A 55,576-nucleotide genomic window follows, 5' to 3' on the forward strand; every position below is an offset into this window, starting at 1 on the left:
ATGATCGCCGGCGCGGCGTACCCGTACAGCGCGGTGATAGCGCGCCGCTCGTGCTCCTTGAAGGGTTCGTACTGGTAGTTGGGCACCGACATCCCCGCGATCACGACCTGCATCGGGATCCTGTCGTGCTTATCCTTGATCAGTTCCAGCACGTTCACCATGGCCAGCGACGTGCCTTCGTCGGCGAAGAAGTGCAGCGTCAGCCCAGCCGGCACCACGACCCTCTCCGCACCGACGAACGAGCCGTGCCCGATCAGAACGCCCACCATCGCGGTCCTCCACCCGAAGTCGCTGCCTCTAGGGTCCTTCGTCGGCGTCACCAGATTCGTGACCGGCAGAACCCGAGCGGAGTAACAGAGATTCCAATAGCTCAGCTGTCCACTGTGGACCCTCTCGCGATCGTGGTGGCGCAGCTCATCGCATCCGTCAGCGGCGCCCCACCGTTCGTGCGCACGAGATGGGTCTCACCCCACACCCGCACCCCTTCGACGACAGGCAGAACCGTTGTCCCGTAAGACGTGAGCCGGTAGATGACCGGCGCGGGCACCGGCCCGGTCTCCACCCGGTCGACGAGCCCGTCAGCCTCGAGTTCGCGCAACTGCTCGGCCAGCACCTTGGGCGTGATCGGCGTGCACCGGCGACGCAGCCCAGCGAAGTGCGACTCACCGTGAGCCAGCCAGTACAGGATGGTCAGCTTCCACTTGCCGCCGATCGCGGCGAAGGCGGCGGCCATCGGGCAGCCCGGCAACGGGTTGGGGCGGGAGGGGTTACCCGCAGGTGCCTTCTTGTCCACGGCCGTGCTCCGCTCGGATAGTCAGACCATGACCTTGCCACACAAGAGAATCCTCGTCGCGGTCCTGTCCGCGCTCATGGTGACCGCGACAACGGCGTCGAGCACCGCGACCCCCGGCGGCCAACGCGACTTCGACTGGGAGATCGGCAACTGGCGCACCACCGTACGAGTGCTGGCCGAGCCCCTGTCGGACTCACCGGACCAATGGCTCCAGTTCACGGGAACCAGCGTCGTCCGCCCGCTCATGGACCGACGGTCGAACGTCGTCGAACTCGAGGTAGCCGGGACCACCGGCCGCATCGAGGGCATGAACCTGCGGCTGTACGAACCGCAGGCCCAGCGATGGAGTCTCACCTTCGTCAGCATGCGCGACGGCCTGCTCACACCCGCGGTGTTCGGCGGTTTCCACAACGGCGCCGGCGAGTTCTACGGCGACGACCACCTGGCCGGCCGGCCGATCAGGGTGCGGTTCCTCATCACGCGCCAGGGAGCGGACCAGGCGCGCTTCGAGCAGGCGTTCTCGGCCGACGGCGGCACGACGTGGGAGACGAACTGGATCGCCGTGGACCGGCGCACCTGATCACGCTGAGGTCGCCGGTAGATCGAGTTGTCACTGAAGTCATCGTCCTCGACCGGCTGCGGCAGAGGCTCCCTCGGTTCAGGAGTACCGAACGCCGGCACCGACACGTCGGCGTCGAGTTGTCCTGCCATGCCACGGCGCTTCAGGATCATCTTGATGCCGTTCGGCGCGAGCGGTCGTCGACCACGCTCCTGCAACCACAGGTCTGGCGAATCAGCGGCGACATGCCTCTCCCCGCACCCTCAGGTACCGGCTGATCGCACGCGCGGTCCTCGGTCCGAACGGCACCTGGGACCCGAACGCCCAGCACGCCGCCCGCAGCCGACGCTGACCGATCTCGAGCACCATTCAGGAAGCGCTCACCAACGTGCGCAAGCACGCCCTTGCGCCGGCGGCGCCACCAAACCTCGCCCTGCCCAGCGCGCGGCGCGGGCTCATCGGACCACAGGAGCGCGCCACGCTGCCGGGCGGGAAACTCCACACCGGCCCCATGCCCGACGGTGGCTTCCAGCTGCCGCTCACGGCAGTCGGCACAGCACACGGATGACCCGGCTCGTTCGCCGATGAGCAGCTGAGTGGTGGCGAAGTCGGGCGTACATCGGATCACTCGGTACGAGCACGTCATGAGTGCCGGCAGCACGCACGGTTCCCCTCTCCAGCACGACGATCTGGTCAGCCTGCGTCGCCGTCGACAGCCGATGCCCGGCCGCGGTGTCCAGTCTGTCGGGCAGTCACTCGACGAGAGCGTCCAACCAGGTCTGCGCCCGCACGCGCCGCCAGGTCCAGGGCTGCCACATCGCGACCGTCCAGCAGGATCCGCCCAGCAGTGGGCTCGGTACCGCGGCTATGCGTGGACCGACCAGGTCGCCGGGCCGGCAACGCGGCTGATCGACCCCAGGAGACGACCGGGCACGCGCGCAAAGCCTTGACCCGGGCCGGGATCCCGATCGTCCACTGTGGCGAGAACCTCAGCGGGCAATCCGGACGAGGTCCGCAATCGGCGAGCGACGACAGTGCGTCATCAGGATAATCATTCACCGTGACCGTCAACCGCACGCACGTCGTCGACCTGCTGGTCGTCGTCGCGCTCCTCGCGCTGCACCTGCTGCTGGTGCGCGAGCTCAGTCCCGAGGCGAGCGGGTGGCTGCCGGGCTGGGGCGCGGCCGCGATCGGCGTGGTGGGCATCGTGCCTTTGCTGGCGCGCCGGCGATGGACCTGGACGGTGTTCCTGGTCGCGCTCGCGGCCGCGGTGACGTTGGTGCTCGGCGGTCACCCCACCGGCGGCGTGGGGCTGGGGCTGCAGGTCGCGCTGTACACGATCGCGGTGAACTCGTCGTCGGCCGGCATGGTCGTGGCAATGCTGCTGACGCTCGCCGCGGCGGTCACGAGCTACCTGTCCAACGCTGACTTCCATCCCGTGGTGGCGTTGCAGGACGTGGTGCTGCTCGGCGGGTCGATCGGGCTGGGTCTGGTGACGCGGCGCAACCGGCAGCGGGCGGCACAGCTGCGCGAGGTGGTGAGTCAGCTCGAACAGGCGCGCGAGCAGCTCAAGGAGGAGACCGCGCTGCTCGAACGCACCCGGATCGCCCGCGAGCTGCACGACATCGTGACGCACAGTCTTGGTGTGATCGCGGTGCAGGCCGGGGTCGCACGCGCCATGCCGGACGACCCGAGGCAGGCGCGCGAGGCGTTGCAGGTGATCGAGGCGACGAGCAAGGACGCGTTGTCGGAAATGCGGCACCTGCTCGGCGCGTTGCGGGTGCCGGAGGCGCTGGGCGCCGAACTGAGGCCGCAGCCCACGCTGGGCCAGCTCGGCGACCTGTTCCAGACGATGCGCGATGTCGGGCTCTCGGTCACCGTGCACACCGAAGGCGAACCGTACCCGTTGACGGCCGGGCGCGAGCTGACCGTGTACCGCATCATCCAGGAAGCGCTCACGAATGTGCTGAAGCACGCCGGCAACGCCGAAGTGCAGGTGCGCCTGCGGTATCTCGACGACCACATGAGCGTCGAGGTGCTCAACGACGGCGTCGTCCCGCATGCCGGCGAGCACGGGCACGGCCTCGTCGGCATGCGGGAACGCGCTGTCGTGTGCGGGGGAACGCTGGACGCGGGGCCGTTGCCGGGAGGCCGGTACCGGATGGTCGCGACGCTGCCCAGGGAGCTCGCGGCATGACCATCAAGGTGGTGGTCGCGGACGACCAGGCGCTGGTGCGGGGGAGCTTCGCCGCGTTCCTGCGCGCCCAGCCGGACATCGAGGTGGCCGCGGAGGCCGCGGACGGCGTCGCCGCCGTCGCCGCCGCCGCCGAGCACCGGCCGGACGTGGTGCTGATGGACATCCGGATGCCCGAGATGGACGGCATCGAGGCGACCAGGCGGATCAGCGAGGCGTTCTGCGGCGAGGTGGCGGTGCTCATCCTCACCACGTTCGACCACGACGAGTACGTCTACGCGGCGTTGCGGGCGGGTGCGTCCGGCTTCCTGCTCAAGGACACCAGCCCGGAGGACCTCGTCGCGGCCGTCCGCGTGATCGCGAGCGGCGAGGCACTGCTCGCGCCGACGGTGACCAAGCGGCTCATCCGCGAGTTCACCGGCGCGCAGGCCGGCACCGCGCACCTCGCGGAGCTGACCAAGCGCGAGAACGAGATCATGGTGCTGGTCGCACGTGGCCTGTCCAACAACCAGATCGCGGACAAGCTGTACCTGTCGGCAACGACGGTGAAGACGCACGTGAACAGGCTGATGACCAAGCTTGCCCTGACCTCGCGCGCCCAGGTCGTCGCCGCCGCCTACGAGGCCGGACTCGTGATTCCCGCCCGCACCACCGACTGAAGGCTGTCGAACGCCGCGATAACCCTGTCGGTGGCGTCCCTCGCCACGTCGGCGTCCAGTCCCGTGTGGACGGTTGCCAGCTCGACGGCGTGGCCGGCGTCGTGCGCGACGAGCAACAGCTCGATGATCCTGGCCGCGTCCGCTCCGACCTGGAACACGCGGTCCTGAGTGGTGTCGCAGAGCAGCTGTTCGCCGTTGCCCCAGAGCAGGATCGGCGCGTCGACGTGTTCCACGAGGTCCGCGGGCAGTCCCTCGACGAACCTGCCGCCGAACCCGGACACCCGCAGGCCTGACCGCCCCTCGGCACGCAGACCGCGCAGGACGGCGAGCGCGCGCAGGTAGCGGGACAACCACGGACGAGCCGCACGGGCTTGTTCGATCGCGTCCGCGCTCACCACGGCGTTCAGGCACACGTCACCGATGATGTTCAAAGCGGCCGCCCTGGCGGCGATCGAGTCCACATCGGACTCGATCGAACCCAGCACCTCACCTCCCGGCGCGGTGCGCACGTCCCCCGACGCGTCCACGTGCAGCCGACCGGCGCCCGCGCACGGATGCGTTGTGCCCAAAGCACATTGGTCGGCGAGGAACACCCCCGGCGTGGTCAGCTGCTCGACGAACACGCCCTGGTCCCTCGCCAGGTCGGCGTCCTGGAGGAACGACTCGTAGTCCTGGTCACCGCCGACGCGCACGATCGTCGGGCCGGCCACGGCGAGGAACGGCGTCGCCAGGTAGTCCTGGGTGTGCACGAAGAGGTCGTCTCCCACGAGGAACTCGTCACCCGGCTCGACCAGCCCGCCTTCGTAGCCCACGGCGGCGCCTGAACCACCAGGGCTGAACACCACCGCGTCCCACCCCAGCGCCCGGTCCTCGTGGCCGACGGACTCCACCAGCACCACCCTGCCCGCACCTGTGACGTTGCCGCCGACCAGCTGCACCACCGCGGTGAACGCCTCACGGGCGCGCGAACGATCGTCTGTCACGTGAATCCCCCAGAACGCACGAATTGCCATCCAATGCCGCGACGCTACCCGCGCCTTCCGGCCCCGGCGTCCACCCAGCGCGGTAACGCGGAAGTACAACCACCGCAGTATTGCGACCGCGCCCGGCCGGGTGTCAGAGTTCATTCTGCTTGGGGGAGCGTGATTCGGTGCGCCATGTCTCGGCTGCGCCGTCACCACAAGTCGCCCTCATTTACGGCGCACACCTCGGGGGAGGTGAAAATGAACGACACGACTCTGGACCTCTCGGTCATCGAACTCGAGGACATGGTCGGCATGAGCGGTTGCTCGCAGGCCGGCATGGACCCGCGCGCGTGCGACGCGTCTCTCGGCGGTGCGGTCGGCCTCTCGCTGGCCTTCTCGGTGATCGCGATCGCCGTCACCTGATCAGGTGATACCGCAACTGTGCAGCTGAAAGGGGGTGAACACGTGCAGGACATCAAGTTGCTCGACCTCTCCGTCACGGAGATGGCGCTCAACGGCCCGGACCTGAGCTTCGTGGAGCTCGAGGTCGCGGCGACCCCGGACGTCGGCGACTTCGTCGCCAGCGCCGCTGCCGGCATGGGCTTCAGCGCGCTCATCGTCGGCGCTCTGACGATCACGTAGGCCGGCCTGTCCGGGTGCCTGTGGGCGGTAACACGCCAATCATCGGCAAACCAATCCAGGCACCCGGCAGTTCTGCTCTATCATGCCAACCATGACGAACAACAAAGCCGAGACGAACAACGGCGCACTCATGGCGTTTCTGGTCGTCGCAATCGGTTTGGTTCCGGTCTCCTCGGTGGTGTCCGCGGAATGGCTGCGAATCACGATCCTCGTGGTGGCGATTCTGGGTATTTCCACCGTCTCGTTCTTCCTGCTCCGCAACGTCAAGCGTCGCCAGGCGAACGGAGACTGACTCCGGAGGAGCTCTCCTCATGCCGGGTGTGACCGAGTCCAGCCGGATCGACGCCGTGCTGGACGACCTGGGCCTCGGCAGGCTCGACTGGGCCACCGCCACGCCGATGAGCGGCCGGAACGACAACTGGGTGGGCGACACCGCCGGTGGCAGGCGGGTCTTCGTGAAACGTCTCGTCGGTACCGCCGCGGAGACGACGCACGGCTTCCGGCGCACCGAGGCGTTCTACCGCACCGAACGCCCCGGCGCACTGCGCACGACCACCCTGATCGGGCAGGACGAGCGCGTGGGCGTCCAGGTGTTCGACTGCCTGCCTCACGCGCGCACCGGCCAGCAGGTGGTGGCGGACAAGGACTTCGGTCACGTGCTGGCGGCTGAGGCGGGAACGACCCTCGGCGCGTTGCACTCCGCCGGGTCCGGCCCGCTGGCCGAGCTGGAGCCGTCGCTGCCCGCACTGCCGGAGCACAACCCGTTGCAGGGCCTCACCGAGGACCTGTTCTACGACTCGAGCCTCGCTCAGCTCGAAGCGTGGCGCATGGTGCAGCAGGACACCGTGATCACCGGCGCGCTGGACGGGCTCGGCCACAACGCGATCAGGGTGCCGATCCACGGCGACGTGAGACTCGACCAGTTCCTGGTCTCGCGCGACCGCTTGTACCTCACCGACTGGGAGATGTTCCAGCTCTCCGACCCAGCACGTGACGTCGGTGCTTTCGTCGGCGAATGGCTGTACCACTCCGTCGTCGACCTGCTGCGGGAACGCATGCGCGCCGCAGGCCGGCTCCTCCCGCCACCGACCGTCGTGCTGGCCCCGGACCGGCCGCCGTGGCGAGAGGCACGCCCGGCGATCGCCTCGTTCTGGCAGGCGTACCGCGCGATCCAGCCGCTCGCCTCCGACATCGCGGAGCGCACACCGCTGCACGTGGCCTGGCATCTGGTCGGGCGGATGCTCATCGACGCCCAGCCTCGGACCAGACTCGACGGCACCGCGCTCACCCTGTTCCGGATGGCGCGCACGATCTTGTTGCGCCCCCATCACTTCGTCTCCGTCCTCGGGTTGTCGTCGTGCTAGCCGCACAGCTGGCCGCACTCCTCCCGGAGATCCGCACCGGGGCAACGACGACGGTCAACGGACATCGGCTCGACGCGGACACCCGCCCGCAACTCGTGGTGCGGCTCACCGAATGGCTCTACGCGGAGCTGCACGCGGGCATGGCGAACCGCACCCTCGCGTTGGCGTTGTCCAAACGCGACCGGTGGTTGGAGCAAGCCTGCACCGAGGTGGTCCCGCACGCCGCCGCGCCTGTTCGTGCCGTGCTGCGGGAGGCCGGCGAGCTGTTGCTGGTGGAGTGGGACGGTGTGCTGGTGCGGGTTCCTCGTGCCTGGACCGCCGGGCTTCCCGCCGTGGGCGAGACCGTCGATCTGCTCGTACCGCCTGCCCGGCCCGCGTTGTCACCGGGTTTCCTGTTCGTCAACGGTTCCCGTCCGGTCGAGCGCACCTCTCCTCTGCTGCGGGTCTACGTGCACGTGTCCGATCCGGACAGTGCCGTCGGCGCCTGGCGGGCCGTGCTGCGAGCGCTGGAGTCCGCGTCTGTCGCTTACCAGGCCAAGGTGTTGTCGCGGGCACGTCAGTACCCGCGGCGCGATGCGATCGTGGTCTACCTGCCTTCGGCAGCAGCGGCTCCGCTGGTCGCGGACGCCGTGCGAGGCCTGCCAGGGATTCCGGACGAGACCTCGGTGTTCACCGAACGGCTCGCGGCCGGAGTCGCCACGGCGTGGGAACCGGCGGACCCGCGGCCCGGCCGGACCGGGCTGAGCTTCGGCCAGCACCGCTGCCTCGTGCTGGCACACGCGTTGCTGGACGCCGCCGACAGCGGTGAGCCGAGCGAACCCGTGATCGTGCGCGCGTTCCGCGACGCGGGCATCGACCCGCTGCACCCGGCGCGGAACATCGCATGACCTTCTCCGTGCACGTGCCGTTCATGCCGGTCCGCTGCGAGCAGATGCTGCCGGTCGGTGAGCTGGTGAGCCGCACCGCGGACTGCCGGTTGTGGCTGGGACAGTCGCTGGCCGTCGAGCCGCACCAGTTGTTCGCCTACCTCGCCGGCAGTGGCGTGCGCGTACCGGTCGGCACCAGCGTGACGCTGATGCCGTTGCGGCACCCGTTCGACGCCGCGGTGCACGCCCGGTCGCTCGCCCAGATCACCGGCCACCCGCTGGTGGCGGGCTACGGTCCCGGTTCCGCCGACTTCCAGCGCGCCTTGCTCGGCTCCGGCTACCGCAGTCCGCTCACGGCCACGCGGGAGTACCTCACGGCCGTCCGGTCTCTTGTGGACGGTGAGTCCCTGCCACCGATGCCCCATCCGCGGGTGGATCTGGGGCTGGGCGTGCTGCGGCCCGCGATGGCGCGGCTGGCCGGGGAGATCGCGGACGTCGCGATCACGTGGCTGTGCCCGCCGGACTACCTGCGCGACGTCCTGGTGCCGGAGATCCGCGCCTCCGCTGCCGCCGCGGGGCGACCGGCACCGCGGATCGTCTCGGTCGTTCATGTGGCGCAACGCAAACCCCGCCGAGACCCTGTCCGGCTCGCCCTCGGCGTCAGTCGCGGGCATCTCCAATCTCCGCACTACGTCGACATGCTCGGACGTGCGGGCGTGCCCGTGGACGCAGCCGATCCGGAGTCCGGTGCACGATCGCTCGTCGACGCCGGGGTGTTCCTGCACGGCGACATGACGGAACTGGCTCAGGGCCTGAAGTCGTACGAGAACGCCGGCGTGGACGAGATCGTGCTCAACCTCAGCGGCGTCGGACACGAGCGGGGTGAGCACGTCGCCGTGCGTGAACTGGAGTTCCTGTTGAAGTCGCTCGGCGTTGTGCGGCACGACTTTCGTTGACGGCGTACAACCAGCGCAGTACGGGATGTCGGCCCGCGGGCGGTATTGAGTCCGCACGGCGCTGAATCGAGAATTGGTGCGGGGGTTCCGCACGTCCTGGGGGAAGTGAAGTGAACGGGAACATGATTCCCGGCACTGCCGGGCAGATCGCCGCGTTGTTCGGCCTGCAGGCAGAGCCGTTGTACGGCAAAGAAGGCGCGTCTGTGTACGACGCGCTCGCCCGGCATGATCCGAGCGAGATCCGCGACGTGCTGCGGCTGGCTCGCGGTCCGGTGCTGGAACTCGCGTGCGGGTCCGGACGGCTGACCGTGCCGCTGGCGGCTCGTGGTCACGAGGTCGTCGCACTCGACAACTCGGCCGAGCTGCTCGGGATGCTCGCCGACCGGCTGCCCGCCGGAGCGGACGTCCAGCTGGTCGAGGGCGACATGACCGCGTTCGAGCTCGGCCGCGCGTTCGGGCTCGTCGTGCTGGGCACGTCGTCGGTGTGCCTGCTCGATGCGAGCCAGCGCGCGGACCTCTTCGCCTGCGTGCGCAGGCATCTCGACGGCTTGTTCTACGTGAGTGTCGTCGACTTCGCCGAGCCGCTGCTCCTCCGCCAGGCCGAACGGTCCACAGTGGTCGTTCACGAGCAGTCGGTGATCACGTTGCTGCAGCACTTCGACGGACGGCGGGGCGTGCGCACCACCAGCCTGGTGCAGGGCCACAACGCGCTCTACACGAGCGAGGTCCATCTGGTCAGCTCCGCACAACTCGCCGAGGAACTCGTCGCCGCCGGGTTCCGGATCCTCGAACGCCGCCGCGGCCCGGACTCCGAACAGGTGCAGGTGCAGCTGATCTGCGGGAGGGACGATGACTGACCGGCACCCGGTGTGGGAGTCCCTCATCCCGCCCAGCCAGTACGGACTTCCGGCCCGGCACGCCGTCGCGGCCGAGGGCACCCGCATCCGGTTCGCGGACGGGTCGTGGGCGTTGTGCGCGACGAGCGGTCTGTGGAACTGCAATCTGGGTTATGGCAACAAGAAGGTGGCCGACGCGGTCGCGGACGCGCTGCTGCGCTCCTCGTACCTGACCTTGTTCCGCGGAGGGCACGATCTCGCCGTGCGGGCCGCCTCGGCGTTGCTCGGCGTTTGCGGGCCGGAGTTCGGTCGTGTGCTGTTCTCCACGTCGGGCGGTGCCGCGAACGACGTGATGATGAAACTGGTCCGGCACTTCCACGCGCTGCGCGGCGAGCAGCGGCGGCGTGTCGTGGTCGGGTTGAAGGGCAGCTATCACGGTCTGACGTACGGCAGCTTCAGCCTGACCGGCGAGCACCTCGGCCAGGAGCTGTACGGCGTCGACCAGCGTGCGGTCCGGCACGTCGGGATCGACGAGGCCGAGCTCACCTCCTTGCTGGCACGGGAAGGCCACCGCGTCGCCGCGGTGGTGCTGGAGCCGGTTCTCGGGTCCGGGGCGCATCCGGTGCCACCCGAGTTCGTCGCCGCAGTCGGCCGGTTGCGCGAGGAACACGGGTTCCTGCTGGTGGCCGACGAGGTCGCGACAGGGTTCGGCCGCACCGGCTCCTACTTCGCCTCCCACGACTGGCCGGTCGTCCCGGACGTGCTGATCACGTCCAAGGGCCTGACGAACGGCACCTGTGCGGCATCGGCGGTCGTGGTGTCACACGAGATCTGCGAGGCGTTCGAGCGCGCGGACTCCGTGCTGGTGCACGGCGAGACGCAGGCAGGCGCACCGGGCAGCTGTGCCGCGATCCTCGCCACCATCGACGAGATGCGGTCGTTGGACGCGTTGGCAGCGGCCAAGGACAACAGCGCGCTGCTGGACGGGTTGCTGGAACGGATTTCCGCGCATCCGCTCGTGCGAGGGCATCGCGGCATCGGCTGCTTCCGGGCGGTCGAACTGGAACCCGGTGTGTCGGCACAGGTCGTCACCGCGGCACGACAGACAGGCGTGATCGTCCAACCAGGACCGGACTGCGTCCAGCTGGTGCCGGCGCTGACCTACGGCCCGGAAGAGTTCGCGGAGCTGGAAAGCGCGTTGTGGTCGGCGCTGGACCAGGTGGCGTCATGATGATGCTGCGCCGTGCCTGCCCCACCACCGTGCACATGGGCGCACGGGCCTGGCGCTCGGTCAGTCTCGGCAGGCGGCCGCTGGTGGTGATCGACGCGAACCTGACGTTCGCCTTCGACGCGCCGACGATCCGGCTCGACGCCGCGGACGCGGACCTGGGCACCGTCCGTGCGCTGACGGACCAGATCACCGTGCACGCACCGGACGTGCTGGTCGGCGTCGGCGGCGGCAGCGTGCTCGACGTGGTGAAGCTCGCCGGCGTGCCCGCGCTCGCGGACATCTTGGAGGTGCGCGGAAGACGCGCGGGCGTGGTCGGCCTGCCGGACACGGCACCCGCCTTCCGCCGGGTCTTCGTGCCCACCACGATCGGCACCGGCGTCGAGGTCAGCGCGGTCGCCTGCGTGCGGCTCGGTGCGGACAAACGGCTCGCCATCGGCACCGGGCTGGCGCCCGAGATCGCGGTGCTCGACCCCGAGTTCACCGAAGGACTGCCGCCGGTGCTGTTGCGCGAAGGCGTTCTGGAGGCGCTGCTGCGAGTGCTCGGCCCGTTCGCCGGCAGTCCACCGGTCGGCGGGCTGCCCGACGCGGAGGCCGAGATGCTGGTGCGCCGGCTCGTCGCCGTCGGCGATCGGCTCGCAGCGGGTGACACCGGTTCGCGGACTCGGCTCGAAGCCGCGACGTTGAGCGCGGCGACGCACACCGGCTGGGCGCTCGTCGGCAGGAACACCTACGGTGCGAAGCACTGGTACCTCGCCAACGAACTGTCCACTGTGCTCGGTGTGCGCAAGATGGTCGCGACCGCGCACCTGCTGCCCGCGGTGTGGAGCTCGATCATGGCGGGCGACCGCCGGTTCGGCTCGGCGGAGCGTCTGGCCGTGGCGTGGCAGTGGATCGCGGACTCGGCACCGGTGATCGGGCTGCAGGAGTTGCTGCACCGGTGGGATCTCACGTACGCGCTGACCACGACTGACGCACAACGGGCGGAGGCCGCCCAGCGGGCGCGCCGGTCGTGGGGCGGCCGGTTGCCAATGCTCGCCGGTCTGTCCGCCGCTGACATCGAGGAGGTCTACGCGTCGTGTTCGATCTGATCAAGACCCTCGACCCCGTCCACGGTCTCACCCGAGGCTGGCAGATGCGGCCGCCGACGGCCGGTCAGCCGATGTGGAGTGTGGCCGTCGACATCGGCGGGCTCGCCGCACGGGGTGCCTCGGCCGGCGACTACCCGCTGCACCTGGTCGGGGCGTACGGCACCAGCCGCACCGACACCATGGCCCGGGCCGCCGGCGAGGCGGTCGAACGGTTCGCCCTCATTCCCGGCGAGCAAGGGCCGCGCGCGATCACCGCCACCGCCGCTTCGCTGGGTGCCGCCGCGCTGGACCACGTCGCCGCAGGGCTCGGTGCTCCCGTCACCGCACCGATGCGGTGGTACGAGGGAACATGGCTGCACTCCGGAGCGCCGGTGTGGGTACCGGCCGGGCTGGTCGACTACCCGGTCGACACCACGTCGTTCGATCCGTCGCCGTCCGGTGCGGCGGCGGGACCGGACTTCGAGTTCGCGGTCCGCGGGGCGTTGCTGGAACTCGTCGAACGGGACGCCATGGGCGTCGCGTGGGCGGCCGGTGCGTTCGCCTCCGAGATCGACCTCGGGGCCGAGCTCGCCGCGGCACCCCGGACCGGGGAATGGCGGCGGCTGGCCACGTTGCACAGCAAGGGTCTCCCGGTGCGACTGGTGCGGGTGCCGGTGCTGCCCGGTCTGCACTGCGTGCTCTCGACCGTGGTGGACGGGACCATGGCGGCGTGCGGCGCGAAGGCGCACGAGGAGTGGGACCGCGCCCTGCTGATTGCACTGCAGGAGTCCTTGCAGGTGCACGAGATGCTCACGGTGCTGCGCGACCAGTGGGGTGCGGTAGAGGCGCCGGAGGTCGTGCGGGACGACATCGACCGCGCCAGGCTCTGGCTGACCGCCGGGGCGGTCGGGGAGCTGGAACGACGTCTGGTCGGTCTGCCGCGAGAACCTCCTGGATCCGCGAGCTTCGCCCGGCGATCCGTCACCGACCTCGTGGAGGCGGTGCGGGCGGACGGCGGCGAACCGCTCGTGGTCGACCTGTCCCGGCGACTGCCCGAAGCCCACCGTGCGATGGGGTGGCACGCGGTCAAGGTCGTAGTGCCCGGCTACCAGCCGTTGCGCATGGACGAGCGACACCCGTTCGGCTGGCGGCAGGACCGCATCGAAGCCGCAGGCCCCCTGTCCCGCTTCCCGCACCCGCTGATCTGAGGTGACCATGATCGTCGACGCACCCCGGCGCGCGCCAGGGATCACGGTGCACGAGCCGATGAGCGAGGGCGCGCACTGGATCGTCGAACGCTCGGACGCCAACCCGCTGCGGGTCAGCTCCGACATCGGCGCCCTTCTGTCCACATTGGATGGTCGTGGACCGGTCTCACTGGCGGCGTCGCTGGGCGGGCCGTGGACCCCCGAGCTCGTCGCGGACGCCGTCACGAGGCTCGATCGGCTCGGCCTGATCGCCGGCCCGAACGCCACCGAACCCCGGCCCGAACGCCGTTTCGTCGTCGTCTCCCCCACCACCTGGCAGGTGCGGATCGCGCGGGCGGATCGCCTGCTGAACCCGTTGCGCCCGTTCCTGGTCCGGCTGTCCGGCAACGCCGTCCTGGTCATGACGCTGACCCTCGCCATCGGCGGGCTGGTCGCGCTGGCCGTGGGGCACTCCGCCCTCAGCCGGACGCTCGGGGCGCCGCTGCCGTTCTCGGCGTTCGCGCTGATCTGGGCCGGACTCGCGGCCACCACCGTGCTCCACGAGTTCGGCCACGGCGCGACGCTGACGCACTTCCACGGCCGCCCAGGCTGGTTCGGGGTGATGCTCTTCTACCTCACCCCGGCGTGCTTCTGCGAGGTCACCGACGGCTGGCGGCTGGCGAAGCCCAGGCAGCGCGTGACCGTGGCGATGGCCGGAGTGGCGACGCAGGCGGCGATCGCCGGTTGCGCGGCCTTGCTGGCGTTGGTGATGCCGCACGAGGCACTGCTCGGGTTCGCGGTCGTCTGCTACCTCAGCGCACTGGTGAACCTCATCCCGTTCGTCAAGCTCGACGGCTACCTGGCCCTGATGGCCTACGTGGACATCCCGCACCTGCGCGACCGGTCGATGGCCGAGGCCTGCGGCTGGCTCGTCCGGTGCCTGTTCGGCGTCCCCCACTCGCGCACACTGCCGGCGTGGACCGTGCCGTTCGGCCTGGCGTGCATCGGTTTCCCGGTCGTGGTCCTCACCATCGCGGCGAGCCGGTGGAGTCACGTTCTGCTCGGCATGGGCCTGGTGGGCGGCCTGCTGGTGCTGGCTCTACTGGGCTACCTCGCGTACCTGCTCGTCCGCGGCGTGTGGTCGTTGCTGCGCAACGCACATCGCCTTGGCGTCAGCGTTCTCCGGCTGGCACTCACGACAGGCGTGGCGCTGACCGCTCTCGTCGCGCTCTCGATGTTCCTGAAGGTGGACAACGACATCCGCGGCGGCTACGTGCGGGATGCCGCAGGGGTCCACTTCGTGCTCCCGCCGGGAACGCAGGTCGCCGCGGGTTCCCAGGTCACGCTCCAGCGCAGCGGCCTGATGTTCAGCACCGATCTCGGCAGCGCCCGGATCGGGTCGTCCGCACCTGTCGCGGCAACGGTTCCGCTCAGCGCGCTGACCCCGTTCCGCACCGACCTCACCGCCCCCGGCCTGACCATGCCGCTGACCGCCGTCACCGGCGAGTTGGACGACACCGGGGTGGCACGGGTCAGCGGCACGCCACTGCCGGCCGGGGAATGGCTGACGCACAACTACCTGATGCCCGTGTGGCACCAGATCTTCGGATAGGAGGACCAGATGACCCCCGTGATCGAATTCGACGGGTTCACCAAGCACTACCGCGACCTCGTCGCCGTGGAGGACCTCAGCTTCTCCGTGCGGGCGGGCCGGATCGTCGGCCTGCTCGGCCCCAACGGCGCCGGCAAGAGCACGTCCCTGCGCGGTCTGCTCGGCCTGCTGCGCCCGACGGCGGGCCACGCGTCCGTGTTCGGCGTGCCGTACGACCGGCTGGACCGGCCGGGACAGACCGTCGGCGTGCACATGGACGGTCTCGGCTTCGAAACCGGCATCACCGGCAGGCGGCACCTGGAGATCTGCGCCGTCGCGGCGGGGGTGTCCCGCGACCGGGTGGACGACATCCTAGCGGAAGTCGGCCTCGCCGACGCCGCCGGTCGCCGCCTCGGCAAGTACTCCACCGGCATGAAACAGCGTCTCGGCCTCGCCACAGCCCTCATCGGCGACCCCGACCTGCTCGTGCTCGACGAACCGGCCAACGGCCTGGACCCGGAGGGAATCCGCTGGCTGCGCCACTTCCTGCGGGCGTTCGCCGACCGCGGCGGCACCGTCCTGCTCTCCAGCCACCAGCTGGCGGAGCTCGCCCAGACCGTCGACGAGGTGGTCGTCATCGACCGCCGCACCCTGTTCGCCGGACCGCTGTCCGACCTCGTCTCCGGCGGCCGCAGCCTGGAGGACAGCTACTTCGACCTCGTCTCCGGGGAGGCCCTCCGTGCGTGACGCGCTCCGAGCCGAGCTCCTCAAGGCACGCAGCGGTTTCTGGCTGCTGGCCGTGCTCGCCTACGCCGTCCTGCTGCCGTTGGGCGTGTGGCGCTTCTCTGGCATCGACCTCCCGGACACCCAGCTGATGCTGGCCTGTCTGGCCGCGTGCCCGGTGGCCGCGACGTTCCTGGGCGGCTACCTGGTCACCCGCGACTACTACTACCGCTCCATCGAACGAGGGGTCCTGCTGCACCGCAAGGCACACCTCTACCTCGCGAAGATCATCGCTGGCGCGGTGAGCGGCCTGGTGACCGGCCTCGTGGGCGCCCTGGGATGGCTCCTGGTGACGTGGCTGGTACTGCGCTCCGGTCTCGACACCGGGTGGTCCACCTGGCAGAAGCTGCTCGGCTGCCTGCTCGCGTGCACGCTCGCCGGCGTCTTCGGCGTGGCCATCGGATGGATCCTGCGCGACTACTACTTCGCCGCAGGTATCTCGTTCCTGCTGCCGTTCGCGATCGAACTGCCGTTGCTGTTCCTGCAACCCTCGGTCGCCCGGTTCCTGCCCAACGACGTCTTCGCCGGACTGGTCCAGGCACCACTGCCCGCACTCTTCCCGGTGTGGCTCAGCCTGGTGATCGCGGTCGGCTGGGTCGCGCTGACCGCGTGCGCCGGGCTGCGACTCTTCCTGCGCCGGGAGGTGCTGTGACCGCACTGCGCGCCGAGCTGATGCGAGTCCGGTCCGACCTAGTCCTGCTCGGCTTCCTGATCCTCACCACGCTGGCCGCCGCGGCCCTCGTGCTGCAACGCTCGTCCTCCGAGGTGGTGCTGATCCAGGTCAGCCTGCTGACCGGCCTGTACGGCACCATCAAGTACGTCCTCGCACACCGCAGCGGCGTGGCGACCCGATCGATCCTGCTCGGGCACCGAGTGCCCGCACTGCTGTCGTCCGCGGCCGTCACGGCGCTGGGCGGCGCGCTGATCGGCGCCGGTGCAGCCGCGGTGCTGTGGACGCGGTTCGACCCGCTGGCCATACCCTTGGGCGCCGCGGGCGCGGTGTGGGGACTGTTCGTCGGCGTAATCGTGCGCAACTACTTCCTGGCGCCCACGGTGTTGTTCGCCGTGCACATCGGCTCGACGCTGATCCTGGCCCCCTGGCCGGACCTCGGTCAGCTGCTGCCGTTCGGTGCCACGTTGTCGGTGGTCTCCCCGCACACCGGACTGCTGCCCGCGCATCTCGGTGCGCTGGTGCTGGGGACATGGCTCGTGGTCGCAGGAACGGCAGCCTGGGCGGTGACCACGTTGCGCGACGTCTGACCGTCGGCCCAGATCCGGATCACGACGTTGAGCGCACTGTCACGACCTCCAGCACGTCGGCCAGCGAGCCGACGACCAACGTCCACGGCTCGCGGCCAGTACCTCGTAGCTCCGCCTCAGGCGGATCCGCGAAGACCACTGTGCGGCCCCGCACCTCCGCCCGTCCACGCACCTACGGCGAAGTCGGCGTTGCCTGGTCGCGGAGAGCAGTGATCTCGTCGTGCACAAACCGCTCCATCGCAAGGACGCCGGAGGTCGCCGCCTCGACCAGGTCGAGCAGATTGGCGAGGCGTTCACGGGGGCTGAGCAAGGCACCAGTAAAGGTGTCCAAGGGCTCCCACCCAGAACACAAGCTTGACGTTAGCTCAGGTGACACTGCACTCAAGCGAACTATCAAGGCTCAAATTGAGGAGTAAAGGGGTCGATGAGCGGCGTGCTCGACCCGGCAGAACTCGGCAAGATCACAAAAGAGGGCTCCCGCAGTGTCTGACCTGCGAAAGCCCTCTTGGCCGTCGGGACGACAGGATTTGAACCTGCGACCCCTTGACCCCCAGTCAAGTGCGCTACCAAACTGCGCCACGTCCCGGCCACACTTCCGGTTTCCCGGCGTGCATGAGAAATCCTACAACACTGCGGACAGAGATCAAAAACGACCCCCAGCAAGGGCCTCTAGCTGCGGAAATACGGCGGGGACCCGAAGTTCGGGTCCCCGCGTCCCTCGGTCCGACCGATCCCCCGATCCTCGACCGACACCTGAACTATGCGGTGGCGGCGGCTGAGGCGCCACCTCCGAAAGTCGAGTCTTGTCCGTCAACCTTCGACTTACCGGGCGGTAGGACTGCGCTGACGCTGAAGCCTCCGTCTGCTCGGTACGAGGTGGTGAGGGTGCCTCCTGCCAGGCGGACTCGTTCTGAGAGGCCGTGCAGGCCCGCGCCTCCTCCTTCGGCCAGGGAAGGGAGGTCGCCTGGGCCGTTGACCACTGTCACGCGTACCGGTGAGGCTCTGTCCACTGTGACCGTCACGGCGGCGCCTGGGGCGTGTTTCGTCACGTTGGTGAGGGACTCCTGGACCACTCGGAACAGGGCTCTGGACACCGCTGGGGAGAGGTCTGCGTCGCCTGTTTCGGAGATCGTCACGGCTACGCCGGCCACGCGGGCCCTGTCGATCAGTTCTTGCAGGGACGGGTAGGTGGTGTCGGAGTTCAGGAGGCCCAGGGCCGCTCGCATTTCGGCCAGGGATTCCTTTGCCAGGGCTCGTAGTCTGAGGGCCGTTTCGCGGACTGTGGCGTCTGTTGCGGTGGCGGCCAGGGCTGCTGACTCCACGGCTATGAGGGTGGCGTGGTGGCCTACCGCGTCGTGGATTTCGCGGGCTATTCGGGCTCGTTCTGCTGCTCGGGCCGAGGTTTCCTGGGCCTCTAGTTCTGCTGCGCGCGCCCTTCGGGTTTCGTAGAGGGAGCGGGTCAGTTCCTTGCGGGTGGTGATCAGGGCGCCCAGGGCCGTGGGGGCGGCGGCCAGGCCGAAGGCGAAGGCTGTTGCCAGGAGGAGTGGGCCTATCGGGATGGCCTGGGTCATGAGGACCGGGGCGATGGAGGCCACTGTCATCAGGAGGACCCAGAAGAGCTGGATCGGGATGGACTTCTCCTTGCGGCCCAGGCGGTATTGGGCCACCAGGGCCGGTGCCCAGCCCAGGCCTCCTGCTACTGCCGGGATGCAGAGGAGAGAGGCCAGCCACGGCCAGCGGAGGCGTACCGAGAGCAGCAACGAGGCTGCTACCGCGGTCCAGAGGGACCAGGTGAAGGGGCGGTCCTGGGTCAGGAGGACAACGCCTGTGGTGACGCCTACGGTCAGGACTTCGCGTAGGACCGGCTTCATCACCAGACGCCCACCTGGTGGGCCACCAGGGCGGCCTGCACGCGGTTTTCCACGCCCAGTTTGGTCAGGACGGTGGAGACGTAGCTCTTCACCGTGGCCTCGGAGAGGCAGAGTTCTTCGGCGATCGAGTGGTTCGAGCGGCCTGCTGCCACCAGTTCGAGCACTTGGCGTTCGCGGGCGGAGAGCGAGTCGAGTTGGCGGTTGGCTCGGAAGCCTCGCAGGCGCGGGAGGAGGCGGGCGGTGATGCGCGGGTCCAGGACGGCGCCGCCCGCTGCCAGGTCCACCACGGCGCGGACGAGCGCCTCGGGCTCTGCGTCTTTCAGGAGGAAGCCCTGCGCGCCCAGGTCCAGGGCTGTTGCCACGTAGTCGTCTAGGTCGAACGTGGTCAGCACGGCTATGGCCGGTGGGGTGGCCCAGCTCCTGAGCCTCCGCACGGCTTCCAGGCCGTCCACGCCCGGCATCTGGACGTCGACCAGGACCACGTCCGGGAGGTGCGCCAGGGTTGCTTCGATCAGTTCGGCGCCGTCGGAGGCCTCGCCCACCACCTGGACGCGTCCGTCGGCTTCGAGGAGGACTTTCAGGCCCCGCCGCAGCAGGGCCTCGTCGTCGGCTAGCACCACTCGTACGGCCACGGACCCAACCAACCGCACCCCATGCCAAAGGGCAACCAGTCGGCCGGGTCGTCACCCGGAGAAACTACGAAGAACGACGGCGAACTACTTCTTGGCGGCGCCGGCCTTCTTCTTCTCGCGCACACGCACGGAGATGCGGACCGGGCTGCCCTCGAAGCCGAACTCCTCGCGCAGCCTGCGCTCGATGAAGCGGCGGTACGACGCCTCTAGGAAGCCCGTCGTGAACAGCACGAACGTCGGCGGGCGGGTGGAGGCCTGGGTCGCGAACAGGACCTTCGGCTGCTTGCCGCCGCGCACGGGCGGCGGCGTCGCGGCGATGAGTTCCGTCAGCCACTGGTTCAGGCGGCCGGTCGGGACTCGGGTGTCCCACGAGTTCAGCGCGACGCGCAACGCCGGCGCGAGCTTGTGCACGGCGCGGCCGGTCAGGGCCGAGATGTTGACCTTGTCCGCCCACGGCACGCGCACGAGGCCGCGTTCGAGTTCGCGGACCATCTCGGTGCGGCGGTCCTCGTCGACGAGGTCCCACTTGTTGAACGCCAGCACGCACGCGCGGCCCGACTCGACGACCATCGTCAGCACGCGCAGGTCCTGCTCGGCCAACGGCTCGTGGGCGTCCAGCAGCACGACCGCGACCTCGGCGGTCTCGATCGCGGACTTGGTGCGCAACGAGGCGTAGTACTCGGCACCGCCGGAGAACTTCACCCGCTTGCGCAGGCCCGCGGTGTCGACGAAGCGCCAGATCTCGCCGTCGAGCTCCACCAGCGAGTCGACCGGGTCGACGGTGGTGCCCGCGACCGAGTCGACGACCGAGCGGTTCTCGCCGGTCAGGCGGTTGAGCAGCGACGACTTGCCGACGTTCGGCTTGCCGACGAGGGCCACGCGCCGAGGCCCGCCGCCCCGTCCGCCGAAGTCGTCGCGCGGGGTCTCGGGCAGCTTGTCGAGGATCACGTCGAGCAGGTCGCCGGAGCCGCGGCCGTGCAGACCGGACACCGGGTACGGCTCACCGAGGCCCAGCGACCACAGCGACGCGATGTCGGCCAGCAGCCTGTCGTCGTCCACCTTGGACGCGCAGAGGATCACCGGCTTCTTGGAGCGGCGCAGCGTCTTCGCGACGGCCTCCTCGGTCGCCGTCGCGCCGACCGACCCGTCCACGACCAGCAGGATCACGTCCGCGGTCGCCATCGCGAGCTCGGCCTGCGCGGCCACGGAGGCCTGCAGCCCGACCGCGTCCGGCTCCCAGCCGCCCGTGTCGACCACGGTGAACTTGCGGCCGTTCCACAGCGCGTCGTAGGCGACTCGGTCACGCGTCACGCCGGGCACGTCCTGCACCACGGCCTCACGGCGGCCGATGATGCGGTTGACCAGCGTGGACTTGCCAACGTTCGGCCGTCCGACCACAGCGAGCACCGGCTGGGGCGGCGCTGCTTCCTCCCCGTCACCGCCGTCGAGGTCGTCGAAGGCTGACCAGTCGGCCTCGTCCTCCCAGGTGCCGTCCAGGTCCGTCATCGTCTTCCCTCACTCACACGAAGTCCATCGAGTTCGGCGACCAGTGTCGCCAGGCGATCGCGCACCTGCTCGGTGGCAACGCCGAGGGCCGCTCGCCCCTTCCCCTCGGGAAGGTGGAACGGCTCACCGATCAGCACGTCGACCACGGGCCGCCAGCCCTTGGCCTGGTAGGTGCCGCGGCAGGCGATCGGCAGCACCACCGCACCGGACGTCTTGGCCAGCCACGCGGCACCGTTCTGCGCGCTCGCCACGTCGCCCTCGCCGCGCGTTCCCTCGGGGAAGATCCCGATGACGCCGCCGGCTTTGAGCACGGACTGCGCGGCGACCAGCGCCGTGCGGTCGGCCTCACCCCGTTTGACGGGGATCTGCCCGATCTTGCGCAGCAGGTAGCCGACGACGCCCTTGAACATCTCCTGCTTGATCAGGAACGTCACGCGCCGGGGCAGTGCCCCGAACAGGATCGGCCCGTCAGACATCGAGCTGTGGTTGGCGACGACGACCACGCCGCCGCTCAAGGGTACGCGGTCGGCGCCGTGCACCCGCAGCCGGAACTGCCAGACGTAGGGCACGCGCCCGATCCAGCGTCCGAAGTCGAACAACCAGGGCACTGTCCCCTCGGGAACGCTCACCCGGTCACCCGCAGCCCGCGCTGCTCCACGAGGCCGATCAACGCGTCGATCGTGCCGGCGAGGTCGAGGTCGGTGTTGTCGAGCACCACCGCGTCGTCCGCGGCCATCATCGGCGACACGGCCCGCGACGAGTCGTACTTGTCACGCCGCTGCACGTCCGCGAGCGCAGCGTCCACAGTGGACTGACGCCCGGCGGCGCTGTCCTGCTTGGTGCGGCGCGCGGCGCGGGCGTCGGCCGACGCCGTCAGGTAGACCTTCAGCGGCGCGTCGGGCGACACGACCGTGCCGATGTCCCTGCCTTCGACGACGATGCCGCCGACGTGGTCGACCGCGTCCGCGATGATCGCGCGCTGCTGGGCGACGAGGAGTTCGCGCACGTGCTTCGTCGCCGAGACCGGAGACACCGCCAGCGACACCTCGGGGCCGCGGATCTCGGCCGCCACGTCGTCGCCGTCGAGGCTGATGCCGGGCTTCTGCGGGTCGGTGCCGACGACGAGCACCGCGCCGTCCGCGACGGCGATGACCTTGTCCTCGTCGGTGGGGTCGACGCCCGCGCGCAGGACGGCCAGGGCGATCGCGCGGTACATCGAACCGGTGTCGAGGTAGCGCGCGTCCAGCGCCGTGGCGACGCGCTTGGCCACGGTGGACTTGCCGGTGCCGGCCGGTCCGTCGAGAGCGACCACACCGCGCAACTGACCCTGGCCCACTGCAGCTCCCCTCGAGACACCCACGGCCCTCATTGTGCCTGGTGCGGACGCTCACACCGGCACCGGGACGGTCTGCGGCGGGATCGGTGCCGATCATCCGGAATCATGTCGCGGTGAACTTCGGCAGGTGGCGGCTCGCCATCGTGGCGTTCGTGGTGTTCCTGATCGGCCTCGTGATCTGGGCGTCCGGCTCGGCCGACGTCATGGAGAAGGGCGACAAGCTCGCCAGCATCATGGGGCCACCGCTCACGATCGCCGGACTGGTGGCCGCCGTGGTGTTCGGCGTGCTGGGCCTGCGCGCGAACGCCGTGCGCGCGGACCGCGACCCCGAACAAGCGTTGGAGGACCTCGCGAGGCTCGTCACCCGGCAGTGGGAACGGGAGGCGGGGTCGCGCGGGCTGACCCGCCAGGATCCCCTGGACGTGCGCTGGGTCTCGACCGAACGCCCGGTCGCGCCCAGTGCCGCCGAGATCATCGGTGCCGGTGCCGTCGGCCGGCCTCTGCGGCTGAAGCTGCGCGGCGGGGTGGGCGATCTGGCGGACGCGCTGCACGAACTGCCGGGGCATCAACTCGTGGTGCTGGGCGAGCCGGGGTCCGGGAAGACGAGCGCGGCGATCCTGTTGACGCTTCGACTGCTCGGGCGGCGCGACCCCGGCGACCTGGTGCCGGTGTTGTTCTCGCTCGCGTCGTGGGACCCGGTCACCCAGGACCTGGACGCGTGGATGGTGCAGCGACTGGCGGTCGACCACCCGGTGTTCCGGGACCGCGGGGTGCACGGCCTCGAGGTCGCGCGGGACCTGATCGACCGCGGGCTCGTCCTGCCCGTGCTCGACGCGCTGGACGAGGTGGCGTTGAAGGCCGACGCCCTCAAGGGGATCGCGCGCTTCGTCGGCAGGAACAAGCCGATGGTGCTCACCTGCCGGGCCGACGACTACGAGGACGTCATCCAGGAGACAGGCGCTCCGGTCGGGCGTGCGGCGGTGGTCGAACTGAAGCCGGTCGACGCCGCTGAGGCGGCGCGGTACCTGAAGGCGGGCACGGTGGCGGGTGACGAGCGGTGGCGTCCGGTCGTCGCGGTGCTGGGCGACGAACCGGACGGGGTGCTCGCGCGGGCGTTGTCCACGCCGCTCGCGGTGTACCTGGCGAAGACGGCGTTCACACCACCCGCGACCGATCCGGCCGGTTTGCTGGAACTGCCCAGCGCGTCCGCCGTCGAACAGCGCCTGCTGGAGGCCTACCTGCCGGCGCTCTACCCGGAGCCGGCAGCACCCCGGAAATGGCTGGCATTCCTCGCGCGCAGGCTCGCCGCGAAGCCTGCCGCGGAGAACCTGGGGTGGTGGCAGGTGTGCCTGTTGCTGCCGGCGCCGCGGGTGGTCGTCGCCGCGAGCCGGGGAGCGGTCGCAGGGTGCCTCCTCGCCGCGGTGATCTTGACCAAGGGCGTGTTCCAGGGCGACTGGCCGGCGCCGGCGCAGGCGACCACGATCGTTCTGTGGTGTGCGCTGTTCACCCTCGGAGCGATCTCCGCAGCGGCCGCCGGAGCTCTCGTCGGGTTGCTGCGCACCGTGCTGCCGAGCTCGAGGAAGCTCCCCGCCTACCTCGCGCTCTCCTGGAGCTCGGTGCTCGGCAACCTGTCCTTCGGGGTGCTCATCGGGGTGCTCGGCATCACGATCAGCGACGCGCTGGCGTCCAGCGGGAAGGGGACGGGCACGCTCGTGGTGGTGGGCTCGGTCTTCGGCATCGGCGTGGCAGGCACCTTCCTGATGAACAGGATCTCCGCGAGCGCGCCGATCAGCCCTCGCACCAGTCTGACGGGTGACCGCGGGGCCACGATCTTCGTGGGCACAGCGGCTTTCCTGGCCACCTCCGGCGCGCTGTTCACCCTGGACTGGCTGAACGACGAACTCACCGCGAGCGCGGTCGTGTCCGCGGTCGGTCTGGCGTTCGTCGTGGTGTCCATCTGGCCGATGATGGGCGTCTGGATCGACTTCACCGTTGCGCGGATCTGGTTCGCGTTGTGCCGCAAGCTTCCTTGGCACCTCATGGACTTCCTGGAGGAGGCACACGAACGCGGTGTGCTGCGGCAGGTCGGTGCGGCCTACGAGTTCCGGCACCAGCGGCTCCAGCAGTACTTCGGGCAGAAGGTATCGATCGGCTGAATCGGCACAAGGCGCGCGCGGGCCGCGCCGATCTCGTGTGCGCAAGTTCCGATCAGTCGAAAGGCCTCTGGTGACCACCACTGAACAGCGCAGCGACGTCGAGGCGTTGCTGCACCGCACGCTGGCCGCGCACAAGTCGATGTTCCTCGCCACGGCGGGCTCGGACGGCTCGTGGGTGAGCGGCGTGTACTTCGCCGAGGACGGGCCTCACTCGCTCGTGCTCGTGCTGGAGGAGCGCGGGCGCACGCTCAAGGCGATCAAGGAGAACCCCGAGGTGGCGGTCGTGGTGTCGACCGGGTCGCCGATGGAGCCGTTCCTGCAGGCGCGCGGGACCGCTGTGGTGGTCGACGGGGTCGAGGACGAGGTCGTCCGTCAGCACCTCGTCGCGAAGGTGCCCGAGGCCGGGCCGTTCCTGGCGACGCCGATTCGGGCCGTGCGCATCGGGGTGCCGTCGTGGCGCGTGACGGACATCCCCAACGGGTGGTTGCCCGGCAAGGATTTCAGCGCCTGAGTCGGGACTGGCGCCCCGTCACGGGCGGGGCGCCTGCCTGACCGCGGCCTGCACGCGGTCGATGTCCGCCCGGGCCAGCGGCAGGGCCCACTCACTACCGGGGTGACCGCCCTTCTCCCAGCCGTCCCGGTAGATCTCCCAGGGGATTCTTCCCGTGTCCGGGCAACGGATCAGCGTGTGTGCGCCGCTGAGGTCGAGCACGTCCCTGAGGCTGCGGAAGAGCGCGAAGTAGTAGTGGCCGTCGACCGGTTCGGCTTGCCGGCGGGCCGTGCGCAGAGCGATCCACGCCTCCAGCTTCGGTCGTTCGTAGATCGCCACCCGCAGCGCGGGGCCGTGATCCGGTGGCAGGTCGTCGGTCACGGAGCAGGCGGACTCGAAGTCGATCATGTCGATCGCGGTCCGGTACGACGCGAAGGCGCCGTCGGGGTGCCGCGCCGCCCGCTTCGCCTGAATCGACAACGCCTCCTGTGCGAGGTCTCCTGCGGTGTCCTGGCGCGCGTCGATCAGGAGTCTGATCTGGGCAGCCTCGGCTTCGGTCACCTCATAGGAGTCGTCGTACCGTCCCTTGAAGCGCCTGGCGTCCTCCAGGACACCGGTCCACTCCCAGCGGTGGTGGCCCAGGTACTGCTGTTCGTCGAACGGCCCGAACGAGCGCACGAGGGCGTCCGCGCTCTCACTCGCGGGCCCGTGCGCCATGTTCCTGAACAGCGCGTAGTAGGTGTAGTCGGCCAGATATGGCTGGAACACGCGATCACCCCCCAGTGATCACCCCACTTTAGCGGGCGGAACTGGCGAAACGCACGCACACTGGGCCCTCCGGCCTGGAGGCACCCCGATGACGCAGCTGCCCCAGCTCGACGCCTCGCTCTTCCTCACCGACGGCGGCGCCGAGACCACACTGATCTTCGACGACGGCATCGACCTGCCCGACTTCGCGGCGTTTCCGCTGCTGGACGACCCCGACGGGCACGCGGCGCTGACCCGGTACTACGAGCGGTACGCGGGCATCGCCGAACGGGACGGCGCCGGCATCGTCCTCGAGACCGCTACCTGGCGAGCCAGCGCGGACTGGGGCGCGCGGCTCGGGTACGACGCGAAACGACTCGCCGAAGCCAACCGCAAGGCCGTCGACCTGCTGCTCGACGTGCGGCAGCGGTTCGCGATCCCCGTCGTCATCAGCGGGTGCGTCGGGCCGCGAAGAGATGGCTACCGGCCCGACACGACCATGAGCCGCGACGAAGCATACGACTACCACTCGACGCAGATCAGGACGTTCGCGGACACGCCGGCCGATCTCGTCACCGCCATGACGCTGACGAACACCCCCGAGGCCACCGGCATCGTCGACGCCGCCCGCGACGCGAACGCACGAGTGGTCATCTCGTTCACCGTCGAGACGGACGGCCGCCTGCCGTCAGGGGGAACGCTCGGCAACGCGATCGAAGAAGTCGACGCGGAGACGAACAGCTACCCCGCCTACTACATGGTCAACTGCGCGCACCCGACGCACATCGCGCCCGCGCTCGACCCGGAAGCGCCGTGGGCACAACGGATCCGGGGCCTGAGAGCCAACGCGTCCAAGCTCAGCCACGCCGAACTCGACGAGGCGGAGACGCTCGACCGCGGCGATCCCGAGGAGTTCGCGAACGACTACCGCGAGCTCAGAACGAAGTTCCCGCAGCTGACCGTGCTGGGCGGCTGTTGCGGCACCGACCACCGGCACGTGGAGGCCGTCAGCCGCGCGGTCAGTGGTTGAGGTCGGTCCTCAACGCCGCCGCCCCGCGCAGGTACACGTGCTTGATCGACGACCGCGGCAGGTCCGTCTCCACGTGCGCCAGCAACCGGATCACCCGCGGCATCGAGCCGGGCACCGCGATCTCCGTCGCGGACAGCAGCGGCACGTCCGAGAGCCCCGCCAAACGCGCCGCGTAGGCGGGGAACTCGGACACCAGGTCCGGTGTCGCGGTGAGCACCACGGAGATCAGGTCGTCCGACGTCAACGCGTTGCAGGACAACACCTCCCGCACCAGCTCGGCCGTCGCCTCCAGCAGCAGTTCGCGCGAGTCCGCGTCGATCTGCGTGGCTCCCCTGATCGCTCGCACCGCCATGCCACCGACAGTAGCAGCGTCCTCAGTGGACAGGTCATTGCTCCACAACGATGTTCGGGAACCGGGCGGTGAGGCCGAGCAGGTTCACCACGTAGACCGCCCACCCGCCACCGGTCAGCACCAGCCGCCGTTCCCCCAGCGACTCCGCCGTCTCGATCAGCACGCGCATGCCGCTGGAGCCGATGAACGTCAGCCCGGCGAAGTCGATCGTCACGTCGGCGGAACCGGTGGCCGGCGCGCACGCCAGCGCGAGTTCGGACCGCAGCAGGTCGGTGGTGTTCAGGTCGACCTCACCGACCAGCGTCACCACCGCACCGTCGCGGCGCACCTCCAACTGGCCTGGTCTCGGTTTCATCGCGGGCGCCCCAAAGGCTCGGGAGCGTCAGGAAACGCCACCCGGCCCGTGAGCCACCAGTGCCGGTCGGCCCCGAAACGCCTCTACGGTGCCAGGTCCGCCAGCAACAACCCGCTGCGCGGCTTCGGGGTGAAGTAGGTGCTCTTGCGCGGCATCTTGCGGCCCGACAGCACCTCCCCCAACGGCACGGGCGCGATCAGCAGCACGGCCTCGGCCTCCACGGCGGGGTCGACGACAGGCCGCACGCACGGACTCTCGGGATCGAGCCCCAACGCCTCGTCGAGCAGCACCGACTCCACCACGGCGTGATCGATCCCCCGGCCCGCGGGCAGTGCGACCCGCAGCACCGCGTCGGGGCAGCGCACCACGACCACGCCCGGTTCCGGGTCGACGACGTACGGCAGCGCCGTCACCGTCAGCCCGACCCGTTCCCACGCCGCCACCAGGTCGGACGTCGTGAGCCCGGTGCCGGCGACGGCCCGGTGGATCGGCCCGACGCGCAGGCCGGGCCCGGACGTGACGAGCGCCAGCAGCCCGGCGAGCCCCGCCTCGCGCGCCGCCGCGACCCGGTGGTTGCCGTCCGCCACGAGCAACGGGTGCGCGCCCGCGGCCTCCAGGAACCGGTCCTGCACCGAGCCGGGCCCGACCAGCCACACCCAGTGCCGCCGCCCGCCCGAGTCGACCAGCGAGACCGCGGGCTCCTCGGTCATGCCGAGCACCAGGTCGGTCAGGCCGTCGTGCGGCGTGATCGGGATCAGCATGGCGGCGCTGGTGGCGATGCCGAGCGAGGCGAGCACCTGGCCGCGTTCGGCGACGACGTCCGGGTAGACGTCCTCGGTGTGCTCGATGCCGTCCGGGTCGACCAGGCACAGCAGGCCGCACGCGGTGCCGTCCGGTCCGTCCACGCGATAGGGCGCGACGACGTCGTTGACCTCGCGATATGCCCGGCGGATCAACGCCGCGAGCTCGGTGCGGGCGGCGGGCAGCGCGTCCAGCAGGCTGGTGCCCGCGGCGAGCGCGGCGGGCGTGCGATGGGGGTGCTGGACGGCCAGCAACGTGCCGTGCGGGGCTCGTGCGAGCGCCCCGATCACCTGGCCGGGTTCAGCGAACTCGTCGACGTCCGGGCCGGGCACGCGCTCGCGTACCACCCAGCCGTGACGCACGGGGCGTACACGCGATGACATCCACGTATCATGATCTGTGTGAACGTGGAGATCACGCCCCTGCCGGGCATCGGGACGCGCCAGGACTTCATGATCCGCGCCGGACGTCGTGTCGGCGTGATCACCTATCGGGACGGCAAGTTCGAACTCATCGTCTCCAAAGCCAACGACCCGGACTCGTGTTCCGCGTCGATACCGCTGTCGCCGGAAGAGGCGAGCACGCTGGCGGGCCTGCTGGGCGCGCCGCAGCTCGTCGCGCACCTGCGCGAGGAGACCCGGGACATCGCGGGCATCACGACGCGGCAGCTGCCGGTCACCGCCTTCGCGAACCACACGCTCGGTGAGACCGCTCTGCGCACCAGGACCAGTGTGTCCATCGTGGCCGTCGTGCGCGCGGGCAACGCGCATCCGTCGCCCGGCCCCGACTTCCTCTTCGAAAACGGTGACCTCGCGGTCGTCGTCGGCACCGCGGAGGGCCTCGACGCCGCCGCTGAGATCCTCCACGGCGGTTAAGCACAGTGCACGAGACAACAATCGCCATGATCCAGCTCGGCGCGGTCTTCTTCGGCCTCGGTCTGCTGGGTCGTGTGGCCAGACGCGCCGGAATCTCGCCCATCCCGCTGTACCTGATCGGCGGGCTCGCGTTCGGCGACGGCGGGCTGGTGCCGTTGCACGGCATCGAGGAGTTCACCCACCTCGCCAGCGAGATCGGCGTGGTGCTGCTGCTCCTGCTGCTCGGTCTCGAGTACTCGGCGTCCGAACTCACGACGGGGTTGAAGAAGTCGTGGATGGCGGGCGTGCTCGACCTGGTGCTGAACGCGGCACCGGGCGCGATCGTCGCGTTGATGCTCGGCTGGGGCACGGTCGGGGCGCTCGCGATGGCGGGCGTCACGTACATCTCGTCGTCCGGCATCGTCGCGAAGGTGCTCGGCGATCTGGGGCGGCTGGGTAACCGCGAGACGCCCGTCGTGCTGTCGGTGCTCGTGTTCGAGGACCTCGCGATGGCCGTCTACCTGCCGGTGCTGACGGCCGTGCTGGCCGGCGTGACGTTCCTCGGCGGGCTCACGTCCGTCGGCATCTCGTTGCTCGCGATCACCGTGGTTCTGGTGGTGGCGTTGAAGTACGGCCGGTTCATCTCGGCCATTGTGGACAGTCCCGACCACGAGGTGTTCCTGCTCAAGCTGCTCGGTTCGGCGTTGCTCGTGGCGGGCATCGCGTCGCAGCTGCAGGTGTCGGCGGCGGTCGGCGCGTTCCTGCTCGGCATCGCGATCTCCGGGTCGACGGCCGAGAACGCGACGCGCCTGCTGGAGCCGTTGCGGGACCTGTTCGCCGCGATGTTCTTCGTGGTGTTCGGTCTGAACACCGACCCGACGTCGATTCCACCCGTGCTGGGCATCGCGGTGGCACTGGCCGTGGTCACGACCGCGACGAAGGTCTTCACCGGCTGGTGGGCGGCGCGGCGGCAGGGCATCGGCAAGATGGGCCGCATGCGTGCGGGCGCGGCACTGGTGGCGCGCGGCGAGTTCTCCATCGTCATCGCCGGTCTGGCCGTGGCGTCCGGGCAGGTGAACGGCGACCTGGCGGCGCTGGCGACCGCCTACGTGCTGCTGATGGCAATCCTCGGGCCCATCGCGGCGAAGTACGTTGAGCCAATCGGTGAATTCTTTCAGCGCAGACGGCAGATGGCCTGAAACAAGTGCCCCGATGTGACGACTCTCTAGTGAGAGCTAGACGGAGAGTAGGGGCGAAACGTCATGACCGAACCCGCAGAAGTGGAGACCACCGGCCGGTTCCTGGTGCTGTTGCAGGAAGACGCCGTCGAAGAGGGGCTGGCCGAGCTCGGCACGATCGCCGGGTTCGACCTCAACAGCGGTGATCTGGACGCGGAGACCGTGCAGGTCTTCCCGGAGCTCGGCGTGGCGGTCGTGTCCGCCGACCCGACTCTGCTGGCCGAGCTGAACAGCGCGGCCGACCGTCCCGGCCCGGTGCAGATCGTCGAACCGGAACGCGTCGTGCACGCGTTCCAGGACGACGACGCCGCACCGGCCGAGGAGGACGTGGCCGCGGCAGCGGACGAATCGGTGCTGACCTGGGGGTTGCAGGCGGTCGGCGCGGACGTCAGCACGGCCACCGGCAAGGGCATCAAGATCGCGGTCCTGGACACCGGCTGGGAGAAGAACCACCCGGACTTCACCGGCCGCACCATCACCACGAAGTCGTTCATCAACGGCGAGGACGTGCAGGACGGCCACGGCCACGGCACGCACTGCATCGGCACGTCCGCGGGCCCGCGCAAGCCCGCCACCCTGCCCGGCTACGGCGTCGCCTACGAGGCCGAGATCTTCGCGGGCAAGGTGCTGTCGAACGCCGGTTCCGGTTCCGACGGCGGCATCCTCGCGGGCATCGACTGGGCCGTCACCAACGGCTGCGCGATCATCTCGATGTCGCTCGGCGCGGACGTCCCCGCGGGCACGCCGTACTCGCAGATCTACGAGACCGTGGCCCAGCGCGCGCTGGCCAAGGGCACGCTGATCATCGCGGCGTCGGGCAACGCCTCGTCGCGTCCCGGCCGGATCGCCCCGGTCGGTCACCCGGCTCGGTGCCCCAGCATCATCGCCGTGGCCGCGATCGACGTGAACCGCGCGATCGCGTCGTTCTCCTCGGGCTCGGCGGACAAGATCGGCCAGATCGACGTGTGCGCGCCGGGCGTGGACGTGTACTCGTCGTTCAAGCTGCCGGACAAGTACCGCCGCCTGCGCGGCACCTCGATGGCCACCCCGCACGTGGCGGGCGTGGCGGTCCTGATCGCCGAGAAGACCGGCGCACGAGGTTACGAGCTGTGGGCACGCCTCGTCGGCACGGCTCTGCGCCTGCCGCTGCCGTCCACCGACATCGGCTCCGGACTCGTCCAGGCGCCATGACCGCTCCGGTGGACCAGGTGATGGTCTCCGTGACCGAGGGCAGCCTCCCGCAGGTGCTCGACGACCTGCGGGAGGCGGGCCTGGTCGTGGACACGGTCCTGGAAGCCCTCGGCGTCGTCACCGGCACCGCCGAGGTCAAGGCGATCCCGGCACTGCAGGCGGTCCCGGGCGTCCTGGACGTGGAACGGCAGTGGCGCGTGCAGCTCCCGCCGTACTGACTAGGCTCTGCGCTGACCCCTTTCACGGCTGATCGAACACGTGTTCTATGCTGTGCGCGGGGTCACGTCGTTGCGCAGAGAGGAAACCTGATCGTGTCGGACACGCTCACCGAGGTGAAGGCAGTCGAGGAGACCGTCGTGGAGGAGACTCCGGCGGCCACCGCGCCCGAGGCCCCGAAGCCCGTCGAGGCGCCCGCGCCCGCCGAGGCACCGAAGGCCGAAGAGCCCAAGGCTGAGGCTCCCAAGGCTGAGAAGCCGAAGGCCGGCCGCCCGAAGAGCACGGCGAAGAAGACGCGCACCGTGGAGCTCACGCTCACGGTGACCGCCTCCGCAGAGGGCGAGTGGCAGGCAGACCTGGTCCACGGCACGCAGCGCGTCGTGTCGGGCCTGGTAATCCCGGCCATCGCCGTCTCCAAGGCGGCCAAGGAGCTGCACGAGGACATCGCCGAGGGCATCGAGTCGGTGCTCGAGGCGGCGCGCGACCAGCACCGCACCCGCATGGAGGAGCTGGAGGCCGAACTGGCCAGGGTGAAGGCTCAGCTGGCCGAGCTCTCGGAGTAGTTCACCAGCACCACGCAGAAGGGGCGGCCCGCGACGACGCGGGCCGCCCTTTCGCGTGTCCGGGGCCAGCCAGCCAGGAAGGCGGGCGGGATGCACGAGGCCAGGACGGTGGGAGGCGGGAAGGCGTCCGGAGGCGGCGGCGAGAGGTGGGGCGGCGGGGGCGGGGCGGCGAGAAGCGCGGTGGGGAGGCAGGCCGGTGGGGCGGCGAGAGGTGGAAGCCAGCGGGGTCTCGGAAGCAGGAGGCGCGGCGGAGCGGGCACGCCTGATCGGCACGCGAAGCCGAAGGCGAGCCGACCCGACGGCGAAGCCGAGGTGCTCTTGGCTTTTGCTTTTGTCTTTGCCCTTAGCCAAGAGGCTTCGGCGGTGGGGTCCCATCACGAGTCGCACCACAGCTCTTGCTGCATGCCTGGAGGGGTGTCAAACCGCCACGCTTTTCGGCGGTTTGACACCCCTCCAGGCATGTGGCCCGCTCTTGGTGCGGCTTGTGATGGGACCCCACCGCCAACGCAACCACACTACGAAACAGGCAGCCGCCCAACACAAACAGGCGTGCCATCAACCCGCTCGCAGCGCTGGCCCCCTGATCAGATTGCCGAGGTCTGGGGCAGAGCCCCAGGGGAAGCACGCAACAGAAACCCGCCGCACGCAACCGGAACCACCCGACAACCGGCGCGATCAGCGAGACGGATCCAGCACCAACTTCCCAGCAGTCCGCCGAGCCCGAAGATCCTCGTGCGCAGCACGAATCTCCCCCATCCCGTACTCCCCACCGGGAACAGCCTTCAACTTCCCATCCACCACAAGCTGGAACAACTCAGCCATGGCCCGATGCGCCAACGTCCCATGCTCAGCATCCCGAACCTTCAAAGCGTGCGGCAGCCACATACCCGCAACGGCCGTGGAGTGCACCAACAGCGCCCCGAGATCAACCGGCTTCGGCCTTTCCCGCGAGGCCATCCCATAAAACGCAAGCCGCCCAAACGGAGCCAACGCCACCAACGACTGGTCAGTCGTGGCACCTCCAGTCATGTCCAGCACCACATCAACCCGCCGCCCACCATTGGCTTCCTTCAAAGCAGCGGTCATGTCATCAGCCCGGGAGTCGATGGCCACATCGGCCCCGAGCGACAACGCCAACTCCCGCTTCTCCTCAGAAGAAGCAGTAGCGATAACCCGCCCAGCCCCCCACAACTTGGCCAGCTGAACGGCAATCGTCCCAACACCACCAGCAGCCGCATGCACGACAACCGACTCACCGGGCTCCATGTGAGTCGACTTCCGCAGCAACAACCAGGCAGTGGCCCCCTGAACGATCAACGACAACGCAGTCAGGTCGTCCACACCGTCCGGCACGTCAAAGGTAGTCAAAGCAGGCGCAACGGCCTTCTCCGCGTACCCACCGGAGTTCTTCGTCAACGCCACCACTCGACGCCCGTCAGGAGCAAAACCGACAACCTCCCCACCAGGCACCAAAGGCAACTCCATCCGGGCGAGGTAGGAGTTCTCGGCCTGGTGCGTGTCGGCGTAGTTCAACCCCGCGCGCGACACGGAGATCAGCACCTCGCCCTCGCCCGCGACCGGGTCGGGCAGCTCCACCTGCTGGAGCACCTCGGGCCCGCCGAACTCGGTGATCTGGATGGCACGCACGGTCAGTTCTCCTTGAGGGCGAGCGAAATGGGGTCCTTCTGGGCGGCCGCGACACGGGAGCCGTCGGCGGCACGGGGGCCCGGAGGGTTGCGGAAGTTGAACGGCTCCGCCGGGCGGCCGGACTGGACGAACCAGGCCTCGCCGGTGCCGGAACCCTCCACAATGGACATGAACGCGTCCACAACTGCCGACACCGGCAGGATCGGCATGCCGACCTTGTCGAGGGCCGAGCGCAGCGGGACGATGATGTTGGTGTCGGCGAACGCGGGGCACAGGGCGTTCACGCGGATGTCCTGGTACGCGCCGCCGAGCGCGCGGACCAGGCCGACGACGGCGGCCTTGTTCGCGCCGTAGACCGGGTCGCCGGGCGTGGGCATCAGGCCCGCCATCGACGCCGTGGCGATGATCTGGCCGCCGCGCTTGCGCAGCTCGGGCAACGCGTGGTGCGCGCCGTAGACGACGCCGTCGACGTTGATCGACATCGCGCGGCGGTAGAGCTCGATGTCGAAGTCGTCGCCGAGCGAGCGGCCGGTGCCGATGCCGGCGTTCAGGAACGCGATGTCCAGGCCGCCGTACGTGCTCACGGCGACCGCCACCGCCTCGGCGGAGTCCGACGGGACCGTCACGTCGCAGCGCACGAAAACGCCGCCGATCTCGTCGGCGACGGCTTTGCCCTGGTCCTCGTCCACGTCCGCCACCACGACGTGGGCGCCGAGCGACGCCAGCCGCCGGGCGGACGCGGCCCCGATGCCGTTGGAGCCGCCGGTGATGAGCGCGACCTTGCCGGTGAGTTCCACGGGCACCTGCCTCCTCGTATTGCCACATTCCGACCAGTCGGTATGGTCGTCCGGACAGGCCTGGACGTCAAGCTGACTGATAGGTACGTTACTAAGCGCTTGCTTAGCCCACCAGACAGACTGAAGGAGGACCCGTGGCCGACAGGGTTGCGATCGTCACCGGCGCGGCTCGTGGCATCGGTGCCGCGGTCGCGCAGCGTCTCGCCGCGGACGGCCTGGCCGTCGCGTTGCTCGACCTCGACGAGCAGGGCGTGCTCGAGGGCGCCGAGAAGATCGTCGCGAGTGGTGGGCGGGCCGTCGGCCTGAAGGTCGACGTCGCCGACGAGGAGCAGGTCAACGCCGCGGTCGCGAAGGTCGCCGAGGACCTCGGCGCGCCGACCGTGCTGATCAACAACGCCGGCGTGCTGCGCGACAACCTGCTGTTCAAGATGAGCGCGAGCGACTGGGACACGGTCATGAACGTGCACCTGCGCGGCGCGTTCCTGATGAGCAAGGCCGTGCAGGCGTTCCAGACGAAGGAAGGCTTCGGCCGCATCGTCAACCTGTCGAGCACGTCCGCGCTCGGCAACCGCGGCCAGGCCAACTACTCCGCGGCCAAGGCGGGCCTGCAGGGCTTCACGAAGACCCTCGCGATCGAGCTCGGCAAGTTCGGTGTCACGGTCAACGCGATCGCGCCCGGCTTCATCGCCACCGAGATGACGAAGGCGACCGCCGAGCGCATGAAGATCTCGTTCGACGACTTCCTGGTCGGTGCGGCGCAGGCGATCCCGGTCGCGCGCGTCGGCCAGCCGGAGGACATCGCGCACACCGCGTCGTTCCTCGTCAGCGAGGGTGCCGGGTTCGTGTCCGGCCAGGTCATCTACGTCGCCGGCGGACCGAAGGACTGACGATGCGCGCTTTCGAGAACATCGACGAGCTCGTCGCCGCCAAGGGCCAGCACCTCGGGTTCGGCGAGTGGCACGAGATCACGCAGGAGCAGGTCAACCTGTTCGCCGACGCGACGCTCGACCACCAGTGGATCCACATCGACGTCGAGAAGGCCGCGAAGGGACCGTTCGGCGGCCCGGTCGCGCACGGCTACCTGACGTTGTCGCTGGTGCCGTACCTGGTGCGGGACGTCTACACGGTCAAGAACATCAAGATGGGCGTGAACTACGGCAGCAACAAGGTCCGCTTCCCGCAGCCGGTGCTGGTCGGCGCCAGGGTGCGCGGCGGGGTCGAGCTGCTCGACGTCACCGACATCGCGCTGGGCAAGCAGCTCGTGACCAAGGTCGTCATCGAGATCGAGGGCAGCGAGAAGCCCGCGTGCGTCGCCGAGATCGTCAGCGTGATCGTGCCCTGATCAGGGCCTGAGGCTGTGGATCAGCAGGTCCGCGTAGTGCTCCGCCAGCCGTCCGGGCGGCATGTCGCCGTCCGGGCGGTACCAGGTGCCGAGCTGGTGCAGCGAGCCGAAGAAGTAGTACGTGGCGACGTCGGCGGGCACGTCGCCGCGGAACGTCCCGTCCGCCTGCCCCTCCTCGACGAGGCCGCGGAACTTCTCGTGGTAGCGCCGCCGTTCCGCCCGGACCTCCTTCTGCTTCTCGGCCGAGAGGTGGTTCATCGACCGGAAGAACACCCTGGCGGCGTCGAAGTCGTCGATGCTCGTGACGATCACGTCGACGGCGGCCTCGCGGAGCCGTTCGGTGATCGGTCCTTTGCTCTCCGCGATCTTCTCCAGGTGCTCGGTCTGCAGGCGCAACAGCCGCCCGTAGATCTCGTGCAGCAGGTCGTCCTTGGACCCGAAGTAGTGGTACATAGCGCCTTTGGTGACACCGGCGTGCTCGACGATCTCCTGCACGGCGACGCGTTCGTACCCCTTGTCCGCGAACAGGCGGGTGGCGGCGTCGATCAGTCTTTCAGGCACGGTCACGACCGGAGCGTACCTCCCGACCAAGGAGAACCGAGGCAATGATCAGTCGCTGGACCGTCGTCGCCGACCGCGGCGACCTCGCCAAAACCGAAGTGCTGCACGACGAACTCTCCGCCGGCCTGTCGGACGGCGAGGTGCTGCTGAAGGTCAGCCGCGTCGGCCTCACCGCCAACAACGTCACCTACGGCGTGATCGGCGACCTCATCGGCTACTGGCGCTTCTTCCCCGCGGGCGCCGAGCACCAGGGCGTCATCCCGGTCTGGGGCTTCGCCGACGTCGTCGAGTCCACTGTGGACACCCTCGCGCCCGGCACCCGCGTCTACGGCTACCTGCCGATGGCGAGCCACGTCGTGGTCCGCGCAAAGCCCACCTCGTCCGGCTTCGTGGACGTCGCCGAGCACCGCGCCGACCTGCCCGCCGTCTACAACAGCTATCTGGTGACCGCCCAGGACCCGGCCTACGACGAGGCGTTGGAAGACCTCCAAGTGCTCTACCGGCCGCTGTTCCTGACGTCGTTCCTGCTGGCCGACCAACTGGCCGACAACTCGTTCTACGGCGCGCGGACCGTCGTGATCTCCTCGGCCTCCAGCAAGACGGCGTTCGGCACGGCCCAGTGCCTGCGCGGGAAGGGCGTGCGGGTCGTCGGCCTCACCTCGCCGCGCAACGTGGAGTTCACCGAGGGCCTCGGCCTCTACGACACCGTGCTCCCCTACGACGCCCCGGTGGACGTCGAACCGTCGGTGTACCTGGACTTCAGCGGGTCGGCCGACGTGCGGTCGGCACTGCACGACCGCCTCGGCGACGAGCTGAAGAAGGACATCTCGATCGGCCTCACGCACAAGGCCCCGTCGCAGGACCAGCGGTCGGAGTTCTTCTTCGCGCCGGACCAGCTGCGCAAGCGCACCGCGGACTGGGGTGCGGACGGCCTCGCCCAGCGGTTCGGCGAGGCGTGGCGGGGCTTCACCGCCCAGGCCGGCGACTGGGTCGCCGTCGTCGGGCACAGCGGCCCGGACGAGCTGATCGAGGTCTGGCAGTCGGTGCTCGCGGGCAGGAGCAACCCGGACAGCGCCGACGTGATCACCTTCTGAGCAGGGTCACCAGCAGCCCCACGATGTTGAACGCGTCGTCGTGGCCGCGGTGGTGCGTGCCGTCGATCTTCCCACCGGTCAGCCGCACCGCCTCGGCCATGCCGACCTCGCGCGGCAACGCGTGCGTCAGCGCGAAGAGCGTCTTGACGTTCAGGTGCCTGGGCCCGAACGGGTAGCGGACGCCGAAGTCCGCACACTGCCGTTCGAACATCTTGCGGTCGTAGTCGCCGTAGGAGGCCCACACGCGCCGGTCCGCGCGGAACTCCTTGCGCAGCACCGCGCACGCCTCGGCGAACGAGACGCCACCGTCCACATCGGCCTGGGTGAGCGTGGTCAGCTGCGTGCAGAACCGGCTGACGCGCGAGCGCGAAGGCCGCACCAGCACGGAACGACGCTCGCCCCGCTTCCCGGTGGCCACCTCGACCGGGCAGACGCCGATCTCGATGATCTCCGAGAACTCGCCGGGCGGCGGCGTGCCCTCCCAGCACGTCGACTCCACGTCCACCACCAGCACCTCGTCCAACGCGATCACGTGTCGATGGTCCCCCACATGTCTACTGGAATACGACGACGGGCAGCACGACGACCTCGCCGGTGGCGGCGTTCCAGGACTGGACCCTGCCGAGGCAGCGGGCGTTGAACTGGCCAGGGGGCAGGGTGTCGCGCAGGCTCGCCGTGTCGCACTCGACGCGGATCCGGCCGTCGCCGACGGGGGCGTGCAGGACGGCCGGGTCGTCGCCGTCGCCCACCTCGAAGCGGCCGTGCAGGGAGACGTAGTCGCGGACGTCGTTGAGCCGCTTGGCCTTGCTGCGGTACCAGGCCTCGTCGGCGCGCATGGTCTGGGTGGTCAGGTCGACGTCGACCACGCCGTGGGCGGCTCTCAGGCCCGCGAGCACGACGCCGATGACGTCGATCTCGGAGGCGGGTTTCTCGTAGGTGTCGGTGTTCTGCTCGACGACCGAGCCGTCGACGCCGATGCCGAACTCGCTCGGACCCACCTGGAGCTTGCCGTTCTTGGTGACGGTGATCTGCTTGACGAACTGGCGGGTCACGGCGTCGTCGTAGCGGCCGACCTTGCAGAGGTTGATCATGCGCTGGCCGTGCACGTAGAACAGGATTCCCGGGATCTCGGGTTCCGGGGCGCGGTGCCGCAGTCGTTGCCAGGCGAGGACGACCACGACGATCAACGCGATCAGCGTGGCGACCCACAGCAGGATCCAGCCCCACGAGACCGACCACCAGAGCGCTCTATCGACAGCCACGGATCTCCCTCACCGCCTCCAGCAACGACTTCGCGCCGGCCTCGACCAGACGGCCACCGCTCGCCTGGGCCACGCGGTCCAGTTCGGCCGTGGAGGCCTCACCGAACCTGATCGGGTACACGGGCACCTCGCCGCGTCCCACCCGCAGGAACTCGTCCAGGGACGGGCCCGCGTTGTTCTCGCCGTCGGTCATCAGGACCACCGCCGTGTCGCCGCTCGCGAGTTGCAGGGCGCGGTCGAGGGCGGCCCAGATGGCCGTGTTGTCGCGCAGGTCGTCGGACGCCACGACGGCCAGCAACGCGTCGAGGTCCTCCTTGCCGCGCACCGTGATCGACCGTTCCTCCAGCACGGTGCCCGCGAACCTCAGGATCGTCACGGTCTCGCCGACGTAGAAGCGGTCGAAGCCGTTCAACGACGCGAACGCCTCGCGCAGCCCGGCCATCCGGGCGCCGCGCATCGACGTCGACCAGTCCAGCACGAAGATCACCTGACGGCCGTCGCCCGCGCGGTCGTGGAACAGCAGCAGGCGGTCGATCACCTCGGTGCTGTCCGGGAAGTACAGCGCGGTGCCGAGGTCGGCACGCAGCTTCTCGTGCCGGGTCACCGAGGATTCCACCGGACGGCGCCACGTGCGGTCGGCGATCATCTGCTGCGCGGCGGGCGATCGCAGCCACTCCACCACGCGGTCGTAGGCGGCGCGGTGCTCGGGCTTGACGAGCATCAGCGGGTAGTCGGAGAGAACGATGCCGTCGCGCGGGTAGACGATCTCCAGCGGCTCACTCAGCTTTCCGGAAGCGTTGAGCGACAGCAGTTCCGACTCGTGCGCGACCAGTCCGTCCACATCGGACCGACGCGTGAACTCCCCCACCGCGTCGGGCACGTCGAACGCCCGGCCCGTCAGGAACCCCTGCAGGCGATCGCAACTCACGTCCTCGGGCCGCAACGGCGCTCCGGTGCCCGCGGCCGCCGTGGCCACGCCGATCAACGCCGCCATCCCGCCGCCGGAGACGCGCGGATCGGCCATGCCGTACCGGAACTGGCCCAGAGCAGCACGGTCCGCCACGTCCGCCCACGTCGGCCGCTCCCCCAGCACGGCGCGCTTGTCACGCCGCACCCCGAGCACGACCGGGGACGTCATGATGCTCGCCGCGAGCTCCGGTTCGGTGCCGCGCAACCGCAGGAACCTGGTGGTGGACAACCAGGCCAGGTCGAACCCGTCCAACGACCTGCTCGCCTCGACGGTGCCGCGATGTTCCACCGCCAGCTCGACACCGGTGGCGCGCTTCAACTCCGCCAGCACCGGGGCCAGGTCGGCGAGTTCCGTGCTCGCGAGCACTCGGAGCTGGACGGGCGGCGGCGTGCTGGCCGCGCACGCCGTCAGCACCAGCAGCGCGACCAGTGCCAGCAGCCTCATTTGCAGTCGCCGACGACGTCGAGCATGTGCTCGAAGAGTTCGGCCTTCGGCAGTTCCACCCTGCCCATCTCGCCGGCCGGAGGTTCCGGCAGGCCTCGTCCGGCGATGTAGCCGCCGAAGTCGGCGCCGGTCTCGCCGTTCCAGCCGAGCGAGTGGAAGCCGAGTTCGACCGCGCGTTGGCGCAGCTCCGGGTCGTTCATCATCAGCTCGCCGATGCGGTCGCCCTCGGGGGTGAACGAGATCAGCTCGGGCGTGCTCTGGTGCTGCTTGGTCGGGTAGAGCAGCACGCGTTCGGTGTCGAAGTCCTTCTGCCGCAACTGGTACGCGATGTACTGGTGCTCGTAGATCACCGCGATCACGGCGTGCGTGCGGCCTTCCGGCACGAAGTACTTCGGGGCCATGTCCTCGCCGGCCTGGCCCTGCGCGTCGATGTGCGGTTTGACGGCGAGGGCCAGTTTCTCGGCCTCCTCGACGGTCTGCGGCGGCACGTCACCGAGGGCGGTGGCGAAGAACCCGACGAGCGTCGCTCCGGAGTAGGCCTTGCAGGGGTCCGGCGACTGGGCGATGACCCGGTTGCCGTTGGTGAGGCGGGGGTCGATGTCCTTCCAGCGCTCCTTGCCGAGTTCGGCGAACGCGTTCATGTTGAGGGTGTAGTAGAACGGTTTGTCACCCTCGTAGTGCGGCGTCGCGACCTTCGCTCTGACGAGCGCCTCGGCGTACTCGCGGAACGTCGCGAGCACCACCGGAGTGAAGAAGGGCCGGTACGGCACGACGTGCTTGCCCGCCCTGCGCGCCTTGACGTGCTCGTTCGCCACGTGCCCGGACGGGAAGACGAAGTGGTACGAGTCGAGGTCGGGTTTCTCGGCGAGGTCGCGGGACCCGATCGGCGTCACGTGCACCTGGTAGCCGCGCGCCATCAGGATGCGCTTGACCTGCTCGTCCTGGAAGAAGTCGCGCTTGGAGGCGAAGAGCGCCCGCACCACCGTCACAGACTTGAACGGGCCGGTGACGTGCCCCGAAACGAGCAGCACCACCAGCCCGGCCACGAACACCGCCAACGGCGGCACGAACCACAGCAGGAACCGTCTTCGCGGGTCGACGATCTTGAACTCGGGCTCCCGCACGGCTCCCCCTGGAGTCAGACGATCACGGCACCACCGTCGACGACGAGCGTCTCGCCAGTAACGTAACCGCCCGCCGGGGACGCCAGGAACAGAACGGCCGCGGCTAGTTCTTCCGGGTCACCGATTCGCCCGGATGGCAGCGCCGCCTGCATCTTCTCCAGGTACCCCGGCGGGTACTGGTCGGTCATCTCGGACTCGAAGAAGCCGGGGCAGATCGCGTTGACGCGGATGCCCTTGCGGCCCGTCCACTGCTGCGCGAGGTCCCGCGTGAGGCCGAGCAGGCCCGCCTTGGACGCCGAGTACGCGGCCTGGGGAATGCCGCCCGTGACGAGGCCCAGCACGCTGGAGATGTTGATGATCGAACCGCCGGAGGTCATGACCGCGGCGGCCGCCTGGGCCATCCAGTAGGCGCCGTTGAGGTTGACGTCCATGACGCTGAGGAACTGCTCAGGCGTCTCCCGCGAGGCCGGGACCGCCGTGCCGACGCCGGCGTTGTTCACGAGCACCCCGACCGTGCCGAACTCGGCCGCCTGGCGGGCGACCTCGCGGCAGTCGTCGGGCTGCGAGATGTCGGCCTGCACGACCAGCGCGCGCTGCCCGGTGGCCTCGACGAGCGCGGCCGTGTCCTTCAGCTTGTCCGCGCGACGGGCGGCCAGCACGACGTCCGCGCCCGCCTCCGCGAGGCCCTTGGCGAACGCGACGCCGAGGCCCGAGGACGCGCCGGTGACGATCGCGACCTTCCCGTCCAGGCGGAACTTGTCCAGGATTCCCATTGCTATGACAGCCTTTCCAGGATGATCGCCATGCCCTGACCGCCGCCGACGCACATGGTCTCGAGGCCGAACTGGGCGTCGCGCGCCCGCATGCCGTTGATCAGCGTCGTCATGATCCGCGCGCCGGTCGAGCCGAACGGGTGGCCGAGCGCGATCGCGCCGCCGTGCACGTTGAGCTTGTCGATGTCGATGCCCAGCGCGCGCTGGGAGCCGAGCACCTGCACGGCGAACGCCTCGTTGATCTCGACCAGGTCGATGTCCGAAATGGACAGACCGGCGTGGCCGAGCGCCTGCTGGGTGGCCTCGACCGGGCCGAGGCCCATGATCTCCGGCGAGAGCCCTGAGACACCGGTGGACACGATGCGCGCCAACGGGGTCAGGCCGAGCTCACGCGCCCGCACGTCGCTCATGATCACGACCGCGGCCGCACCATCGTTCAACGGGCAGCAGTTGCCCGCGGTGATCGTGCCCTCGGGGCGGAAGACGGTCTTCAGCCCGGCCACGGCCTCGTAGGTCACCCCGGCACGTGGGCCGTCGTCGGTGGAGATCACCGTGCCGTCGGACAACGTCACCGGCGTGATCTCGCGGGCGAAGAACCCGTCCGCGATCGCCTTCTCGGCGAGGTTCTGCGACCGCACGCCGAACTCGTCCTGGTCGTGCCGCGAGATGCCGAGCTGCGTCGCGACGTTCTCGGCCGTCTGGCCCATCGCGATGTAGTAGTCGGGCAGCTTGCCGTCCAGGCGCGGGTCCGTCCACGGCGCGTTCGACGCCGCCGTGTCCAGAGTCCGTTGCTGGGCCTCGTCGAACAGCGGGTTGAACGACGGCGTGCCGGAGTGCATGTACCGCGACACGCACTCGACACCGGCGGAGAGGAAGGCGTTGCCCTCGCCCGCCTTGATGGCGTGGAAGGCCATCCGCGCGGTCTGCACGGACGACGCACAGAACCGGTTGACCGTCGTGCCCGGCAGCGAGTCGTACCCGAGCTGCACGGCGACGCGGCGGGCGATGTTCTGCCCGTGCTCGTCCTGCGGCTCGGCACACCCGAGGTGCAGGTCGGTGATCTCGGACGCCGGGATCTCGCCCAGCGCGGCCGAGATCACCTGCGCAGCCAGGTCGTCCGGCCGCAGCGACGCGAGAGAACCCTTGCGGGCACGGCCGATCGGCGACCGCGCCGTGGAAACGATGACCGCTTCAGCCATGCCGTTCTCCTTCTACAGGCCCAGGTCGCGGCCGATGAGTTCCTTCATGATCTCGTTGGAGCCGGCCCAGATCTTCGTGACGCGGGCGTCCATCCACGCGCGGGCGACGCGGTACTCGGTCATGTAGCCGTAGCCGCCGTGCAGCTGCACGCAGGCGTCGATGACGTCGTTCTCGACCTCGGCGCTCCAGTACTTCGCCTGCGCCGCCTCGACGGGGCTGAGCTCGCCGCGCACGTGCTGCATGGTCAGCGTGTCGACGAACGCCTGCGTGACGTCGAGCTTGGTGCGCAGCTCCGACAGCAGGAACTTGTTGTGCTGGAACTTGCCGATGGCCTGTCCGAACGCCTTGCGCTCCTTGACGTACTCGAGCGTCTCGTCGAAGACGCCCTGCGCGTGCGCGAGGTTCGAGATGGCGGCGCCGATCCGTTCCTGCGGCAGGCGTTCCATCATGTAGATGAAGCCCTGACCCTCCTCGCCGATCATGTGCTCCTGGGTGAGGCGCACGTCGGAGAAGAACAGCTCCGCGGTGTCGGACGGGTGCTGGCCGACCTTGTCGAGCTTGCGGCCGCGCTCGAAGCCGGGCATGCCGGTCTCGACGGCGAACAGCGTGATGCCACGCGCGCCCTTGGACGGGTCGGTGCGGGCCGCGACGACGATCATGTCGGCGGTGTAGCCGTTGGTGATGAACGTCTTGGAGCCGTTGAGGATCCAGTCGTCACCGTCCCGCACGGCGTTGGTCTTCAGCGCCGCGAGGTCGGAGCCGCCGGACGGCTCGGTCATCGCGATGCCGGTCTTGATCTCGCCGGTGCACATGCCGGGCAGCCAGCGCTGCTTCTGCTCCTCGGTGCACAGGTCGACGAGGTACGGCGCCACGACGTCGCCGTGGATGCCGAGGCTCGACGCCACCGCGGCGTTGACCCGGCAGAGCTCCTCGGCGAAGACGGTGTTGAAGCGGTAGTCGTTCGCGCCGCTGCCGCCGTACTCCTCCGGGATCTCGAGGCCCAGCAGGCCCTGGCGTCCGGCCTCCAGCCACACGTCCCGGTCGATCACGCGCTCTTCGATGAACTTCTCGACGTTCGGCGTGATCGTGCGCTCGACGAACGCCTTCGCCGACTCCCGGAACGCGGCGTGATCCTCGTTGAACAGCGTCCGCTGCACGACTAACCTCCATACTAAGCGGTTGCTTAGCGCTAAGCGCACGCTTAGCGTGCAGTACGATCCATCACCTGTCAACACGCTAGGAGCCGCCCGATGACGACGACCGGACTGGACGGGTTCGCGCTGCTCGACGAGACGTGGCGCACGGTCACCCCCGACGCCGCTCGCCGGATGCTCATCGCGGCCGCCCACGCGTTCGCGGGCAAGGGATATCACGCGACGACGACCCGGGACATCGCCTCGTTGGCGGGCATGTCACCGGCGGCCGTGTACATCCACTACCGGTCCAAAGAGGAGCTGCTGTTCAACATCTCGCTCGTCGGCCACGAGACGTCGCTCAAGCTGTTGTCGGGCATCGAGGGCAAGGGCGCGACGCAGCGGCTGAAGAACGCGGTGGCGGCGTTCGCGGGCTGGCACGCGGAGTTCCACACGACGGCGCGGGTGGTGCAGTACGAACTGGGCGCGCTCTCTCCCGAACACCACGCTGAGGTGGCGGAGCTGCGCCGACAGATCGAGCAGCGGATGCGGTCGTTCATCGCGGACGGCGTGGAGGCGGGCGTGTTCGACGTGCCCGACCTGAAGGGGGCGACGCTCGCGGTGCTGTCGCTGTGCATCGACGTCGCGCGGTGGTACCGGCCGGACGGGAAGCGGACGCCGGACGAGATCGGCGCTCTGTACGCCGACCTCGTCCTGCGGATGGTCCGTCCGTTCTGACCAGCCAGAAGAGCTAGCTCACTGACTTCCTGCCGTACATCCCGGCGACCACCGAGACGCCGACGGCGGCCACGATGATCTGGACGATGAGCTCGATCCAGTCGATGCCGGGCGTGTCCTCCACGCCGAGCAGGCGCGCGATCCACGTGCCGATGAACGCGGCGACGATGCCGACGATGATCGTCAGCCAGATCGGGATGTTCTGCTTGCCCGGCGCGAACAGCCGGCCGAGCACGCCCAGGATCAGACCGATGACGAGCGCACCGATGATGCTGCCGATGCCCATGACCGCCTCCTCCGCGATGATTTCGGATCTTGGCCGAGATCATCCCTTCAGAGGACAGAACACGCAGCACGAGGCGTAACGGCATCGTCCGTTCGGGTTACCAGCGGCTGCCGGAGACCTGCGCCATCCACTGGTTGATCGTCGCGGTCCAGTCGGTGCCGACCGCCTGCTGGTGCGAGACGGCGAACCGGCCGTAGGCGTCGCCGCCCGAGCGCAGCAGCCCGGCGCGCTTGTCGGCCTCGAGGATCACGTGCAGCTCGTGCGGGGTCGTGACGAACGTCAGCTCGACCTGCTTGAGGCGGCCGGCGAACTGCGGCGGCGGGTAGAACTCGATCTCCTGGTAGAACGGCAGCTGCTGCGGGACGCCGTAGATGCGGCCCTTCTCGTTGTCCGCCTTGGTGAAGCGGAAGCCCATGTGCCCGAACGCCTGGAGCACGGCGTCCTGCGACGGCAGCGGGTGCACCCAGATCGGGTCGAGGTCGCCGGGGTCGACGGCGCCGCGGACCTCGAGTTCGGTGCGCAGGCCGAGCGCCATGCCCGCGAGCTGCTGACCGCCGACGACGTTCAACGGGCACTCGTGCGGCACCTGGAACTGGAACGGCAGCGACAGGTTCTGGTGCGGCTGGGCGACGATCCGCTGGCCCACGGAGAACTTGTGGAACTCCATGTTGGTGTTGTACTCGTTGTCGCCGCTCTCGACCTCGACGCGGGTGAGCAGCGCGAGCGTGACGTGGTCGATCTCGGCGGGGTGGTCGCCGCCCGCGATGCGCACCTCGCCGGACAGCACCTCGCCGGGCCTGACGTTCGGGTTCGTCAGCACCGTGTCGACAGTCGGCCCGCCCACGCCGAACGCGCGCATCATCCTCTTGAACACCACTGCGGCCTCCTGGAGCCCTTCGGTTTGCGGGGAGTCTGCCAACTGGATCGCCCGTTTGCGGCGAAGTGTTCCGTTGACGCCTCACCACCCCGATCGGTTCCGTATGGACTTCCGTTGACTTCAGATGGCAACATGCGACCGCCGTCACATACTAAGCGGTCGCTCAGGAGGTTGCCCGTGCTGCTCGTCGCCAACCGGGGTGAGGTGGCTGTCCGCGTCCTGCGCGCGGCAGCTGACCTGGGGATTCGCACCGTGGCGGTGTACGCGGAGGACGACGCTTCCTCGCTCCACGTGTCTCTCGCGGACCGTGCCGTGGCGCTCACCGGGCCTTCGCCGTACCTGGACGTGGACCAGCTGCTCGCCGCGGCTGAGGGGTGCGTCGCGGTGCATCCAGGGTGGGGGTTCCTGTCGGAAAACGCCGAGTTCGCTCGGGCGTGTTCGTCGGCCGGACTGACCTTCGTCGGGCCTTCCGCTGACGTTCTGGAGTTGCTCGGTGACAAGCGGCGAGCACGGGAACTGGCCGCCTCGCTGGGGATTCCGGTGCTGGACGCCGCGCCGGGCGAGTTCCCCGTCATGGTGAAGGCCGTCTCCGGGGGTGGCGGCAAGGGCATGCGGGCCGTTCACTCGGCCGACGAACTGGATGCCGCGGTGGAGGCGTGCCGGGCCGAGGCGCTGGCGGCGTTCGGGAACGGCGACGTCTACTTGGAACGGTTGATGCCCGCCGCCCGGCACATCGAGGTGCAACTCGTCGGGACCACGGTGCTCGGCGACCGCGACTGCTCGTTGCAGGTCCGGCACCAGAAGGTCGTGGAGATCGCGCCCGCTCCCCTGCTGGACCCGGTGCTGCGCAAGGCGTTGCACTCGGCCGCCGGGTCGCTGGCGGTGGCGGTCGGGTTCACCGGGGTGGGCACGGTGGAGTTCCTGGTGGCCGGGGACTCGTGGGCGTTCTTGGAGGTCAATCCCCGGTTGCAGGTCGAGCACACGGTGACCGAGATGGTGTCCGGTGTGGACCTCGTGCGGACGCAGTTGTTGCTGGCGTGGGGCGGCGACGTCGACTACACGCCGTTGAACCGCGGTGCCGCCGTGCAGGTGCGCCTGAACCAGACCTCGGGCGGGGTGCTGTCGTCGTTCGGACTGCCTGCCGGGCCCGGGGTGCGCGTCGACACGCACGGATACGTCGGCTATCGGGTCGGGACCGCCTACGACGGGTTGCTCGCGAAGCTCGTGGTGCACGGCGAGGACCTGGACGTCGCCTTGAACCGGGCGCGGCGGGCGTTGGGCGAGTTCTCGGTTTCCGGCGTCTCGACGAACCTGGAGTTCCTGAAGTCGTTGCTGGCTCAGGACATCGTCGGCGCGACCACCGACTTCGTGGCTTCCGAGCCGGTTTCGGGTCAGGTCGCGCCGCTGGCCGGGACGGTGGTCGCTGTCTCTTCGGACTCCGTCGTGCTGGAAGCGATGAAGATGCAGCACGTCGTCCGGGTGTCCGGTTCGGTGCTGGTGTCGGTGGGCGACACGGTGGCCGAGGGCCAGGTGCTCGCGTCCGGGGCCGGTGAGTCCACCGAGGAACTTGCTCTCGTGGATCCCGCGCACGTCCGGGCCGACTTGGCCGAGGTGTTGGCGCGGCACGACTTCTCACGTCCGGAGTCGGATGCCCGGCGCCACGCGCGGGGCGGCCGGACCGCACGCGAGAACATCGCCGACCTCTGCTCTTCGTTCGTCGAGTACGGCGGGCTGGCGATCGCGGCGCAACGCCAGCGACGGTCGTTGCCGGACCTGATCGAACGCACGCCCGCAGACGGTCTCGTGGCGGGCATCGGCGCCGTGAACGGCTCACGGGTCGTGGCGATGTCCTACGACTACGCGGTGCTCGCCGGCACCCAGGGCCTGCGCAACCACCAGAAGAAGGACCGCCTGTTCGCGTTGGCGCAGCAGGAGAACCTGCCGGTGGTGCTGTTCGCCGAGGGCGGCGGCGGACGGCCGGGCGACACCGACCACAGCATGGTGAGCGGCCTGGACTGCGGCTCGTTCCACGCGTTCGCCCAACTCAGCGGTCAGGTGCCGCTGGTGGGTGTGGTGGCGGGACGGTGCTTCGCGGGCAACGCGGTGCTGCTGGGCACGTGCGACGTGATCATCGCGGTGGAGGGCGCGAACATCGGCATGGGCGGCCCGGCGATGATCGAGGGCGGCGGGCTGGGGGTGTTCCGGCCGGAGGACATCGGGCCGCTGGACGTGCAGGTGCCCAACGGCGTGGTGGACATCGCGGTCGGCTCCGAGGAAGAGGCGGTCGCGGTAGCCAAGAAGTACCTCTCGTACTTCCAAGCTCCCGCAGGCGTCCCCCGCGAAGGGGGACCCCTTGATTCAATTATCCCAGACGGCACCGACAATTCCTGGCGCTGCGCGGACCAGCGCCTCCTCCGCCACGCCATCCCCGAGAACCGCCTCCGCGCCTACGACATCCGCACCGTCATCGACACCCTCGCCGACACCGACACCGTCCTCGAACTCCGCCAAGGCTTCGGCAAGGCCATCATCACCGCGCTCATCAAGGTCGAAGGCCGCCCCATCGCGTTGATCGCCAACGACCCCAGGGTCAACGGCGGCGCCATCGACGCCGACGCCGCCGACAAGTGCGCCCGCTTCCTCCAACTCGCCGACGCCTTCGACATCCCCGTCGTCAGCCTCACCGACACCCCGGGGTTCATGGTCGGCCCGGACGCCGAACGCACCGCCACCGTCCGCCACCTCACCCGCATGGTCGTGGCGGGCGCCAACCTGACCGTCCCCTTCGGACTCGTCGTGCTGCGCAAGGCTTACGGCCTCGGCGCGCAGGCGATGGCAGGGGGCAGCCTCAAGGTCCCGCAGTTCGCCGTCTCCTGGCCCACCGGCGAGTTCGGGCCGATGGGCCTCGAAGGTGCCATCAAGCTCGGCTTCAAGAAAGAGCTCGACGCCATCCAGGACCCCGACGAGCGCAAGCAGCGCTACGAGCAGATGGTCGCGATGGCCTACGAGCACGGCAAAGCCCTCAACGTCGCCTCGGTCTTCGAGATCGACGACGTGATCGACCCGGCCGACACGCGCCGCTGGATCGCCACGGCGCTGGCCCCCGCAACTTCCCGCCGTGAAGGGAAGAAACGCCCGTTCATCGACACGTGGTGAGGAGATTCCGTGGTCAGTGTCGCCCCTGCGGAAAAGAAGACCCTGCGCAAGCTCATGGCGGCTGGACTCGTCGGGTCCAGCCTTGAGTGGTACGACTTCTTCATCTACGCGACAGCCGCGGCCCTGGTGTTCCCCAAGTTGTTCTTCCCGGAGGCGACGCCGATCGTGGCGTTGCTGCTCAGTTTCAGCACGTTCTGGGCGGGCTTCATCGCGCGCCCCATCGGCGGCCTGGTGTTCGGGCACGTCGGTGACAAGGTCGGCCGCAAGCCGGCGTTGGTCATCTGCCTCGCGTTGATGGCCGGCGCGACGTTCCTCATCGGTCTGCTGCCCACGACGGCGAGCATCGGTGTGGGCGCTCCTCTCCTGCTCGTGCTGCTGCGGTTTCTGCAAGGCATCGCGGTCGGCGGGCAGTGGGGTGGCGTGGTGCTGCTGCTGACCGAGTCGGCGGGGCCGAGGAAACGCGGGTTCGCGGGCACGTTCGGGCAGGCCGGTGTGCCGATCGGGGTGTTGTTGGGCAACGTCGCGTTCATCAGTGCGACGACGTCTCTCTCGCCGGAGGCCTTCGCGTCGTGGGGCTGGCGCGTGCCGTTCCTGGCGTCAGCGCTCCTCTTCCCCGTGGTGCTGTTCATCCAGCTCAAGGTCGAAGACAGCCCTGTGTTCCGTGACCTTCAGGAACGCCGTGCGAACGCACCGGCCGTCGTGCACGCACCGCTGAAGGAGGCCCTCAGGACGCACCGCAAGCCGATCCTGTTCGGTGCGGGGCTGATGTTCGCGTCCAACGCCATCTTCTACGTGTCGATCGCGGGCGTGCTGTCGTACGCGACCACGACGCTCGGGCTGAGTCGCGAGTCGGTGCTGGTCGTGAGCCTGCTGTCGTCGGTGGTGAGCATCCCGGTGATCCTCTACGCCGGGCACCTCAGCGACCGGCTGGGACGCCGTCCGCTGATCATCGCGGGCACCGTCGGACTGATCGTGTGGGCGTTCCCGTACTTCCTGCTCGTGGACACGGGCTCGCTCGTGATGCTGTTCATCGCGTCCACGGTCGGAGGGATCGCGTCCTCTCTCGTGTACGGGCCGATCGCCGCCTACCTGGGTGAGCTGTTCGAACCGCACGTGCGCTACTCGGGTGCTTCGCTCGCGTACCAGCTGGCGTCGATCCTGGTCAGCGGCGGCACGCCGTTCGTGATGACGGCGTTGCTGGGCGCGACCGGCACGTCGATGTCCGTGTCGGCGTTCCTGCTGGTCATGGGGCTGTGCACGCTCGTGTCGGTGATCAAGCTGCCGGAGACCCACCAACCGGAACGGGCCTGATCAGAGGCTGTGAAGGCCCGACCTTAAGCACAAATCGGGCCTTCACAGTCAAGACCTCTGCGGAACCTGGAGCCGATGCCGTACGTTGGCGCGTCGTGACCACTCTCATGGCGCGCTTGAAGCAGCGGATGCGCAGGTTCGCGCAGAAACCGGGCTCCGTCGACCTCGCCCCCTTCCAGGCCCTGCTCCAGGACGTGGAGAAACACGCCGAGGCCTTCAAGGCGTTCAGCGACGAGGAGCTGACGGCCCACGCCGAGAAGCTGCGCGAGAAGAGCACGGACACCGAGCTCGTCGCCCTGACCCGGGAGGCCGCGGACCGCGCCATCGGGCAACGGCCGTTCGACGTGCAGGTGCTGGGCGCGCTGGGCATGCTGAGCGGCCTCGTGGTCGAGATGGCGACCGGTGAGGGCAAGACGCTCGCGGGCGCCATGGCCGCGGCCGGGTTCGCGATCAAGGGCAAGCGCGTCCACGTGGTCAGCGTCAACGACTACCTCGCCCAGCGCGACGCCGAGTGGATGGGGCCGCTGTACGCGCTCCTGGGCGTCCGCGTCGGCTGGATCAACGGCAGCTCGAAGCCCGAGGAGCGCCGCGAGGCGTACCAGGCCGAGGTCACGTACGCGCCGGTCAGCGAGATCGGCTTCGACGTCCTGCGCGACCGGATCGTCACCCGCGAGGAAGACCTGATCGTCCCCGAGCCGCAGGTGGCGCTCATCGACGAGGCCGACTCGGTGCTCGTCGACGAGGCGCGCGTGCCGCTCGTGCTCGCCGGCTCGACCAGCGCGGAGGCGGCCGACCCCGTCATCGCCGACCTGGTGAAGCGGCTGCGGCAGGAGCTGCACTACGAGGTCGACGACGAGGAGCGCAACGTCTTCCTCACGGGCGCGGGCTCGGAGGCGGTCGAACGGGCGCTCGGCGAGATCGACCTGTACTCGCAGGAGCACGTGACGTCGACGCTGTCGAAGGTCAACGTGGCGCTGCACGCGCAGGTGCTGCTGCACCGCGACGTCGACTACATCGTGCGCGACGGCAAGGTGCACCTGATCAACGACACGCGGGGCCGCGTCGCGAAGCTCCAGCGCTGGCCGGACGGCCTGCAGGCCGCGGTCGAGGCCAAGGAGAACGTCCAGACCACCGAGTCCGGCGAGATCCTCGACTCGATGACGGTGCAGGCGCTGCTCTCGCGCTACCCGACGCGCTGCGGCATGACCGGTACGGCTGTGGCCGTCGCGGAGACGCTGCGGGAGTTCTACGAGCTCGAGGTGCTCGTGATCCCGCCGAACAAGGAGAACATCCGCGAGGACGAGCACTTCCGCCTCTACGCGACGCTGGAGCAGAAGGAAGACGCGATCGTCGAGGAGATCAAGAAGGCCCACGAGACGGGCCGCCCGATCCTCGTCGGCACGCTCGACGTCGCCGAGTCCGAGCGCATCTCGTCCAAGCTGCGCGCCGCGGACATCGAGTGCGTGGTGCTCAACGCGAAGAACGACGCCGAGGAAGCGACGATCATCGCGGACGCCGGCTCGTACCAGCGCATCACGGTCTCCACGCAGATGGCCGGTCGCGGTACGGACATCCGCCTGGGCGGCCACGAGGGCGAGGACCACGACCGGATCGCCGAACTCGGCGGCCTGTACGTGATCGGCTCCGGCCGGCACTCGTCGTCCCGCCTGGACGACCAGCTGCGCGGCCGCGCCGGACGTCAGGGCGACCCCGGCGGTTCGGTGTTCTTCTCGTCCATGCAGGACGAACTGATCACGCAGTACGCGCCGGACGCCGAGGACCCGTCCGAAGTGGACAACGACGGCCGCGTGCACGACAAGGGCCTGCTGCACACCTTCGAGCACGCGCAGCGCGTGGCCGAGGGCGTGAACCTGGAGATCCACCGCAACACGTGGCGCTACAACAAGCTCATCGAGCACCAGCGCGAGATCCTGCTCAAGCACCGCGACGTCGTGCTGAAGACGGACGCGGCGTTCGAGAAGGCCGGCGAGAAGGAGGGCGTGAGCGACGAGGTGGCGTCCGACGCCGCCCGCAAGATCACGCTGTTCTTCCTCGACGACCTGTGGACGCACCACCTGACGTTCCTGTCGGACCTGCGCGAGGGCATCCACCTGCGTGCGCTGGCGCGGCAGAACCCGTTGGACGAGTTCCACCGCGAGGCCATCCCGGCGTTCAACAAGATCGTGCCGGAGTCGTGGGAGCTCACCAAGGAGAAGTACGAGGCGGCCAAGATCACCGACGACGGCTACGACCTCGCCGACGCCGGGGTGAAGCGCCCGAGCTCGACGTGGACGTACCTGGTGCACGACAACCCGTTCGGCTCCGGTCTCGAGGAGTCGATGAAGGGTCTCGTGAAGATGGTGCGCGGACAGCGCCGCTGACAGCTACAACATCCCGGGGACGACGAGGTCGTCCGCCGGTCTGGCGGGCCGGGGCAACGCCCCGGCCCGTCTCGTTTCCGCTGCCGTCGCGGTGGTCATCTCCTCGGAGAGGGCTCTGATCTCGGCCAGGATGTCGAGGTGCTCCTGCGACGGCGGAGGCCCAACGAAGTTGGACCTGTTGTGCGCCGTCCGTTCCGCGCGCTCGGCCAGCAGCCTGATGCGGCGGAGGAGATCGTGCTCCCCTTCCGGGAGCAAGAAGTCGTTCTGCTCCATCACCCGTGCCAGCTTTCGCGTGCACGGGTGACCAGTCGATCCCCTAGTCGGCTGATTCCAGTTTCTGGACGAGCCAGGCGTGGAAACCGCCGATGTGGTGCTCCGACGGCACCAGCACTCCGCCGTGCGCGTAGGCGCGCGAAGCCATGGCCGGCTGGCATCGCTCGCAGGCTTCGAAGTCCTGTTCGTTCACCCGGTGGAACAGCTCGACCGAGCGAGAGACGTCACGGCCGGTGTCCACGACTTCCTTGGCGTAGAGCCAATCGCACTCGACGATCGTCCTGTCCGCGGCCATCGGGTACATCCGGTGCAGGATCACGTGGTCCGGCACGAGGTTGATGAACACCTGCGGTTTGATGGTGATCGCGTAGTACTTCCTGTCGCGTTCCTCTTGCAGGGCGGAGAGTTTCTCGAACCCCTCGCTGCCGTCGACGGTGAAGCCCTTGATCTCGTCGCCGAACTCGGCGCCGTGCCCGACGTAGTACTGGGCCGCGTAGCCGTCCGCGAACTCGGGCAGCACCTCGGTGAGCTCGGGGTGGATCGTCGCGCAGTGGTAGCACTCCATGAAGTTCTCGATGATGAGCTTCCAGTTGGCCTTCACGTCGTAGGTGATCCGGCGGCCCACGGACAGCTGGTCGATCTCGTAGCCGTCGATCGCGTCGAGCGTTCCCAAACGTTCGGTGACGGCGCTCAGCACGTCGTCCTCGAAGCTCGGAGGTTCGTCCGCGAGGTTCACCCACACGTATCCGAGCCACTCGCGCAGGTGCACCTTCGACAGTCCGTACTCAACGCGATCGACGTCCGGCATTGAGGTGAGATTGGGTGCGGCGATCAGGTTTCCGTCCAACGCGTACGTCCAGGCGTGGTAAGGGCACTGGAACGCGCGTTTGACGCTCCCGGCCTCCTCGACGCAGATGCGCGCCCCGCGGTGCCGGCAGACGTTGAGGAACGCGTTGAGGGCGCCCTTGCGGTCGCGCGCGATCAGCACGCTCTCCCGCCCGACCTCGACCGTGCGGAAGTCGCCCGGGTTCGGCAGGTCGGACGACTTCACCGCGCAGAACCACATCTTCTCGAAGATGAAGGCCTGTTCCCGCGCGAAGATCGCGGGGTCGGTGTAGTAGCGGCCTTCAAGGGTGGAGATCAGGCTGCCGGTCATGCTCCGCCTCTCAGACGAGCAGGGTCGAACAGAGCGATCGGGTGCCGCGTGGCCCCGTCGATCGTGAGGTCGGCGAGGATCTCGCCGACGACGGGCGCGAACTTGAAGCCGTGCCCCGAGAAACCGCACGCCACCGTCACGTCCTCGTCGCGCGCGATGACGAAGTGCCGGTCGGCGGTGTTGCTGTACATGCAGGTCACGCCGCGCTGGAACGTGCCGGCCAGACCGGGCACCGCCGGGCGCACGGCGTTCACCATCGCCTCGACCTCGTGCGCGTGCACGGTGCGGTCGATCGTCTCGGGCGTGCAGATCTCGCCGCCGTCGTGGAACGCGACCTTCACCGCGCCGTCGTGGTCGGGGAAGCCGTAGAAGTTCGTGCCGTCCGCGCGGTCCCAGATGTGGATCGGGTAGCCGGCGAGGCTCTCGGACGGGGTGAAGTAGAACTGCACCTGGCGTTCGATCTCAAACGGAACTTCCAGGCGTGCCAGCAGTTCCGGCGCCCACGGGCCGGGGCACACGACGACGTGCCCGGTCTCGTAGGTCGCCAGGCCGGTGGTGACCTTCCCGGGCTCCCAGTGCGTCACCGGCTCCTCGAAACGCAGTTCCGCGCCTGCCTGTGCGGCGAGCTCCAGGTGGGCTCGTACGGACTTCTCGGGCACCACGAAGCCCGCACCCGGTTCGTAGAGGCCGACCTCGTCGTCGAGGGGCCGGAAAGCGGGAAAGCGCTCGCGGATTCGGGACGCGTCGAGCAGCTCGTGTG

At 69.3% G+C, this 55,576-nt stretch carries 60 protein-coding genes and 1 tRNA gene (2 of these 61 running past the window's edge); 32 read left to right on the top strand and 29 right to left on the bottom strand.

The window, feature by feature from the left end:
• Nucleotides 1-269: the start of a putative adhesin gene (locus JNUCC0626_RS20985; protein ID WP_394621481.1), read on the bottom strand. It extends 775 nt beyond the left edge of the window; the window shows 269 of its 1,044 coding nt (coding positions 1-269); the start codon lies at nt 267-269; the stop codon falls past the left edge of the window.
• Between the two features lie 101 nt (nt 270-370).
• Entirely contained in the window at nt 371-793 is a 423-nt protein-coding gene (locus tag JNUCC0626_RS20990; RefSeq protein WP_394621482.1) for a winged helix-turn-helix transcriptional regulator, read from the bottom strand.
• Between the two features lie 28 nt (nt 794-821).
• On the opposite strand from JNUCC0626_RS20990, the gene JNUCC0626_RS20995 reads away from it, so the two are divergent.
• From JNUCC0626_RS20995 to JNUCC0626_RS21005, 3 genes are all read left to right on the top strand, one after another.
• Nucleotides 822-1,373, top strand: a complete 552-nt coding sequence (locus tag JNUCC0626_RS20995; protein ID WP_394621483.1) for a hypothetical protein — start codon at nt 822-824, stop codon at nt 1,371-1,373.
• 1,039 nt (nt 1,374-2,412) lie between these two features.
• Entirely contained in the window at nt 2,413-3,549 is a 1,137-nt protein-coding gene (locus JNUCC0626_RS21000; RefSeq protein ID WP_394621484.1) for a sensor histidine kinase, read from the top strand.
• Nucleotides 3,546-4,205, top strand: a complete 660-nt coding sequence (locus JNUCC0626_RS21005) for a response regulator (protein ID WP_394621485.1) — start codon at nt 3,546-3,548, stop codon at nt 4,203-4,205. The genes JNUCC0626_RS21000 and JNUCC0626_RS21005 overlap by 4 nt, the downstream gene beginning before the upstream one ends.
• On the opposite strand, the gene mpaB is transcribed toward JNUCC0626_RS21005, so the two are convergent.
• A complete protein-coding gene (gene mpaB, locus JNUCC0626_RS21010) occupies nt 4,163-5,188 on the bottom strand; it encodes a daptide biosynthesis RiPP recognition protein (RefSeq protein ID WP_394621486.1) in 1,026 nt (341 codons plus the stop codon). The genes JNUCC0626_RS21005 and mpaB overlap by 43 nt on opposite strands.
• Before the next feature lie 240 nt (nt 5,189-5,428).
• Here mpaB and JNUCC0626_RS21015 point away from each other — a divergent pair, with 240 nt between their 5' ends.
• The 14 genes from JNUCC0626_RS21015 to JNUCC0626_RS21080 all read left to right on the top strand — a co-directional run bounded on the left by JNUCC0626_RS21015 (nt 5,429) and on the right by JNUCC0626_RS21080 (nt 16,953).
• A complete protein-coding gene (locus JNUCC0626_RS21015) occupies nt 5,429-5,593 on the top strand; it encodes a hypothetical protein (RefSeq protein WP_394621487.1) in 165 nt (54 codons plus the stop codon).
• Between the two features lie 42 nt (nt 5,594-5,635).
• Nucleotides 5,636-5,812: a hypothetical protein gene (locus JNUCC0626_RS21020; protein WP_394621488.1), complete on the top strand. Its 177-nt coding sequence runs from the start codon at nt 5,636-5,638 to the stop codon at nt 5,810-5,812.
• A 91-nt stretch (nt 5,813-5,903) separates the two neighbouring features.
• Nucleotides 5,904-6,104 (top strand): hypothetical protein, encoded by a 201-nt coding sequence (locus JNUCC0626_RS21025; RefSeq protein WP_394621489.1) that lies wholly within the window; start codon nt 5,904-5,906, stop codon nt 6,102-6,104.
• Nucleotides 6,105-6,123: 19 nt separating this feature from the next.
• Nucleotides 6,124-7,176, top strand: coding sequence for a class V lanthionine synthetase subunit LxmK (gene lxmK / locus JNUCC0626_RS21030; protein ID WP_394621490.1), 1,053 nt, complete (start codon nt 6,124-6,126; stop codon nt 7,174-7,176).
• Nucleotides 7,170-8,063 carry a T3SS effector HopA1 family protein gene (locus JNUCC0626_RS21035; protein ID WP_394621491.1) on the top strand — a complete coding sequence of 298 codons (894 nt, stop codon included), beginning with the start codon at nt 7,170-7,172 and terminating at the stop codon, nt 8,061-8,063. Before lxmK ends, JNUCC0626_RS21035 begins: the two co-directional genes overlap by 7 nt.
• Nucleotides 8,060-8,998 (top strand): LLM class flavin-dependent oxidoreductase, encoded by a 939-nt coding sequence (locus JNUCC0626_RS21040; protein WP_394621492.1) that lies wholly within the window; start codon nt 8,060-8,062, stop codon nt 8,996-8,998. Before JNUCC0626_RS21035 ends, JNUCC0626_RS21040 begins: the two co-directional genes overlap by 4 nt.
• Nucleotides 8,999-9,108: 110 nt before the next feature.
• Entirely contained in the window at nt 9,109-9,855 is a 747-nt protein-coding gene (gene mpaM / locus JNUCC0626_RS21045) for a daptide-type RiPP biosynthesis methyltransferase (protein WP_394621493.1), read from the top strand.
• The gene (gene mpaD / locus JNUCC0626_RS21050; RefSeq protein WP_394621494.1) at nt 9,848-11,065 is read left to right on the top strand and encodes a daptide-type RiPP biosynthesis aminotransferase; all 1,218 of its coding nucleotides are present in this window, start codon (nt 9,848-9,850) and stop codon (nt 11,063-11,065) included. Before mpaM ends, mpaD begins: the two co-directional genes overlap by 8 nt.
• Nucleotides 11,062-12,153, top strand: coding sequence for a daptide-type RiPP biosynthesis dehydogenase (gene mpaC / locus JNUCC0626_RS21055; RefSeq protein WP_394621495.1), 1,092 nt, complete (start codon nt 11,062-11,064; stop codon nt 12,151-12,153). The genes mpaD and mpaC overlap by 4 nt, the downstream gene beginning before the upstream one ends.
• Complete coding sequence (locus JNUCC0626_RS21060; protein WP_394621496.1) at nt 12,141-13,340, top strand: YcaO-like family protein; 1,200 nt, start codon at nt 12,141-12,143, stop codon at nt 13,338-13,340. The genes mpaC and JNUCC0626_RS21060 overlap by 13 nt, the downstream gene beginning before the upstream one ends.
• Nucleotides 13,341-13,347: 7 nt before the next feature.
• Complete coding sequence (gene mpaP / locus JNUCC0626_RS21065; RefSeq protein WP_394621497.1) at nt 13,348-14,931, top strand: daptide biosynthesis intramembrane metalloprotease; 1,584 nt, start codon at nt 13,348-13,350, stop codon at nt 14,929-14,931.
• Nucleotides 14,932-14,940: 9 nt separating this feature from the next.
• Nucleotides 14,941-15,657: an ABC transporter ATP-binding protein gene (locus JNUCC0626_RS21070; protein ID WP_394621498.1), complete on the top strand. Its 717-nt coding sequence runs from the start codon at nt 14,941-14,943 to the stop codon at nt 15,655-15,657.
• Complete coding sequence (locus JNUCC0626_RS21075; protein WP_394621499.1) at nt 15,650-16,345, top strand: hypothetical protein; 696 nt, start codon at nt 15,650-15,652, stop codon at nt 16,343-16,345. The genes JNUCC0626_RS21070 and JNUCC0626_RS21075 overlap by 8 nt, the downstream gene beginning before the upstream one ends.
• Nucleotides 16,342-16,953 carry a hypothetical protein gene (locus tag JNUCC0626_RS21080; RefSeq protein ID WP_394621500.1) on the top strand — a complete coding sequence of 204 codons (612 nt, stop codon included), beginning with the start codon at nt 16,342-16,344 and terminating at the stop codon, nt 16,951-16,953. The genes JNUCC0626_RS21075 and JNUCC0626_RS21080 overlap by 4 nt, the downstream gene beginning before the upstream one ends.
• A 172-nt stretch (nt 16,954-17,125) precedes the next feature.
• Here the strand turns inward: JNUCC0626_RS21080 and JNUCC0626_RS21085 are convergent, their stop codons facing one another.
• The 7 genes from JNUCC0626_RS21085 to cmk form a co-directional block, all read right to left on the bottom strand.
• Nucleotides 17,126-17,263 carry a hypothetical protein gene (locus tag JNUCC0626_RS21085; protein WP_394621501.1) on the bottom strand — a complete coding sequence of 46 codons (138 nt, stop codon included), beginning with the start codon at nt 17,261-17,263 and terminating at the stop codon, nt 17,126-17,128.
• Between the two features lie 202 nt (nt 17,264-17,465).
• A tRNA-Pro gene (locus JNUCC0626_RS21090) sits at nt 17,466-17,539 on the bottom strand.
• A 172-nt stretch (nt 17,540-17,711) separates the two neighbouring features.
• Nucleotides 17,712-18,824 carry a sensor histidine kinase gene (locus tag JNUCC0626_RS21095; RefSeq protein ID WP_394622070.1) on the bottom strand — a complete coding sequence of 371 codons (1,113 nt, stop codon included), beginning with the start codon at nt 18,822-18,824 and terminating at the stop codon, nt 17,712-17,714.
• Nucleotides 18,824-19,456 (bottom strand): response regulator, encoded by a 633-nt coding sequence (locus JNUCC0626_RS21100; RefSeq protein ID WP_394621502.1) that lies wholly within the window; start codon nt 19,454-19,456, stop codon nt 18,824-18,826. The genes JNUCC0626_RS21095 and JNUCC0626_RS21100 overlap by 1 nt, the downstream gene beginning before the upstream one ends.
• Before the next feature lie 84 nt (nt 19,457-19,540).
• Nucleotides 19,541-20,962 carry a ribosome biogenesis GTPase Der gene (gene der / locus JNUCC0626_RS21105; RefSeq protein ID WP_394621503.1) on the bottom strand — a complete coding sequence of 474 codons (1,422 nt, stop codon included), beginning with the start codon at nt 20,960-20,962 and terminating at the stop codon, nt 19,541-19,543.
• The gene (locus JNUCC0626_RS21110) at nt 20,959-21,591 is read right to left on the bottom strand and encodes a lysophospholipid acyltransferase family protein (protein ID WP_394621504.1); all 633 of its coding nucleotides are present in this window, start codon (nt 21,589-21,591) and stop codon (nt 20,959-20,961) included. Before JNUCC0626_RS21110 ends, der begins: the two co-directional genes overlap by 4 nt.
• The gene (gene cmk, locus JNUCC0626_RS21115; RefSeq protein ID WP_394622071.1) at nt 21,588-22,274 is read right to left on the bottom strand and encodes a (d)CMP kinase; all 687 of its coding nucleotides are present in this window, start codon (nt 22,272-22,274) and stop codon (nt 21,588-21,590) included. The genes JNUCC0626_RS21110 and cmk overlap by 4 nt, the downstream gene beginning before the upstream one ends.
• A 137-nt stretch (nt 22,275-22,411) precedes the next feature.
• Between cmk and JNUCC0626_RS21120 the strand changes: the two genes are divergently transcribed.
• Complete coding sequence (locus tag JNUCC0626_RS21120) at nt 22,412-24,454, top strand: hypothetical protein (protein WP_394621505.1); 2,043 nt, start codon at nt 22,412-22,414, stop codon at nt 24,452-24,454.
• A gap of 70 nt (nt 24,455-24,524) precedes the next feature.
• The gene (locus JNUCC0626_RS21125; RefSeq protein WP_394621506.1) at nt 24,525-24,965 is read left to right on the top strand and encodes a pyridoxamine 5'-phosphate oxidase family protein; all 441 of its coding nucleotides are present in this window, start codon (nt 24,525-24,527) and stop codon (nt 24,963-24,965) included.
• 18 nt (nt 24,966-24,983) lie between these two features.
• Here JNUCC0626_RS21125 and JNUCC0626_RS21130 read toward each other — a convergent pair whose 3' ends face one another.
• Nucleotides 24,984-25,712, bottom strand: a complete 729-nt coding sequence (locus JNUCC0626_RS21130) for a hypothetical protein (protein WP_394621507.1) — start codon at nt 25,710-25,712, stop codon at nt 24,984-24,986.
• 88 nt (nt 25,713-25,800) lie between these two features.
• On the opposite strand from JNUCC0626_RS21130, the gene JNUCC0626_RS21135 reads away from it, so the two are divergent.
• Complete coding sequence (locus JNUCC0626_RS21135) at nt 25,801-26,721, top strand: homocysteine S-methyltransferase family protein (RefSeq protein WP_394621508.1); 921 nt, start codon at nt 25,801-25,803, stop codon at nt 26,719-26,721.
• On the opposite strand, the gene aroH is transcribed toward JNUCC0626_RS21135, so the two are convergent.
• The 3 genes from aroH to JNUCC0626_RS21150 all read right to left on the bottom strand — a co-directional run bounded on the left by aroH (nt 26,711) and on the right by JNUCC0626_RS21150 (nt 28,612).
• Nucleotides 26,711-27,073 (bottom strand): chorismate mutase, encoded by a 363-nt coding sequence (aroH, locus tag JNUCC0626_RS21140; protein WP_382445681.1) that lies wholly within the window; start codon nt 27,071-27,073, stop codon nt 26,711-26,713. The genes JNUCC0626_RS21135 and aroH overlap by 11 nt on opposite strands.
• A gap of 34 nt (nt 27,074-27,107) precedes the next feature.
• Nucleotides 27,108-27,428 (bottom strand): STAS domain-containing protein, encoded by a 321-nt coding sequence (locus tag JNUCC0626_RS21145; protein WP_394621509.1) that lies wholly within the window; start codon nt 27,426-27,428, stop codon nt 27,108-27,110.
• 83 nt (nt 27,429-27,511) lie between these two features.
• Nucleotides 27,512-28,612 carry a DUF1015 family protein gene (locus tag JNUCC0626_RS21150; protein WP_394621510.1) on the bottom strand — a complete coding sequence of 367 codons (1,101 nt, stop codon included), beginning with the start codon at nt 28,610-28,612 and terminating at the stop codon, nt 27,512-27,514.
• 18 nt (nt 28,613-28,630) lie between these two features.
• On the opposite strand from JNUCC0626_RS21150, the gene JNUCC0626_RS21155 reads away from it, so the two are divergent.
• The 5 genes from JNUCC0626_RS21155 (at nt 28,631) to JNUCC0626_RS21175 (ending at nt 32,291) form a co-directional block, all read left to right on the top strand.
• On the top strand, nt 28,631-29,104 hold the full coding sequence (locus tag JNUCC0626_RS21155) for a cation:proton antiporter regulatory subunit (protein ID WP_382445684.1): 474 nt from the start codon (nt 28,631-28,633) through the stop codon (nt 29,102-29,104).
• A gap of 26 nt (nt 29,105-29,130) precedes the next feature.
• Nucleotides 29,131-30,282: a cation:proton antiporter gene (locus JNUCC0626_RS21160; RefSeq protein WP_382445689.1), complete on the top strand. Its 1,152-nt coding sequence runs from the start codon at nt 29,131-29,133 to the stop codon at nt 30,280-30,282.
• A 63-nt stretch (nt 30,283-30,345) separates the two neighbouring features.
• Nucleotides 30,346-31,512, top strand: a complete 1,167-nt coding sequence (locus JNUCC0626_RS21165; protein ID WP_394621511.1) for a S8 family peptidase — start codon at nt 30,346-30,348, stop codon at nt 31,510-31,512.
• On the top strand, nt 31,509-31,730 hold the full coding sequence (locus tag JNUCC0626_RS21170) for a hypothetical protein (protein WP_394621512.1): 222 nt from the start codon (nt 31,509-31,511) through the stop codon (nt 31,728-31,730). The genes JNUCC0626_RS21165 and JNUCC0626_RS21170 overlap by 4 nt, the downstream gene beginning before the upstream one ends.
• 93 nt (nt 31,731-31,823) lie before the next feature.
• A complete protein-coding gene (locus JNUCC0626_RS21175) occupies nt 31,824-32,291 on the top strand; it encodes a DUF6319 family protein (protein WP_394621513.1) in 468 nt (155 codons plus the stop codon).
• A gap of 675 nt (nt 32,292-32,966) precedes the next feature.
• On the opposite strand, the gene JNUCC0626_RS21180 is transcribed toward JNUCC0626_RS21175, so the two are convergent.
• Both JNUCC0626_RS21180 and JNUCC0626_RS21185 read right to left on the bottom strand, forming a co-directional pair.
• Nucleotides 32,967-33,938 carry a quinone oxidoreductase family protein gene (locus JNUCC0626_RS21180; RefSeq protein WP_394621514.1) on the bottom strand — a complete coding sequence of 324 codons (972 nt, stop codon included), beginning with the start codon at nt 33,936-33,938 and terminating at the stop codon, nt 32,967-32,969.
• Between the two features lie 2 nt (nt 33,939-33,940).
• Nucleotides 33,941-34,741: an SDR family NAD(P)-dependent oxidoreductase gene (locus JNUCC0626_RS21185; RefSeq protein WP_394621515.1), complete on the bottom strand. Its 801-nt coding sequence runs from the start codon at nt 34,739-34,741 to the stop codon at nt 33,941-33,943.
• 128 nt (nt 34,742-34,869) lie between these two features.
• Here JNUCC0626_RS21185 and JNUCC0626_RS21190 point away from each other — a divergent pair, with 128 nt between their 5' ends.
• Nucleotides 34,870-35,622, top strand: coding sequence for an SDR family oxidoreductase (locus JNUCC0626_RS21190; RefSeq protein ID WP_394621516.1), 753 nt, complete (start codon nt 34,870-34,872; stop codon nt 35,620-35,622).
• 2 nt (nt 35,623-35,624) lie between these two features.
• Complete coding sequence (locus JNUCC0626_RS21195; RefSeq protein ID WP_177230067.1) at nt 35,625-36,077, top strand: MaoC family dehydratase; 453 nt, start codon at nt 35,625-35,627, stop codon at nt 36,075-36,077.
• Here JNUCC0626_RS21195 and JNUCC0626_RS21200 read toward each other — a convergent pair whose 3' ends face one another.
• Nucleotides 36,078-36,644 carry a TetR/AcrR family transcriptional regulator gene (locus tag JNUCC0626_RS21200; protein WP_394621517.1) on the bottom strand — a complete coding sequence of 189 codons (567 nt, stop codon included), beginning with the start codon at nt 36,642-36,644 and terminating at the stop codon, nt 36,078-36,080.
• A 38-nt stretch (nt 36,645-36,682) separates the two neighbouring features.
• Between JNUCC0626_RS21200 and JNUCC0626_RS21205 the strand changes: the two genes are divergently transcribed.
• Complete coding sequence (locus JNUCC0626_RS21205) at nt 36,683-37,732, top strand: DUF2855 family protein (protein ID WP_394621518.1); 1,050 nt, start codon at nt 36,683-36,685, stop codon at nt 37,730-37,732.
• Here the strand turns inward: JNUCC0626_RS21205 and JNUCC0626_RS21210 are convergent.
• The 7 genes from JNUCC0626_RS21210 to JNUCC0626_RS21240 are packed head-to-tail and all read right to left on the bottom strand — an operon-like array spanning nt 37,722 to nt 44,662.
• Nucleotides 37,722-38,264: an exonuclease domain-containing protein gene (locus tag JNUCC0626_RS21210; protein ID WP_394621519.1), complete on the bottom strand. Its 543-nt coding sequence runs from the start codon at nt 38,262-38,264 to the stop codon at nt 37,722-37,724. The two genes, JNUCC0626_RS21205 and JNUCC0626_RS21210, sit on opposite strands and share 11 nt — an antisense overlap.
• A 22-nt stretch (nt 38,265-38,286) precedes the next feature.
• Nucleotides 38,287-38,994 carry a hypothetical protein gene (locus JNUCC0626_RS21215; RefSeq protein ID WP_394621520.1) on the bottom strand — a complete coding sequence of 236 codons (708 nt, stop codon included), beginning with the start codon at nt 38,992-38,994 and terminating at the stop codon, nt 38,287-38,289.
• The gene (locus JNUCC0626_RS21220) at nt 38,981-40,408 is read right to left on the bottom strand and encodes a substrate-binding domain-containing protein (RefSeq protein WP_394621521.1); all 1,428 of its coding nucleotides are present in this window, start codon (nt 40,406-40,408) and stop codon (nt 38,981-38,983) included. The genes JNUCC0626_RS21215 and JNUCC0626_RS21220 overlap by 14 nt, the downstream gene beginning before the upstream one ends.
• Nucleotides 40,405-41,532 carry a hypothetical protein gene (locus tag JNUCC0626_RS21225; protein WP_394621522.1) on the bottom strand — a complete coding sequence of 376 codons (1,128 nt, stop codon included), beginning with the start codon at nt 41,530-41,532 and terminating at the stop codon, nt 40,405-40,407. Before JNUCC0626_RS21225 ends, JNUCC0626_RS21220 begins: the two co-directional genes overlap by 4 nt.
• A gap of 14 nt (nt 41,533-41,546) precedes the next feature.
• Nucleotides 41,547-42,305 carry an SDR family NAD(P)-dependent oxidoreductase gene (locus tag JNUCC0626_RS21230; RefSeq protein ID WP_394621523.1) on the bottom strand — a complete coding sequence of 253 codons (759 nt, stop codon included), beginning with the start codon at nt 42,303-42,305 and terminating at the stop codon, nt 41,547-41,549.
• Nucleotides 42,306-42,307: 2 nt separating this feature from the next.
• On the bottom strand, nt 42,308-43,504 hold the full coding sequence (locus JNUCC0626_RS21235) for an acetyl-CoA C-acetyltransferase (RefSeq protein WP_394621524.1): 1,197 nt from the start codon (nt 43,502-43,504) through the stop codon (nt 42,308-42,310).
• A gap of 12 nt (nt 43,505-43,516) precedes the next feature.
• Nucleotides 43,517-44,662, bottom strand: a complete 1,146-nt coding sequence (locus JNUCC0626_RS21240; protein ID WP_382444204.1) for an acyl-CoA dehydrogenase family protein — start codon at nt 44,660-44,662, stop codon at nt 43,517-43,519.
• A gap of 93 nt (nt 44,663-44,755) precedes the next feature.
• On the opposite strand from JNUCC0626_RS21240, the gene JNUCC0626_RS21245 reads away from it, so the two are divergent.
• Nucleotides 44,756-45,376 (top strand): TetR/AcrR family transcriptional regulator, encoded by a 621-nt coding sequence (locus tag JNUCC0626_RS21245; protein ID WP_394621525.1) that lies wholly within the window; start codon nt 44,756-44,758, stop codon nt 45,374-45,376.
• Nucleotides 45,377-45,389: 13 nt separating this feature from the next.
• Here the strand turns inward: JNUCC0626_RS21245 and JNUCC0626_RS21250 are convergent, their stop codons facing one another.
• Nucleotides 45,390-45,662, bottom strand: coding sequence for a GlsB/YeaQ/YmgE family stress response membrane protein (locus tag JNUCC0626_RS21250; protein ID WP_394621526.1), 273 nt, complete (start codon nt 45,660-45,662; stop codon nt 45,390-45,392).
• 97 nt (nt 45,663-45,759) lie between these two features.
• Entirely contained in the window at nt 45,760-46,539 is a 780-nt protein-coding gene (locus JNUCC0626_RS21255) for a sporulation protein (protein ID WP_394621527.1), read from the bottom strand.
• A gap of 177 nt (nt 46,540-46,716) precedes the next feature.
• Here JNUCC0626_RS21255 and JNUCC0626_RS21260 point away from each other — a divergent pair, with 177 nt between their 5' ends.
• The 3 genes from JNUCC0626_RS21260 (at nt 46,717) to secA2 (ending at nt 53,387) form a co-directional block, all read left to right on the top strand.
• Entirely contained in the window at nt 46,717-49,695 is a 2,979-nt protein-coding gene (locus JNUCC0626_RS21260; protein WP_394621528.1) for a carboxyl transferase domain-containing protein, read from the top strand.
• Nucleotides 49,696-49,704: 9 nt separating this feature from the next.
• Nucleotides 49,705-51,006 carry an MFS transporter gene (locus JNUCC0626_RS21265; RefSeq protein ID WP_394621529.1) on the top strand — a complete coding sequence of 434 codons (1,302 nt, stop codon included), beginning with the start codon at nt 49,705-49,707 and terminating at the stop codon, nt 51,004-51,006.
• Nucleotides 51,007-51,101: 95 nt separating this feature from the next.
• Nucleotides 51,102-53,387: an accessory Sec system translocase SecA2 gene (gene secA2, locus JNUCC0626_RS21270; protein ID WP_394621530.1), complete on the top strand. Its 2,286-nt coding sequence runs from the start codon at nt 51,102-51,104 to the stop codon at nt 53,385-53,387.
• Between the two features lie 3 nt (nt 53,388-53,390).
• Here the strand turns inward: secA2 and JNUCC0626_RS21275 are convergent, their stop codons facing one another.
• The 3 genes in view from JNUCC0626_RS21275 to solA are tightly spaced (at most 43 nt apart) and all read right to left on the bottom strand, a layout consistent with a single transcriptional unit that may run on beyond the window.
• Nucleotides 53,391-53,660, bottom strand: coding sequence for a hypothetical protein (locus JNUCC0626_RS21275; RefSeq protein WP_394622072.1), 270 nt, complete (start codon nt 53,658-53,660; stop codon nt 53,391-53,393).
• Nucleotides 53,661-53,703: 43 nt separating this feature from the next.
• Nucleotides 53,704-54,816: an aromatic ring-hydroxylating oxygenase subunit alpha gene (locus JNUCC0626_RS21280; protein ID WP_394621531.1), complete on the bottom strand. Its 1,113-nt coding sequence runs from the start codon at nt 54,814-54,816 to the stop codon at nt 53,704-53,706.
• A protein-coding gene (solA, locus tag JNUCC0626_RS21285) for an N-methyl-L-tryptophan oxidase (protein WP_394621532.1) crosses the window boundary here: on the bottom strand, nt 54,813-55,576 show its 3' portion. It continues 334 nt past the right edge of the window; only the last 764 of its 1,098 coding nucleotides appear in the window; its start codon lies beyond the right edge, outside the window; it ends in the stop codon at nt 54,813-54,815. The genes JNUCC0626_RS21280 and solA overlap by 4 nt, the downstream gene beginning before the upstream one ends.

The organism is Lentzea sp. JNUCC 0626 (genome assembly GCF_043632865.1).
In the GTDB taxonomy this organism is placed as follows: Bacteria; Actinomycetota; Actinomycetes; order Mycobacteriales; family Pseudonocardiaceae; genus Lentzea.

What these genes read in the sequence shown, in the direction of transcription:
- mpaP (WP_394621497.1), top strand. Translation starts at nt 13,348, where the DNA reads ATGATCGTCGACGCACCCCGGCGCGCGCCAGGGATCACGGTGCACGAG.
- JNUCC0626_RS21025 (WP_394621489.1), top strand. Translation starts at nt 5,904, where the DNA reads ATGACGAACAACAAAGCCGAGACGAACAACGGCGCACTCATGGCGTTT.
- JNUCC0626_RS21015 (WP_394621487.1), top strand. Translation starts at nt 5,429, where the DNA reads ATGAACGACACGACTCTGGACCTCTCGGTCATCGAACTCGAGGACATG.
- JNUCC0626_RS21195 (WP_177230067.1), top strand. Translation starts at nt 35,625, where the DNA reads ATGCGCGCTTTCGAGAACATCGACGAGCTCGTCGCCGCCAAGGGCCAG.
- JNUCC0626_RS21095 (WP_394622070.1), bottom strand. Translation starts at nt 18,824, where the DNA reads ATGAAGCCGGTCCTACGCGAAGTCCTGACCGTAGGCGTCACCACAGGC.
- JNUCC0626_RS21145 (WP_394621509.1), bottom strand. Translation starts at nt 27,428, where the DNA reads ATGAAACCGAGACCAGGCCAGTTGGAGGTGCGCCGCGACGGTGCGGTG.
- JNUCC0626_RS21220 (WP_394621521.1), bottom strand. Translation starts at nt 40,408, where the DNA reads ATGAGGCTGCTGGCACTGGTCGCGCTGCTGGTGCTGACGGCGTGCGCG.
- der (WP_394621503.1), bottom strand. Translation starts at nt 20,962, where the DNA reads ATGACGGACCTGGACGGCACCTGGGAGGACGAGGCCGACTGGTCAGCC.
- JNUCC0626_RS21245 (WP_394621525.1), top strand. Translation starts at nt 44,756, where the DNA reads ATGACGACGACCGGACTGGACGGGTTCGCGCTGCTCGACGAGACGTGG.
- JNUCC0626_RS21275 (WP_394622072.1), bottom strand. Translation starts at nt 53,660, where the DNA reads ATGGAGCAGAACGACTTCTTGCTCCCGGAAGGGGAGCACGATCTCCTC.
- JNUCC0626_RS21235 (WP_394621524.1), bottom strand. Translation starts at nt 43,504, where the DNA reads ATGGCTGAAGCGGTCATCGTTTCCACGGCGCGGTCGCCGATCGGCCGT.
- JNUCC0626_RS21165 (WP_394621511.1), top strand. Translation starts at nt 30,346, where the DNA reads ATGACCGAACCCGCAGAAGTGGAGACCACCGGCCGGTTCCTGGTGCTG.
- JNUCC0626_RS21280 (WP_394621531.1), bottom strand. Translation starts at nt 54,816, where the DNA reads ATGACCGGCAGCCTGATCTCCACCCTTGAAGGCCGCTACTACACCGAC.
- JNUCC0626_RS21135 (WP_394621508.1), top strand. Translation starts at nt 25,801, where the DNA reads ATGACGCAGCTGCCCCAGCTCGACGCCTCGCTCTTCCTCACCGACGGC.
- lxmK (WP_394621490.1), top strand. Translation starts at nt 6,124, where the DNA reads ATGCCGGGTGTGACCGAGTCCAGCCGGATCGACGCCGTGCTGGACGAC.
- mpaC (WP_394621495.1), top strand. Translation starts at nt 11,062, where the DNA reads ATGATGATGCTGCGCCGTGCCTGCCCCACCACCGTGCACATGGGCGCA.
- JNUCC0626_RS21160 (WP_382445689.1), top strand. Translation starts at nt 29,131, where the DNA reads ATGATCCAGCTCGGCGCGGTCTTCTTCGGCCTCGGTCTGCTGGGTCGT.
- JNUCC0626_RS21230 (WP_394621523.1), bottom strand. Translation starts at nt 42,305, where the DNA reads ATGGGAATCCTGGACAAGTTCCGCCTGGACGGGAAGGTCGCGATCGTC.
- JNUCC0626_RS21005 (WP_394621485.1), top strand. Translation starts at nt 3,546, where the DNA reads ATGACCATCAAGGTGGTGGTCGCGGACGACCAGGCGCTGGTGCGGGGG.
- JNUCC0626_RS21170 (WP_394621512.1), top strand. Translation starts at nt 31,509, where the DNA reads ATGACCGCTCCGGTGGACCAGGTGATGGTCTCCGTGACCGAGGGCAGC.
- JNUCC0626_RS21205 (WP_394621518.1), top strand. Translation starts at nt 36,683, where the DNA reads ATGATCAGTCGCTGGACCGTCGTCGCCGACCGCGGCGACCTCGCCAAA.
- JNUCC0626_RS21250 (WP_394621526.1), bottom strand. Translation starts at nt 45,662, where the DNA reads ATGGGCATCGGCAGCATCATCGGTGCGCTCGTCATCGGTCTGATCCTG.
- JNUCC0626_RS20995 (WP_394621483.1), top strand. Translation starts at nt 822, where the DNA reads ATGACCTTGCCACACAAGAGAATCCTCGTCGCGGTCCTGTCCGCGCTC.
- aroH (WP_382445681.1), bottom strand. Translation starts at nt 27,073, where the DNA reads ATGGCGGTGCGAGCGATCAGGGGAGCCACGCAGATCGACGCGGACTCG.
- JNUCC0626_RS21040 (WP_394621492.1), top strand. Translation starts at nt 8,060, where the DNA reads ATGACCTTCTCCGTGCACGTGCCGTTCATGCCGGTCCGCTGCGAGCAG.
- JNUCC0626_RS21070 (WP_394621498.1), top strand. Translation starts at nt 14,941, where the DNA reads ATGACCCCCGTGATCGAATTCGACGGGTTCACCAAGCACTACCGCGAC.
- mpaD (WP_394621494.1), top strand. Translation starts at nt 9,848, where the DNA reads ATGACTGACCGGCACCCGGTGTGGGAGTCCCTCATCCCGCCCAGCCAG.
- JNUCC0626_RS21150 (WP_394621510.1), bottom strand. Translation starts at nt 28,612, where the DNA reads ATGTCATCGCGTGTACGCCCCGTGCGTCACGGCTGGGTGGTACGCGAG.